The organism is Ruegeria sp. CDSA241, assembly GCF_059611265.1.
In genome coordinates, this window is sequence record NZ_JBXWPF010000019.1 from 1 (window position 1) to 57671 (window position 57671).

Here is a 57671-nt window from a genome sequence, read left to right on the forward strand (position 1 = left end):
GTAAGCCAGAAGAGATCAGACATGTCCACCGCTCGTTTTTGAACCGTGAATCACGCCGCAAAACGGAAATCAATGGGTCCTGACCCTAGATGTTTTCGCATCTTTTCATTACGCAATAACGGATTGCGCGAAACGGAACTTGATTGCCGACGCAGCGGTTTGTCAAAGCGAGATAGGTTCCCTCTTACAAAACTGCTGCGTGCTTGGCTGCATCAAAGGCTGTCGGGTCAGCTTGTACGTTGCTTGTAATACGTGTCTTTATGGACAATCAGCCCGTCTCGGTAGGTCAGGATGTCAACGCTTAGAAACTCTTCTTTTGAACCATCCTTGTGCACGGCTGTACGGCGATATTCGCAATAAGCCTTGTTGCCGGAAATAGCGCAGTCGAGCGTTTCCCAATGCACGTTCGCGACCTTTTCGAACAGGGCTGCAAAAGCACCACGAATGGTTTCGGCTCCTTCCAGACGCACGCCATGTTCTTCGGGGCCAACAGCGTGATCAAATGTAGCGTCGGTTGCGAAGTGTCTCATTACGGCATCGATGTCATTGGCGTTAAACGCGTCACCGACAGAGTCGACTAGGTCTCGGGTCAAAGCGGTCATGATTTCGGTCCTTTTCCTTGAAGCATATCGCAAGTGTGTTTGAAGAAGGGGCTCGCCGGGTCGACCAGCACATTCAGTTCGTCAAAGTGATCCACATCGGGCACGAAATAGAGACCCATCTTGCGGTCTGCTGTTTCGTATTTTTCGACATACATTCGTGCCTGCCTGTGGAACTCGTCGGTTTCTGCGCCGCCGACGACGACCAGCTGAGGGGCATTGGTACCCGGTGGGTGCTTGGTCATCGGGCTTTCGGCCTGGGCTTCTGCCGGATCCATTTGGATGCCCGCATTCAAAGCCTCGGTCAGGCGGACCGGCTCAAGATAGCTGAGCGGTGAGACCGGAATGCCAGATTTAATCAGGTCTGCGGGCAAGTCATCGTCAAATGCCGGCCAATCGGTCGCCATCATCATCTGGGTAATATGGCCGCCAGCGGAATGGCCCATAACGCAGAGACGGTCTGGATTGATGCCCAATGCGCCCGCATTGCGCCAGACAAAGGACATGGCCTCACGCGCTTCTTCTGAAATTCTCGTGATGGTCACAGACGGGCAAAGATCGTATCCGATGACAACAACATTGAACCCCGCCTCAACAAACGGCGGCGCAATGAAGCTGTAGATCGATTTGTCGCCACGCTGCCAATAGCCGCCGTGGAAATAGACCAATGTCGGTGCGGCGGTGTCCGCGCAGCGGAAGACATCCAGCTTTTGTTTTTCACCTTCTCCATAGCGGATATCTAGGCTGCAATCGGATGTTGCACGCGCGTGGGCGCTGTCGCGGCTCCACCCGGGAATGACGGTCACTTCATAGTCCGGCCGCCCAGCCCGCAAATTGTACTGCGCGTCGAATTCGTCAGGGCTGAACCGGGTGTGGAAAGTCAGGTGATCACTCATGATACTGCCTCCGATTGGGGCGCGGAAAAGAACGCGCCGCGACAAAAGACCAGCGGAGGAACGGGTGCATGGGCATAGTTCACGACACGTCCCAAGAGGATTTCATGATCACCTGCATCAACCCGGTTGTGCACGGTGCATTCCAGATGCGCAGATGCACCGGGGACCAAAGGCGTCTTGGCCCCAGGAGTCCATTCCGTATCGGCAAACCGGTTTTCCACATTGCTGGCAAAATGCAACGCCAGAGCTTTCTGATCCGCGGACAGGATGTTGACCGCGAAATGATCAGACCTGGACAGCGTCGGGAACACGCGACCCGATTTTGCGACACAGACAGAGATCACAGGCGGTTCGAGTGAGACCGAGGTGAAGGAGTTGGCGGTCAGGCCCCATGGCATGCCCTCGGGGTCATAAGTGGCCACGATTGTGACCCCTGTCGGAAAAGCGCCAAGCGCACGGCGAAAGTCACGCAAGTCCATCACAGAACTCCTTCACTGACACAGGCCTTTTCAAGGGCGGCCCACTCATCCGGGTTTGTGCCGAAATGACGCATGACGTGACCCCGGTATGCGGGGCGTTCCGCCAATCGTTCGTACCACGCTTCGACATTGGGCAACGGTGGGCGGTCGACCTCGACATTGAAATAGCGATACGCCACGCAACCCAGCGGAATATCCGCCATGGTAAAGCTGTCGCCACAGACATAGGCCTTATCCGCAAGGTGCTGATCCAGAATGGTCAGTGCTTCATGCGCCTCATCGCGAAGTTTGGCGATCTGTTCCGGGTCCCGTTGGTCGGATTGGGTGCGCACAGTTGCAAAAAACAGGTAAATCACCGGCCCGAAGGCACGGCTGGCGGACCACACCATCCATTGATCCGCGATGGCGCGGGTCTGTAGGTCAGAGGGGCTAAACGTTCCCGCGCCGTACCGGTCGCAGAGATACCGCACAATGGCGAGGCTTTCCCAAAGCGCGAAATCCCCATCGCGGATCGCCGGGATCATTTTGTTGGGATTGATCTGCGCGTACATATCAGTGTCGAGCTTGCCAAAGCTGCCCCCGGCCAGTTGCAGCGTATAGTCCAATCCCAACTCATTGGCTGTCCAAATCACCGGAATAACGTTTGATGAATAGGGCCGCCCCCAAATTTCAAGCATGTTCCAACATCCTTTTCTGCGCGATGGATTGTGTCCCGAATTTTGGAACGACATGCTCAAACAGTCGATGCCAACTGGACAGGATTTTCTCATAGGGAACGCCAGTGTATTGCTGCATCAACATGAGGTGGTCGAGGCCGATGGTTTCCTGCCGCTCGGCAAAACGATCCGCTACATATTCGGCGTCACCAACCACAATGATCCCGCGTTTATTGAGGAAATCGAACCAATCCATCTCTTCGTCCTCAGAAGTCATCTCTTCGCCGACATCAAGATAGCCATGTTTTGTCCACTCGCCCTTGGGGCGCGACCCGCCGAGGAATTCGTAATAGGCATTGATCGGGCCACGAATGGTGTTCACAGCCTCCTCCATGCTTGCACCAACATAGAAGGCCGTGCAGACGCCAACGCCTTCCCCTGGTTTCACATTGCGCCCTTCACGTTTGGAAAGCGCCTCGCGGTAGGGTTCCCAGCAGGCCAGTGTCGCCTTGGGTCCAGCGGCCATCGAGATCACACCCCACCCTTTTTCACCAGCAAGCTTGAATGTAGGAGGCGCATTCGACATGAGCCAGACCGGTGGGTGCGGATCAGAATACGGGCGTGGATGCACGTATATCGCTTTGTACTCGCCATTCTCGTCGTGATAGCGCGGGTCCAGCGGTTCAAAAAAACGGTTGGTTTCTTTCCAGCCTGGAACTGGGAACTCATAGAACTCACCTTGATGGGTGAAGGCGTCGTTGGTCCACGCCTTCAGAATAATATCCAGGCTCTCTTGATAGAGGCGCATCACCTTGCCGTTGTCGCGCCGATCCGCGTCCGAATTGAACTGGATAGTCGAGCGCTCATTGATACCCTTGGCGACACCAAAATCGAACCGGCCCAGCGACATGTTATCCAGCATCGCCGCGTCTTCGGCCACGCGCAATGGGTGCCAGTCCGGCAAGATGATGGGCGCCGTTCCAACCCGCAGTTTTGTGCAATGAGCAGCCACATGCGTACCCATCTGGATCGGGTTGGGCGGCGCGTTCATATAGCCGTTATGGGCAAAGTGATGTTCTGTGAACCAGGCGGTCGTGAATCCAGCCTGCTCTGCCAGCGAACATTGTTCGAGGATCATCTCCAATGTCCGGGTCCAGGGAATCGTCTCACCAGGACTGAAATTGGCAATCAAATCAAAGCGCATAGCGATCTCCCGGACAGATGTGGTAAGTTGAATTATTACCCAATTTTCAACTAAGTTGAATTTTACTCGAAAAATCAACAAAAATCTCTTATCCCGAATGCATGAATAGCAACGTTACTGATACTGACACTCAACGGCTTGGCAGCGAAATCCGCGAAGTGCGCAAGGCGCGTGGCCTGACGTTACAAGACCTTTCGGAAACGGTATCCTGCTCGACGGCGTATCTGAGCCGGATCGAGCTGGGATCAGCAAAAGCATCGGCGGAGCTTCTGCGAGAGATCAGCGAAGCGCTCTCGGTCGATCCCAACTGGTTCTTTCCCAAGCAATCGGGTGCCGGACCATTGGAGCGCAAACACGTCGTACGCAAAGAAAATCGCAGGGCGCTTTCCAACATGTACACGCGAACAACCCAGGAGTTGGGATTCGAAGACGAACTGCTATCCAGCACACTATCCGGACAATGCTATCTGATCCTGTCCCGGTTCCGCCCAGGGGCCGGTACACCGCCCGAACCCCAGGAAGGCTATTCCTTCGAGGGCGAGCAACATGCGATCGTCTTGAGTGGCGAAGTGGAGCTGCGCCTTGGTGAAGAAATCATAGTTCTTCGCAAAGGCGACAGCTTTTCCTACCCTTCAATGATCGCGCATCGGTTCCGCAACCGGACTGACAAAGAGGCCACAATGGTCTGGGCGATGTCGCCAATACGGATTACTTGGTGATTATTGGCCAGCCATCGCTATTGCGAGAATTGCTTTTGATACAAAGCAACGGATAATGGCATTCGGAAAAGCCCACAGGTCTGACCTAACTGCTTGGGCCAAAACCAGTCATTTGGTCAATAGAGACAACAGTTGGCTTTGTCCTGAGATCTGTAAATTCGACCACTAATCGCCGCTACGGTCTGCATGAATGGTTACCCCTTCCGCTGAACAGCAACACCAGATTCTCCTCTCGCACTGCATTTGAGACACTGCGTCCGCTCGCAGCTAACCATCGCGATCTCGCTCTCTTCGATATGGCCATCGACAGTAAATTGTGCGGCTATGGCTTGGTCACGATTGAAGTCTATGATGTCATGGCTTCTGGTCAGATCCATGAGCAAGCTTCAGACCTGCAAAGCAAGACTCAGAGACCCCTCCACTTCGAGATTCATGAAGGAACCAGAACCTCAGTCGAGAGGTGAATGGAAGACGAACCTAAGGTCGGGTTTGATTACTTTTTAGCAGGGCGTTTCCATGAGCGTTTGGGCATTTCAATGCGCAGATCGTGCGTGATTGGGCCACGTCTATAGGTTTTTCGAACTCGTCGGTGCTGTCGTGTTGCTCTGCAGCGGAATTTGGTCTCTGTTGCAAGAAAGCCGTCTTATGAGAGGTCACAATGCCCCAAGCATCCGCCACCAATCGTCGTATTGTTCTCGCCAATCGCCCAACCGGACAACCGGACGAGAATACATTGCGCCTGGAAACCACGAGCGTTCCTGAACCTGGACCAGACGAAATGCTGGTACGTACGGTGTACCTGTCGTTGGATCCTTACATGCGTGGCCGAATGAATGACGCTAAATCCTATGCCGAACCCGTTCCGATTGGCGGTGTTATGACGGCGCAGGTCGTCGGGCAGGTGGTCAAATCCAACATCGAAGGATACGAAGTCGGAGAGTATGTGCTCAATACAAGCGGATGGCAGGATTTTGCTGTCTCAGACGGAACGCAGGTCGTTAAGTTGGGTAAATCTCCGGACAACCCGTCTTGGTCGCTCGGAATTCTCGGAATGCCAGGCTACACGGCTTATGCCGGGCTTCTGAAAATCGGGGAGCCAAAAGCCGGTGAAACAGTTGTTGTGGCTGCCGCAGCCGGCCCGGTAGGCGCAACAGTCGGTCAGATCGCAAAGCTAAAAGGATGTCGCGTAGTGGGCATCGCAGGCGGTTCTGAAAAATGTGCTCATGTAGTCGAAAACCTTGGATTTGACGCATGTTTGGACCATCGATCTGATGATCTGGCAGCGCAACTGCGCGAGGCTTGTCCAAGTGGAATTGACGTGTATTTCGAAAACGTTGGCGGCAAAGTTCTCTATGCCGTATTGCCGCTCTTGAACCCGTTTGCACGGGTGCCCGTCTGCGGGATTGTATCCTGGTACAACCTGCCCGGCCTACCGGACGGCCCGGATATGGGCCCTGCGATCATGGGCACGATCCTGCGGATGAAAGTCAGAATGCAGGGTTTCATAATCTTCGACAACTTTGGTGCCGACGTGTATCAGGAGTTTGTCCGCGATATGACGGCTTGGCTCAAAAACGGTTCAATAAGCTACAAGGAACATGTGGTTGAGGGGCTTGAAAATGCTCCGGAAGCATTCAATCAACTGCTGGCCGGCGGTAACTTTGGAAAGATGGTCGTAAAAGTTGGTTAGCCGGACACGCAGCCAGACATTGCATCGTTCTTTGGATGGTTCCATCGTCAAAGTAACGGCCCAAAGCTGCAGTTGAGCCAAAGGTTCGATCTTCTCGGCTGATCCCGAAATCTGCCATTCGGGCTACTGGAAGGATGCGCCACTTTCAGAAGTTTAGTCGCCCGTCACGGCATTCGGATGACGCTCGACAGGGATTTTGCGTGCGGGCACATTGCTTTGGGAGGCGTGTATGTCGCCAGCGGCGACGCAAATGCAGCCGTCAGATACTCGAGTTTTTCAACACAATCGGCTCATAGCGGCCATCGAAGCAAACGCAGCATTCGATGATATTGTAATTCGTCAACGTCAGGTTGGCGCTGACGTCAGACATCTCCCATCCCTCTTCAGGCGGAATTTGTCCAGCACCTCGCATGTAAATTTTCTGCTCCGGATCGCCGAAGAAGCCGAGACAGAAGCCTAGTGAAACCGCCTGCGCCACTTCGCGGAGCGCATCCACAAAGGCCGGGTCTGTGTCCTGACCTTCATCGACAAAGATGCCCGGAAAGCCTGCAGTGCGCTTGGGCCTCCGGCTCGTGCGCCAAGGACTCCGCTTGCAGGCCATGGCAGTTCCTGATGACGTGCCGGTCCGCAACGGCCTAGACACAATGGCCGACAACCGAAAGATTGCCCAAAAAAAAGAAAGTGTTGCGCCATACATTCAACTTATGGATAGTTGATCCCACTCGAAATGTTCTACGGGCGGACAAAGCCTCTCGCTTGGTGCTTGTCTGCGACCAACTCAAGTTTCACTGTTAGCGAATGTGAGGGAGTGACCGATTATGCCAGTTTCGTATTTGAACAGGGCCGTCGCGGCCGGGTTCCTGATTTTAAGCATTGGGATTGCGCCGGCGCTTGCCCAGGAAGGCAGCGCGGGCGGCAAGCCGAACGTTCTCGTCATTTGGGGCGACGACATCGGCCAGTCCAATATCTCCGCATACACAATGGGGTTGATGGGTTATCAAACGCCGAATATCGACCGGGTTGCCAGAGAAGGTATGATCTTCACCGACTACTACGGTGAACAATCCTGCACGGCTGGCCGGTCATCCTTTATCATGGGCCAGTCGGTCTTCCGCACCGGCCTTTCCAAGGTCGGCCTGCCCGGTGCCAAGGAAGGTATGCAGATCGAAGATCCCACCATTGCCGGCCTCCTCAAAGCCGAAGGCTATGCCACCGGTCAATTCGGCAAGAACCATCTGGGAGACCGGGATGAACACCTTCCGACGAACCACGGTTTCGATGTGTTTTTCGGAAATCTCTACCATCTGAACGCCGAAGAAGAGCCGGAAAACGAGGACTACCCGAAGGATATGGTGTTCGCAGACGGCACGACGTTCCTTGAACGGTTCGGTCCGCGTGGTGTTTTGAACGTGACCGCGACCTACGGCGAAAATGAAATCACGCAGAATATCGAGGATACCGGGGCTCTGACCCGGAAGCGGATGGAGATTGTGGACGACGAGACATCAGATGCTGCAATTGCCTGGATGGAGGAACAGACCAACACCGGCACCCCTTGGTTCCTGTGGTGGAGCGGCACACGGATGCATTTCCGTACCCACGTCAGCGAAGAGAACCGCGCGCTCGCGGATGAGTTATACAATGGGGAAAAAGCTGATGAATACACTGCCGGCATGATCGAACACGACATGGATATCGGCAAGTTCCTCGAAAAGCTTGACGAGCTCGGCATCGCCGATAACACCATCGTGTTCTATTCCACTGATAACGGCGTCCATATGAACACATGGCCGGATGCCGGAATGACCCCGTTCTGGGGCGAGAAGAACACCCAGTGGGAAGGCGCCTGGCGGGTGCCTGCTATGGTCCGCTGGCCCAGTAATATCGCGCCCGGAACGATCTCGAACGAGATCGTGCATCACATGGATTGGCTGCCAACATTCCTGGCCGCTGCAGGCAATGAAACCATCAAGGAAGATTTGCTCGAAGGCATCACAGTTCCGGAAATGGCAGGCCGCGAGTACCGCGTCCATCTCGACGGCTACAACCTATTGCCGATGCTCAAGGGTGACACGGACAAGAGCCCGCGTAATGAGATATTCTACTTCACTGATGACGGCGACCTCGCGGCGATCCGGCTCAACAACTGGAAGATCACCTTCCTCGAGCAGAAGGCCTGGGGGACTTTCCGGGCCTGGATGGAGCCGCTGACGCCGCTGCGCGTGCCGCTGATCTTCAACCTGCGCCGCGACCCTTATGAACGCGGTTACCGGACGTCGAACACCTATTACGACTGGCTGCTCGACCATGCCTTCATGCTGGTGCCGGCCCAGGCTTATGTTGGGCAGTTCCTGGCAACCTTCGAAGAATACCCACCGCGGCAGGAGGCGGCTTCGTTCAGCCTCGACAAGGTAATGGAGAAGCTGTCGCAGCCGGGCGGCTCGCAGTAGACTCATCCCACTTCGTCCCGACGGAGTATTCCGTCGGGGCGCCTAATTTTCCGGTTGCCTCGGCATCCCTTTCCCTGCACTTGCGGAGGTTGTCCCTATGCGTGCTCTGCTAATTTCAATTCCTTTGACAATTCTGTTTGCATCAGCTCCGCTCGCTGACCCTTTGCCGTCTTGGACGGATACGGCCACCAAGGATCGGATCATTGCGTTTGTCGAAGGCATAACGGACCCGGATTCACCTGATTATGTCACCCCGGCCGCGCGTATTGCGACCTTCGACAATGACGGCACGCTCTGGGCAGAACAGCCGGTCTACTTTCAACTGCTATTTGCCATCGACCGATTGAAAGAAATGGCCGCTGCTGATCCCGGGGTGCTCACGTCTGACGTGCTGCGGGCCGCAGTCGAAGGCGACATGGAGACAGTGGCCGCCTCGGGCACTGAGGGACTTTTGGAAATCGTCTCCACCACCCACTCCGGCCTGACGGTGGACGAGTTCCAGGCCGCCGTGCGCAGCTGGCTGGACACGGCCAGGCATTCCGGCACAGGCCTGGCCTATGACCAAATGGTCTATCAACCCATGCTGGAGCTCTTGACCTATCTGCGCGATGAAGGCTTCCGTACTTACATCGCCTCAGGCGGCGGCCTGCATTTCATCCGGGTGTTCTCTGAAAGCGCCTATAACATTCCGCCCGAGCAGGTCATCGGGTCCATCGGAAATGGCAGTTATTCCGCCGGGGACGGACCGCCGCGGGTGATGAAGGACCCCGGTTTATTCTTCATTGACGACAAGGCAGGTAAGCCCATTGCTATCGAGGCCCGCATCGGGCGACGGCCGGTGATCGCAGTGGGAAATTCCGATGGAGATTTCCAGATGCTTGAGTGGACTACTGCGGGCGAAGGTGCGCGGCTGGGCATCCTGCTGCACCATACTGACAGCGAACGCGAATACGCTTACGGCCGTGAAAGCCATATCGGGCAGCTTGCACGCGGACTTGATGAAGCAGCTAGCCGCGGTTGGCTGGTAATCGACATGGCCCGTGATTGGGAGCGGATCTGGCCGAGCCGCGAATGAAGCCCTGCACCATCCCTGTGCATGAACGACCCAGAAAACCGGATGGCCCTCTGAAAATGCAGATTGTAGTCTTGATCCTTCTCTTGCTGCTGGGTCTGCCAGCGATGGCCCAGAGCCTTGATGGCTACTTGGGGTCGGATCGTTGCACCGGTTGCCATAAGGACAGTGCCGCAGGCTGGGCAGGATCGCATCACGCTCAGGCCTGGACAACGCCGTCGCGGGAGACGGTCGCAGGTGACTTCGGCGGAACGGCCTTTCACCATGACGGTATGACTGCCCGGTTTCAGACAGGAGCGGAGGGCGAATACTACGTCGAGGTGATCGAAAAGGATGGATCGCAGGCGGAATACCAAGTGCATTCGGTTGCGGGGATCGAACCGCTGCAGCAATATCTTCTCGAGACCGAACCGGGGCAACTGCAGAGTTTTGACGTGGCCTGGGACACCGAAGAGGAGAAGTGGTTCCACCTTTATCCGGACCAGACCCTGCCTCCGTTGGATGGTCTGCATTGGACAGGTCCCTACAAGACCTGGAATGCGCGCTGTGCAGAGTGCCACGCCACCGGGTTCCGCAAAAACTACGACGCAAGCCGTTTAAGCTATGCATCAACCCAGGTCGAAATAGGCGTTGGCTGCGAGGCCTGCCACGGACCGGGAAAGGACCACGTTGATTGGGCTGATACATGGGAAACGACAAGGACACCGCCGCCCGCAAACCATGGATTTCCTGTGGATTTCGCCGATCCTCGGCAGGCAGTTGAACAATGTGCGACGTGCCATTCCAGACGCGAGGCCAACTTGGACGGCAACCCGGTGCCAGGCACGCGTTTTCATGATGCCTACACGCTCGCACTTTTGCGCCCAGGACTTTACCACGCGGACGGGCAGATCCAGGACGAGGTCTATGTCTACGGCTCCTTTCTGCAATCTAAGATGCATGCTCGGGGCGTGACTTGCCTGAATTGCCACGGCGCGCACAGTCTGGAGCTGAAGGCAGAAGGCAACGGCCTTTGCACCCAATGCCACAGCGCGGCGGGCAATCCGGATTTCCCAACACTCACAGCAGCGGACTACGACAGCCCTGCACATCACTTCCACCCGGAAAACAGCGCCGGAGCGAAGTGCCAGTCCTGCCACATGCCAGAACGCGTCTACATGGGCAACGACTGGCGCGCCGATCACTCCTTCCGCATTCCCCGGCCGGATCTTTCGCCGGTGACGGGAGCACCGGATGCCTGCACCGCCTGCCACGGCGGCCAGGACGCAGCTTGGGCAGCTGCACAGATTTCCGCTTGGTATCCGGACGACAGAAATCGTGGCCGACATTACGGGGAGGTGCTGGCGCGGGGACGTGCCGATGCGGCAGCGGCCGCCGGCGACTTGACAGCGCTTGCGCAGAATACCAGCCAGCCGGGCATCGTGCGGGCCACTGCGCTCTGGCTTCTGGAGCAGTCCAACGACCCGCTGTTCGCCGCTAGGCTGACGGACCTGCTGCGGGACCCGGATCCGCTTGTCCGCGCTGCCGCGGCCTCTCTGCAGCGCCTTGCACCGCTTCAGGAAAGGGGCAAGCGCCTGGCCGCTGTATTTGCCGACCCTGCCCGCAATGTGCGCATGGCCGCTGCCCGCGCGATGCTGGGTGATACGGAGAACCGCCTCCAGAACGGAACCGCCAGAGAGCTGCAAGCCGCCATGGCTGAATGGCAGGATGCCATGGCAAACCGGCTCGATTTTCCTGAAACCCACCTCCAACTGGGCGGTGTGGCACTGGCCATGCGCAACATGGGCATGGCCACATCCGCGTTCCGCGAGGTGGTGCGGCTGGATCCGCAACGGCTGGATGCATGGATGATGCTGGCCAGGATCACAGCGGCAACCCAAGGACGCGTTGCTGCCGCCGCGGTTGTGGCAGAAGCTCTGTCAGCCAATCCGGAACATCCCGCACTTCTGGCCGCACAGGCAGAGCTGGAAGGAAAACCTGTGCCGCAAGGAGATAGCGAGTGACTGCTCTTGCCAGAATCCGGAACCTCAGAGCGGACCGCTGAGCTGCTCAGCTTCTGCTATCCCTGAAGCCACCCTGCACACAATGAAACATTAGCTCAAAAGGCACTGCCTATGAAAACGATCTTGACCGCAATCGTGCCGGCAGTTGCCGGCATCCGGGCCCGCGTCTGCTCAGAATACTGACTGGAACTACGAGGCAACGATCTACCTGTTCGCGCCCGAGACCAAAACCGCAATCGATACACCCTCAGGGCAGATCAAGGGCGCACTCATGTTTGGCGACGCTCTTGAGAATCTGGACTTTGCCTTTATGGGAGCCTTTGCCGCCAGTAACGGGAAATGGAGCTTTCTCACCGACTATATGTACACGGACCTGTCCTTCGGCAACGAGATTGTATCTTTGATACTAGAGATGCGCCGCAACGCGTGCCAGCCCTCATTGGTGTCGGCAGACATCCACGGCATTTCTTCATGTAAAGAAGATACTGTCTCGTCCACCCAGTGCTCGTCTCTCGGCTCCACCAAGCGAACCTCATTCATTAGTGGGCGCAGTCGTTAGATTTCTTTCTCCGAAGGATGCCTAAGACCTGAGGCTTCAGCCCTGTGTTTTGGGATGCGCTGAACTAGATTTTTGATGCGCCGCTTGTCATCTCAAGTTAGCGCGACACCATCCGATAGTTCGCGAGCAACTTTATCGAAATCATCTCCGCCGAGATCGACCGAATGTTCATCGTCTCCGATGAATTCTCTGGCTAGCCGCGTTTTGCGCAATTTCTTCAAATATTCAGTGAACCGATGCATAAGAGCATCTTTTTTAAAATTGGGATCAGTGGCGAGTAGGAGTTTGATGGTCTTCATAGCAGTTCCCTCATCTATCCAGTGAGAAAAACCGACCGACAACGTGCGAAGAAGAGTAGAATTGAGAAGCAGCCAACGGTCGGCCCTAACAGGGGCAGATCAGAGAAATCGTATGAGAAAGATATGCTGTGATGTCGTCATAGAATGAAACAGCCCTATTGCCGGACGCACGTCAATACCTTCGTACTATTGATACTGGCTGAGAAAGCATCTGTTAAGAAAATCAAACGCTTTCCCGCCCCTATGATAACAAGGGGATTTTGATACTTGGCCGACAAAGACCTTGTCTTTGGGCGAAAAAATCGCTGATTTGGGTCTCAATTGCTTGGTGTACCAACAACAGAATCCACTACTTCAGCTCACCCGCATTTAGAGTGACCGCAGCTACGGCAGGTCATGCATCCTTCGATCATCACCATGTCGAACTGACCGCAGGACGGGCAGGCTTTGCCGCGGGGGCCGTCGAGGTTGACCACTTGCGCCTGAGGGTCGGATTTCAGCCCCATCCCTTCGCCCTCAAGGAAGCCGATATTGATCAAGTGCTGCTCGATCACTCCGCCAATCGCGGCCAGGATCGAGGGGATGTATTTGCCTTTCACCCAGGCCCCGCCGCGCGGGTCGAACACCGCCTTGAGTTCCTCGACCACAAAGGACACATCACCGCCCCGACGGAACACGGCCGAGATCATGCGGGTCAGCGCAAGCGTCCATGCGTAATGCTCCATGTTCTTGGAGTTGATGAAGACCTCGAACGGACGACGGCGGCCGCCAATGACGATGTCATTTATGGTCAGGTAAATCGCATGCTCGCTGTCGGGCCATTTCAACTTATATGTTGACCCCTCTAGCGATTGTGGGCGGTCCAGCGGTTCGGACATATAGATGACATCACCGCCATCAACCTCGTGCGGCGCATCCGCACTTTCTCCAGGAGCTTTGTCGGCACTCTCTGATACGGTCAGAACCGACCCCGTCACATCGTTGGGGCGATAGGTCGTGCACCCTTTGCAGCCCTGATCCCAGGCCTGCATGTAGACATCTTTGAAAGCGTCAAAGCTGATATCCTCGGGGCAGTTGATCGTCTTGGAAATCGAGCTGTCGATCCATTTCTGTGCCGCCGCCTGCATCTTGACATGATCAGACGGAGGCAGCGTCTGCGCGTTGACGAAATAGTCGGGCAGGTCCTTATCACCAAACTTGTCGCGCCACATCTGAACGGCGTAATCCACGACTTCTTCTTCGGTGCGTGAGCCATCTTTTTGCAGGACCTTGCGCGTATACGCATAGGCAAAGACCGGTTCGATCCCCGAAGAGACGTTGCCCGCGTACAGGGATATCGTCCCCGTCGGGGCAATCGACGTCAGCAGCGCGTTGCGGATGCCGTGTTCGCGGATCGCATTGCGTACGTCGTCATCCATCTGCAGCATTGTGCCGCTGGCCAGGTATTTCTCGGCTTCGAACAAGGGAAACGCCCCCTTTTCCTTTGCCAAATCGACCGACGCCAGATACGCGGCGCGGGCGATTGCGTGCAACCAGCGCTCGGTCTGACGCGCCGCCTCGTCAGAGCCATAGCGTAGACCCAGCATCAACAGTGCATCGGCCAGCCCGGTGACACCCAAACCAATGCGGCGTTTGTCTTGCGCCTCAGCCTCTTGTTCGGCCAGCGGAAATTTCGAGGCGTCGACCACATTGTCCATCATGCGAACGGCGGTGGCGACCAGCTCTTTCAGCGCGGCCTCATCCAGATGAGCGGCATCCTCGAACGGTCCGGTCACCAAACGCGCCAGGTTGATCGAGCCCAGCAGGCAGGCGCCATAAGGCGGCAGGGGCTGTTCGCCGCAGGGGTTCGTCGCCGCGATGGTCTCGACATAGCTGAGGTTGTTGGCGGCATTGATCCGATCGATGAAGATCACACCTGGCTCGGCATAGTCGTAAGTGGCCTGCATGATCTTGTTCCATAGATCGCGGGCCTGGATGGTGTGATAGACCTTGCCATCAAACACCAGTTCCCACGGGCCATCGGCCTTGACTGCCTCCATAAACGGATCTGTCACCAGAACCGACATGTTGAACATGCGCAGACGGGCCGGGTCGGATTTGGCGGTGATGAACTGTTCGATATCGGGATGATCGCAGCGCATGGTCGCCATCATCGCCCCGCGGCGCGACCCCGCAGACATGATCGTGCGGCACATCGCGTCCCACACATCCATAAAGCTCAGCGGCCCCGAGGCGTCCGCGGCCACCCCGTGTACATCCGCCCCACGCGGACGAATGGTTGAGAAATCATAGCCGATCCCCCCACCCTGCTGCATGGTCAGGGCGGCCTCTTTCAACATATCGAAAATACCGCCCATGCTGTCTGGTATGGTTCCCATGACAAAACAGTTGAACAGGGTCACCCGGCGTGCAGTGCCCGCACCGGCGGTGATGCGTCCGGCGGGCAGATATTTGAAATCCTCCAACGCCTCAAAGAACTTGTCTTCCCAATGAGCAGGGTCCTGTTCCACGCGGGCCAGATCGCGAGCGATACGGCGCCAGCTGTCTTCAACCGTTTGGTCTATGGGCGTTCCATCCGCCTGTTTAAAGCGGTATTTCATGTCCCAGATCTGCTCGGCGATGGGGGCGGCAAAGCGGCTCATTGGTGATTCCCTGTCTTGAAAGAGGTATCCAGATTAGCCCAATTCGCACCTTCACCACAACACCTTGATGAAGCGGTGCAGAAGGCTACAATATAAAGGTAGCCTTGGGACGACTCTGTGGGAAAGCTGTGGATAAGTACGTAAACCTCATAAAACTGTCCGTCGGATCAGAAAGCGTCGACACGCTGATCGCATGGCAGGAGAGTCGCATGCCTCTTTACGAGGACGGATTGCCGCGCCACGTGACACGCATGTGGCCCAAACGCGAGGCAGAGATTCTGAATGGCGGATCAATCTATTGGGTGATCAAAGGCGTTGTGCAATGCCGTCAGCGCATCCTACGAATGGACGAAGTGATCGGGGATGACGGCATTCGCCGCTGCGCCATTATTCTGGATCCTGAGGTTCATCGCACCCAGAACGCCCTGAAGCGCCCCTTTCAGGGGTGGCGTTATCTCAAGCCCGAGGACACCCCCGCCGATCTGCCAAAAACCCGCGCGCAGGACGATGCCCTGCCCGATGATCTAAACCGCGCGCTGGCGGATATCGGCGTGCTGTAATCAGGCCAGACGGTCGAGCACCTCAGTCAGAACATCCTTGTCTTCGTCCGTATACTTGGCCACCCGGCTGCGCCATAGGGTTGCTTGCGATTGCAGGATCAGCCCGTCTGTCAGGATTTTCAGGTGGTTGGCGCGCAGAGTTTCCCCCGTTGACGTGATATCGGCAATCGCTTCGGCGGTTTCATTCATTACCGTGCCTTCGGTCGCCCCCTGGCTGTCGATCAGCGTATAATCGGCCACGCCCGCATCTGTCAGAAATTCACGCACCAACCGGTGGTATTTGGTGGCAATCCGCAGGCGGTGGCCGTGGGTCTTGCGAAAAGCCGCTGCCGCCGCGTCAAGGTCATCAAGCGTGTCCACGTCGACCCAGCAGGCTGGCGTAGCGATGATCAGATCGGCCTTGCCAAACCCAAGCGGAGATACTTCTTCGACCTGCTGTTCCCAGCGCGGCAGTTTTTCATGCACCAGATCAATTCCGGTGACGCCAAGATGAATGCGACCAGCAGCCAATTCACGCGGAATTTCCCCCGCCGATAACAGGATCAGCGAGACACCCTCGATCCCTTCCACCTTACCGGCATATTCGCGGTCCGACCCACTGCGAGACAGGGTGATGCCGCGCTTTTCGAACCACGAAAAGGTCTTTTCCATCAACCGGCCCTTTGAAGGCACGCCCAGTTTCAGGCTCATTGGGCGTCCTCCTCAATCTCCAGCATCAGGTCCGGGCGCAGCACGCCGCCAACTGCAGGGATTTCTGCCCCTTTGCCCAAGTGGCGGGTCAGTGCATCATAGCGCCCCCCAGTGGCAATGGGTGGCAAATCCGGCCGGCCCTCGGCGTAGAAACCAAAGACAAACCCGTCATAATACTCCATCGAGGTCCGGCCATAAGACGCTTCGAAATCCAACCTGTCCACATCCACGCCGCGCGCTTGCAAGGCCGCGATCCGCGCCTCAAGCCGGTCCAGTGCCGGGGTGATCTGCGGCAAGTCCACCGCCACGTCGCGCAGCTGTTCAAGCGCAAAGGGCATGGTTTCGCGGACGTTCAGCAGGGTTTCCAACCCGGCCAATTCGTTGTCGGAAATCGGTGGGGTATCACGATCCTCACGCAGGGCTTCGATCCGCGCCTGAATTTCAGAGGCGCGACGCTTGCCGATCATAGGCGCGTCGGTTGCCAAGGGGTCAGCAGCCTCGAGTAAGGTCTTGCGTCCTTCAGGCCCCGGCTTGCGCCCAGCGAAACGGTCCAGCAAGACGCGAAAACGGCGGGGCCGCCACAGATGGCGCATCAGGGCCGCCTTGCGCCGGTCGGAAGTCCTCAGCCCCTGGACAGCAGCGGTCAGGATACCGATATCTCCGGTTGCCGCCCGCAGGGGCAACCCACGCAGTTGCAGCGCAAACAGCGAAAACACTTCGGCATCGGCACTGGCCGGATCGGTTCGATCAAACACCTCATACCCGACCTGGATATATTCATTCGCTCGATCCGGATCGTGTTCCTGCCTTCGAAACACCTCACCCAAGTAGGTATAGCGCTCCGGTTCGGCACCGTCGGACATGTGCATCTGCACCACCGGCAGCGTGAAATCCGGGCGCAGCATTTGTTCACCATGCAGCGCATCCGAGGTCACGTAAGCACGGGCGCGAATGTCTTCCCCATAGAGGTCCAGCAACGTTTCAGCCGGTTGCAACAGAGGCGGATCAACAACCCGGGCACCTGCGGTCTCGAAACGCACGCGCATCATCGCGGCGCGCGCCTGTATCTGAGTACGGTTGGCCATGGCTCAGTCCTGATTGTCCAGAATTTCGCGCACCTTGGCGACCAGATCACCGCGCGGCACCTCGAACTGGCTGGGGCGTTCTTTCCATTCCTCAAGCGTGGCGCTTTCGGCGATCTTGGCACCAAGGATCAGGTCCTTGATCTGCACGATCCCGTTCGCCTTTTCGTCGCCGCCTTCGATCACCGCAATGGGTGAGTTCCGTTTGTCCGCATATTTCAGCTGATTGCCAAAGTTCTTGGGGTTGCCCAGATACACCTCGGCCCGGATACCTGCATTGCGCAGCTCGGCCACCATGGCCTGATAATCCGCCATGCGGTCGCGATCCATCACGGTGACAACCACCGGCCCCTTGGCCTGTGCGCTGATCCGCCCCTTTTCGCGCAGAGCAGCCAACAGGCGGTCGACACCAATGGAGACACCGGTCGCGGGCACTTCCTGTCCAGTGAAACGCTTGACCAGATCGTCATAGCGCCCGCCGCCTGCGACAGAGCCGAACTGCCGCTTGCGGCCTTTCTCGTCAAAGATATCAAAGGTCAACTCGGCCTCATAGACCGGACCGGTGTAATAGCCCAACCCACGCACGACCGATGGGTCAATCTCGATCCGATCCGCGCCATAGCCGCCGGCTTCCAGCAAGGTCCCGATCTGTTCCAGTTCGCCAATGCCATCCGCACCGATTTGGCTGTCACCCACGGCGGCACGCAGATTGGCCAGCGTTCCTGCGGTATCTGCAGCTTTGGAGGTCAGGAAGGCGATGACCGGTTCTGCCTGATCATCGCTTAGACCCACGCCGTCGATGAAGGCACCTGACGCGTCCAGACGACCCTTGGTCAGCAATTCGCGTACGCCTGCTTCGCCCACCTTATCGAACTTGTCGATGGTGCGCAGCACGCTGTCACGGGCGGCGGCGTCTTCGCCCAGGCCCATCGCCTCGAGCACACCATTCAAAACCTTGCGGTTGTTCACCCGCACCAGATAGTCACCGCGCGGGATGCCCACGGTTTCCAGCGTATCCGACAACATGGCGCAAATCTCGGCATCCGCCGCCATTGATGCGGTACCCACCGTATCCGCATCACATTGATAAAACTGGCGATACCGCCCTGGACCTGGCTTTTCGTTGCGCCAGACCGGACCCATCGCATAGCGGCGATAAGGTGTCGGTAGATCGTTGCGGTGTTGCGCATAGACGCGGGCCAATGGCGCGGTCAGGTCATAGCGCAGGGCCATCCAATCGCCTTTGTCGTTCTCATCGAATTCCTGCCAGGCAAAGACGCCTTCGTTCGGGCGATCCACGTCAGGCAGGAACTTGCCCAGCGCTTCGACCGTTTCGACCGCGCTGCTCTCCAAAGCATCAAAGCCATAGCGATGATAGACACCCGCGATAGTCCGCAGCATCTCGGTGCGCTGCGTGACTTCCTCGCCAAAATAGTCGCGAAACCCCTTCGGCGTTACGGCCTTGGGGCGGGGCTGTTTCTTGGGCTTGGCCATTTGGGGCGTCCTTGGGCGTTAAGTGTTCCGCGCGCGGTCTATCCCATGGCCCGTTTCGGGGCAAGGCGCGCTTTCGCTGGCCTTGCACAGCCGGTGCCGTTATGACCGGCGCGAGACAGGAGTTTCCAATGCAACATCTGGAAGAGCAAATCGCCCATCTGACCCGCACGGTCGAAGATCTGAACACAATCGTCACGCGCCAGCAGGATGAGATCGACAACTTGACCCGCCGGGTTGAGGTGCTGATGCGCCGCGAAGGTGAACGGGCACAAGAAGGATCAGGCGGCATCATCCTCGGAGACGAACGCCCGCCGCATTATTGAGCGATTACAAGCCGAGCGTCGTTTTCACCGCATTGTCGACAACCCCGCCCAACAGGGCATGCTGGTCCTCGGCGCAGCCCTCTCTCAATGCGGCTATGAAGGTCTCGCTCAGTTTCGCTTTGTCCTCGTCCGTGCTTGCGTGATCATTGATATCAATCTGGCGGTTATAGATCGACAGTGCTGTCATCTTCTCGACAACCGCAAAGATATAGGTCTCATCACCGTCCGACTCTTCAACCACCGTTGCACAGGTATGATACATGACGGGCAATGCGTCCTGAACCATTTGTTCAGCAGCTTCGTCTGCGATGGCCATGCCCGGAACGATCATGCACAGGCTTGCGAGAGCGGTTTTCATTTGGGTCAAACGCATCGCAGTCATTTCCAGTTATGTCCAATAAAGGCCCCGGCCACGCCGCCGATTGCCGCGCCCTTGCCATCACCAATCAAAGCACCGACGCCCGCCCCGATCAACGCGCCTTCGATGGTGTTCTTTTTCTTCTTGTCGTCCGCCACCGCCGACCCGGCGGTGACCAAGGCCATCGACGCGGCCAATATCAATGTTCGAAAACCTAAATGTGGGATCGTCATATGGTTGCCCTCCTGCGGCATCACCAGAAAATCTCATTCTGTCTTCAGACTATCCGGCGGGCGAATGTCAGGCAACTTTTCAGGGGCGGTCAGATTTCCTCGACCGACATCACGCCGTCCAGCGACTTGATCGCCCCTTTGATCTGCGGGTTGATCGGGAATTCCTGGCCAAGGTCCATCTCGACATCTCCCGGCAGGCCAGGATCAAGCAGGCACAGATGGATAGGCCCTTTCGCAGCCCCCTTGGCTGCGCCAGCGGCATCTTCCAGAACTTTGGCAACTGTGGGCAGAACCTGCGACTGATCAACAAAAATGCGCAGCCCGGTCGCCCCTGCCTCGGCCACGACCGCATCTACCCGCCCGACGGACCGGCCTAGCAGTTTGAGTTGATCGGCCTCCATCGTTGCTTCGGCGGTCAGCACCACCTGTGCACCGGTTTCCAGAAACTCACGGGATTTCTCCAGCGTTTCGGAAAACAGTGTGACCTCATAGGCACCTGTAGGGTCAGAAAGTTGGGCAAAGGCAAACCGGTTTCCGCGCGCAGATTTCCGTTCCTGCCGCCCAGCCACTACACCGGCCATCTTGGCGATCAGCGGACCCGAGCGTGCCTTTTCCATCACCTCATCCAGTGTCAGTACCTGCTTGCGTTTTAGGGCAGGCATATAATCATCCAGCGGGTGGCCGGACAGGTAAAATCCGATGGCCTTGAACTCTTCGCTCAAACGCTCGGCAGGCAACCAGTCCGGCGTCGGCGAAAGGCGTGGCTCGGGCAGGTCGTCGCCCGCCTCGCCGAACAGCGATACCTGGTTCGAGTTCTTCTGATCGTGGATCGCAGCTGAATATTGCACCAGCGGATCAAGGCTTTCGAAGACGCGGCGGCGGTTCTTGTCGAGTTCATCAAACGCGCCAGCACGCGCCAGCATTTCCAAGGGCCGCTTGCCGACCTTCTTCAGATCAACGCGGCGGGCAAAGTCGAAGAGGTTGACGAACGGTTTGCCTGCACGTCCTTCTACTACCAAATTCATCGCCTCAACGCCGACGTTTTTCAACGCGCCCAGCGCGTAAACCAGATGCTGATCCACCACGTCAAACGTGGATTGCGAGCGGTTCACGCAGGGCGGTATGTAAGGCAGTTCCAACCCTTTGCGGACTTCCTCGAAGTAAACCGCCAGCTTGTCAGTCAGATGGATATCGCAGTTCATGACCCCGGCCATGAACTCGACCGGGTGGTTCGCCTTCAACCAGCCGGTCTGATAGCTGACCACGGCATAGGCGGCAGCGTGGGATTTGTTGAAGCCATAGTTGGCGAATTTATCCAACAGGTTCCAGACCTCGGTCGCCTTAGCCTCGTCCACGTCATTCTCAGCAGCGCCTTTGAGGAACTTAGGCCGCTCTGCGTCCATCGCCTCCTGAATTTTCTTACCCATCGCGCGGCGCAGCAAATCCGCTCCGCCAAGGCTATAGCCCGCCATTTCCTGAGCGATCTGCATAACCTGTTCCTGGTAGACGATAATGCCTTGGGTTTCGTCAAGGATATGGTCGATGGAAGGGTGCAGCGTGTCCCGTTCGCTCAGCTTGTTCTTGACCTCGCAGAACTTGGGGATGTTCTCCATCGGGCCCGGACGGTATAGCGCGACGAGGGCGATGATATCCTCGATACAATCCGGTTTCATCCGCTTGAGCGCATCCATCATGCCCGAGGATTCCACCTGGAACACCGCTACGGTCTTGGCCGCTGAGTAGAGTTTGTAAGTCGCTTCATCATCCAGCGGGATGGCGTTAATCTGGTTCGCCGCCCCCTCGGCGGCTTCGTACAGCTCGGTTCCGTCAGCAGCGATGTGCAGGTCGCGCCCGGATTTGAAGATCAGATCCATCGCATTCTGGATCACGGTCAGTGTCTTCAGACCCAGAAAGTCGAACTTGACCAGCCCGGCCTGTTCTACCCATTTCATGTTGAACTGGGTCGCAGGCATGTCGGAACGCGGATCCTGATACAGCGGCACCAGCGCATCCAGCGGACGGTCGCCAATCACCACACCAGCCGCGTGGGTCGACGCGTTTCGCAACAGCCCCTCGACCTGCTGGCCATAAGTCAGCAGACGGTCCACAACCTCTTCATTACGCGCCTCTTCACGCAGACGCGGTTCGTCTTTAAGCGCCTTTTCAATCGAGACGGGTTTCACCCCTTCGACCGGGATCATCTTGGACAGGCGATCCACCTGCCCGTATGGCATCTGCAAAACCCGCCCGATGTCACGCACGGCGGCCTTCGACAGCAGCGCGCCAAAAGTTATGATCTGCCCAACCTTGTCGCGCCCATATTTCTGCTGCACGTAGCGGATCACCTCTTCGCGGCGGTCCATGCAGAAGTCGATATCGAAGTCAGGCATCGATACCCGTTCAGGGTTCAGGAAACGTTCGAACAGCAGCGAATAACGCAACGGATCAAGGTCGGTGATCGTCAGCGCATAGGCCACCAGCGACCCCGCGCCCGAGCCCCGCCCCGGCCCAACCGGGATGTCCTGATCCTTTGACCATTGGATGAAATCGGCAACGATCAGGAAATAACCGGGAAACCCCATGCCCTCGATGATGTCCAGTTCGAAATCCAGCCGCTTCTGATACTCTTCAGGGGTTACCGCATGCGGGATCACGGCCAGACGTTTCTGCAGACCTTCATTGGCGATGCGGCGCAGCTCGGCCACCTCGTCATCGGCGAATTTCGGCAGGATCGGATCGCGGCGATAGGCCATGAACGCACAGCGCCTGGCGATCTCGACCGTGTTTTCGATTGCTTCGGGCAGATCGGCGAACAGGGTCGCCATTTCCTGCTGCGACTTGAAATAATGCTGTGCGGTCAGACGGCGGCGGCCATCCTGCTGATCGACATAAGCGCCCTCGGCAATACAGATCAACGCATCATGCGCTTCGTACATGTCCGTGGTCGGGAAGTAGACATCGTTGGTAGCCACCAGCGGAAGGTTCTTGGCATAGGCCATTTCAACATGGCCGCGCTCGGTCAGACGTTCGGCCTCGGGCTGACCACCCTCGCCTGGATGGCGCTGTAATTCGACATACAGACGATCCGGGAACATGGTTGCAAGGCGATCCACCAAGACCTCGGCCGCTGGGCGCTGCCCTTGCTGCAACAAGCGACCCACCGGTCCGTCGGGGCCGCCAGACAGGCAGATCAGACCATCCGAGCGCTCTGTCAGTTCATCCAATGTCACCTGCGGCAACTGCCCGCCCTTGTCCACATACAGGCAAGAGCTGAGCTTCATTAGGTTTTCATACCCGACCTCTGACTGCGCCAGCAGCACCAGCGGCGCGGGGGCTTTCGCTTTCTCGCCCGGTTGCGCCTGCAGGTAGGTCAGGTCGACCTGGCACCCCATGATCGGCTGAACACCCGCCCCGCTGGCGGTGACCGAAAACTCCAGCGCAGAGAACATGCTGTTGGTGTCCGTGACGGCGACGGCGGGCATCTCAAGCTTTTCACACAGACCAGGCAGCTTTTTCAGCCGCACGGCGCCTTCCAGCAGGGAATATTCGGTGTGAACGCGGAGGTGGATGAATCGTGGAGTGCTGCTCATGCCGCCCACGCTATCGCAGCCAGTGATGGTACAAAAGCCTGAACCTTAGGTTCGGATTGCCAAAAAAACAGGCGCTGATTGTTCGGGAAATCCATAAGGTGCTTCGGACTCTGAGGGTGAAACATGCTACAAAACCTTTTATTTTCAATGTGATGAACATCGAAACCACATGAAACACAAGGATCGGACCAATGAAATGATACATCAGAAGCGCGGTTTTTCTTGCCAGATTGGCTGCGCTGTTTCTAACATCTAGTGGCAAGCTATCCGCCCGCACTCTTTCTACGTCGCATCGAAGGAGAGCATTCAGAGGCGCAATTCGGTAACGCGACGGGTTTCACGAATGGATATCACGTTTCTTCTGAACGGAGAGACAGTGGAGTTGGCGAATGTCGATCCGACAGTCACCTTGTTGGATTGGCTGCGCGAGGATCGCTCTCTGACCGGCACCAAAGAAGGCTGCAACGAAGGTGATTGCGGTGCCTGCACTGTCATGGTGACGGATCAGGGAGGAGCCAAAGCTCTGAACTCCTGCATTCTGTTCCTGCCTCAGCTCCACGGCAAAGCGGTGCGCACCGTCGAAGGCGCCAGCAGCCCGGACGGGAAGGCCCACCCGGTACAGCAGGCAATGGTTGATCTGCACGGGTCGCAATGTGGCTTTTGCACCCCCGGCTTTGTAATGTCGATGGTGGCCGGGCATGCGAATGGTGCAACCGATCACGACACACAGCTGGCCGGGAACCTGTGCCGATGCACGGGCTATGCGCCGATTATCCGTGCCGCCAAAGCCGTCGAAAAGCACCCTGTTCCCGTCTGGGTCAAGGACAAGCCTGACGCAGCACCCGCCGCGTCTCCTATGCTGCCGCGGTCCTCGGACGAGCTTGCCGCCATTTATGCCGAACACCCAGAGGCCACCCTGGTCGCTGGCGCGACCGATGTAGGCCTTTGGGTCACCAAACAGTTGCGCAACCTGAAAACAGTAATCTTCATGAACGGTTGCGATGATCTGAAACAGATCACGGTTACTGACAATGAAATTCGCCTTGGTGCCATGGTCGATATGAACCGCATGGGCGAAGCGCTGGGGGATCTGCACCCCTCTTATGCTGAAATGATCCGCCGCTATGCCAGCGTACAGGTGCGGCACGCCGCAACCGTAGGCGGTAATATCGCCAATGGGTCACCAATCGGTGACAACCCGCCTGCACTGATTGCCCTGGGCGCCAGCCTGCACCTGCGCAAAGGCGACACAAGGCGAACGCTGCCCTTGGAAAAGTTCTTCATCGACTATGGAAAACAGGATCGCGTACCCGGAGAATTCGTCGAAGCCGTAAGCTTCCCGCGCCAGGCGGATCGGTTGAAATGCTACAAGCTCAGCAAACGGTTTGATCAGGATATTTCGGCCGTTTGTGGGTGTTTCAACATTACCGTTGCAGAAGGTACCGTCACTCAGGCGCGCATCGCATTTGGCGGCATGGCGGGCGTTCCGAAACGCGCCACTCAAGTCGAAGCTTCGTTGACCGGCAAGCCATGGACGGCTGCTACCGTTCAATCCGCTCTGACGATGTTTGCCGAGGATTACGCGCCAATGTCAGATATGCGCGCCTCGGCTCATTACCGCCTTGAGACGGCGAAAGCGATGCTGGAGCGTTATTTCCTTGAAGATCAGGGCCAGGCAACCAATGTGCTGGAGGTGTCGGCATGAGCGTGACAAAACCACTGCCTCATGACGCCGCGCCGCTGCATGTCTCCGGTTCGGCCCGCTATGTGGACGATATCCCAACACCAAAAGGCACGTTGCATCTGGCCTTTGGTCTCAGCCCCATCGCCAAGGGCACAATCGCCGCGATTGACCTGTCTGCAGTCAAGGCCGCCGACGGTGTCGTCATGGTGATGACCGCCGAAGACCTGCCCTTTGCGAATGATGTCTCACCGTCCATTCACGATGAACCTTTGTTGTCGGACGGCTCTGTCCACTATATCGGGCAGCCCGTATTTCTGGTTGTCGCCACCAGCCATCTGGCCGCGCGCAAAGCTGCACGACTGGGCAAGATCGACTATGCTGAAGAAACGCCAATTCTGACGATTGAAGAGGCGCTGGCCGCCGACAGTCGGTTCGAGGACGGCCCGCGCATCTACACCAAAGGTGATGCAGACGCCGCCATCGCAGGCGCGGCGCATGTGATCGAAGGCAGTTTTGAGCTTGGCGGGCAAGAGCATTTCTATCTGGAAGGTCAAGCCGCACTGGCGGTGCCGAATGAGGGTGCTGATATGCTGGTCCATAGCTCGACCCAGCACCCGACTGAGATTCAGCACAAAGTGGCAGAGGCTCTGGGTGTTCCCATGCATGCTGTGCGCGTTGAAACCCGGCGCATGGGCGGCGGGTTCGGGGGCAAGGAAAGCCAGGGCAACGCTCTGGCTGTTTCCTGCGCAGTGGCTGCGCGGGCAACCGGCACAGCCTGCAAGATGCGCTATGACCGCGATGACGACATGATCATCACCGGTAAGCGGCATGCCTTTCGCATTTGCTATAGGGCCGGGTTCGATCAGGACGGGCATATTCAGGGGGTATCCTTTCTGCACCACGCCATATGCGGATGGGCACAAGACCTGTCGCTGCCCGTCGCGGACCGGGCGATGCTGCATTCCGACAATGCGTATCTGCTGCCCAATGCGCGGATCGAAAGTCACCGGCTGAAAACCAACACCCAATCTGCCACCGCCTATCGGGGGTTTGGAGGCCCTCAGGGTATGGTTGGAATCGAACGCGTCATGGACCACGCCGCGCATGAGTTGGGTCTGGACCCGGTCGAGCTGCGCCGCAGGAACTATTACGCTGCCCCGGCGGGTACCGATGACCATGCCCCTGATCGCAGTGGCGGCGATACGCCAAACACCACCCCTTATGGCATGGAAGTCGAAGATTTCGAACTTCACGGCATGACCGAAGCCTTGTTGAATTCCAGCGACTATGCCGCGCGCAAGGCAGCAATTCAGAAATGGAATGCCGAGAACAGCGTGATCAAAAAGGGCATCGCCTTCTCTCCGGTCAAGTTCGGCATTTCCTTCACCCTGACCCATCTGAATCAGGCCGGCGCGCTGGTGCATGTGTATCAGGACGGGTCCGTGCACCTGAACCATGGCGGTACCGAGATGGGCCAGGGGCTGTTTCAAAAAGTGGCCCAGGTTGCCGCCTCACGCTTTGGTATTCCGCTAGAGATGGTGAAGATCACCGCCACAGACACGGCCAAAGTGCCGAACACCTCGGCAACGGCGGCATCCTCGGGAAGCGATCTCAACGGTATGGCGGTGAAAGCCGCCTGTGACACGATCCGCGACCGGATGGCAGAGTATCTGGCCGAGCGACATCAGGCCGACCCGTCGGCTGTCACCTTCGGGGATGGTCATGTATCGGTTGGTGAGGAACGCTATACCTTTGCCGAAGCGGCTGCGCTGACCTATCAGGGCCGCATCAGCCTTTCGGCCACCGGCTTCTATAAGACACCCAAGATCGAATGGGACCGGATCAAAGGCCAAGGTCGTCCGTTTTTCTACTTCGCCTATGGCGCCTCGATCACCGAAGTTGCCGTGGACACACTAACCGGTGAGAACCGCATCTTGCGCACGGATATCCTGCATGACGCGGGCGCGTCGCTGAACCCTGCGCTGGATATCGGTCAGGTCGAAGGTGGCTATGTGCAGGGCGCGGGTTGGTTGACGACCGAAGAACTCGTCTGGGATGGCACAGGCAATCTGCGCACCCATGCGCCATCGACCTACAAGATCCCGGCTTGTTCCGACCGCCCCGACATCTTCAACGTTGCGCTTTGGGAGGCTGAAAACCGTGAGGACACGATCTATCGCTCGAAAGCAGTAGGCGAACCTCCATTCATGCTTGGGATATCCGCCTGGCTGGCACTGTCGAATGCGGTGGCGGCCTGCGGAAACGGCTACCCCGCATTGGATGCCCCCGCCACGGCAGAAGAAGTCTGGCATGGTGTCCAAAGGATGAAGGGGGACGACTGATGGGATTTGACCTTGAGACTTTGAGGGAGGCGGTCAAAACCCATGGGCGCGTGATCCGGGTAGTCATCGCCGGGATCAAGGGCTCGTCCCCACGCGAGGTTGGTGCCGCAATGCTGGTCTGGCAGGACGGGCAATCCGGCACGATCGGTGGCGGCACACTTGAGTTTCAGGCAGCCGAAGCGGCGCGGATACAAACCGCCCAATCGCGCCTGACCCATCACGCGCTTGGCCCCGACATGGGCCAGTGCTGCGGTGGCGCTGTTTCCTTGCTAAGCGAGGTCTATGACCGCAACAACATCAACGATCTGGACGACAGCATCATCGCGCGCCCAACATCGAACCAGGACATGCCACTGTCGGTCAAACGCCTGTTGACCGAAGCCCGCGGACAGGGGATTGCACCAGAGGCACAGCTGATCGAAGGCTGGATGGTCGAGCCGGTCCACAAACCAGCGCGTGCACTGTGGGTTTGGGGCGCGGGTCACGTCGGTCGCGCCCTGGTGGATGTCCTGTCACCGCTGCCCGATCTCGCAATCACTTGGGTCGATACAGGATCCAAGCGGTTTCCAGAAACCGTACCGAACGGAGTCACCGCCGTCCCTGCCGCGAAACCAGCGGAGCTGGTTCGGCATGCGCCGCGTGATGCTGAACATCTGGTGCTGACTTATTCACACAATCTGGACTTGGAATTGTGCAACCGTCTGCTTTCGCACGATTTCCGCTTTGCGGGGCTGATCGGCTCGGCTACGAAATGGGCGCGGTTCCGGTCTCGGCTGGCAGCGCTGGGGCACTCGCCCGAGCGGATCAGCCGGATCACCTGCCCGATTGGCGACCCGGGCCTGGGCAAGCACCCGCAGATGATTGCCGTGGGCGTCGCATCACAACTGCTGCGCCCGATCGGGCAAAACAATTTGAAGAAGGATCTGAGCGCGTGACCACTCCACTGCTAAGTTTGCAAGGACTGACCAAAGCCTATCCCGGCGTCGTGGCCAATGATCAGGTGTCCTTTGACATCGGTGAGGGCGAAGTTCATGCCCTGTTGGGCGAAAACGGCGCGGGAAAATCCACGCTGGTCAAAATGATCTATGGCTTGGTGAAGCCCGACAGCGGCACCATGCTGTTGCGTGGCCAACCCTTTGCTCCGCCCGAGCCGCGCGCCGCGCGTGCTGACGGAATCGCGATGGTATTTCAGCATTTTTCGCTGTTCGACGCGCTGAACGTGGCCGAGAACATCGCATTGGGGATGGAGAACCCGCCGCCAATGGGCGACCTGGCCTCGCGCATTCGGGAAGTTTCGGAAACCTACGGCCTACCGCTGGACCCCTTTCGTACAGTCGGCGACCTGTCTGCGGGGGAACGCCAACGGGTTGAGATCATTCGCTGCCTTCTGCAGGATCCAAAGCTTTTGATCATGGACGAACCAACCAGTGTTCTGACTCCGCAAGAAGTCGATATCCTTTTCGAAACGCTGAATAAATTGCGGTCTGAAGGCACATCGATCCTGTATATCTCGCACAAGCTTGAAGAAATCCGCACCCTATGCGACCACGCTACGATCTTGCGTTTGGGCAAGAATGTGGGCGAATGCGTTCCGTCTGAAACCTCGGCCCGGGAGATGGCCGAGTTGATGGTCGGTTCAACCCTGCAAACACCTGAGCGCGGAGGCCGCGAGTTCGGCGAGGTCGCGCTGGATGTCAGCGGGCTTTCCGTGCCCTCACCGTCTGAATTCGGCACCGCGCTGAAGAATGTCCACATGACAGTTCGCAAAGGCGAAGTGCTGGGAATTGGCGGTGTTGCCGGCAACGGACAGGACGAACTGCTGGGTGTCCTGTCTGGCGAAATCCAGACAGCTGCCGATGCGATCAAGTTCGATGGCCAGCCGATTGGCAAACTGGGCCCAACCGCACGGCGCAAGCTGGGCGTACTGACCGCCCCCGAAGAGCGGTTGGGACATGCAGCCGCCCCAGACATGAGCCTGACCGAAAACGCCCTGCTGACCGGATCGGTCCGCGAAGGGTTGGAAAGCAACGGGTTCTTGAAATGGGCAGATACCAAAAGCTTTGCTGAAAAGATCATCAGCGCCTTTGATGTGCGCACGCCAGGGCCCGAGAATGCGGCCCGGTCATTGTCAGGCGGCAACCTACAGAAATTCGTGATCGGACGCGAAGTGTTGCAGAACCCCGATGTACTGGTCGTGAACCAACCCACATGGGGGGTGGACGCCGCTGCCGCTGCGTCGATCCGACAGGCCATTCTGGACCTTGCCGCCAAGGGCACGGCGGTGGTCTGCATCAGCCAGGATCTGGACGAATTGATGGAAATCTCGGACAGCTTTGCCGCCCTGAACGAAGGCAGGCTCAGCGCGCCACGCACAACCACGGGTCTGACCGTGGATGAGATCGGCCTGATGATGGGCGGTGCACATGGCATGGAGGTAGCCCATGTCTGATGCAAAACAAAATATGACGACGGGGGTGTGAGCAGATGATTGTATTGGAGAAACGGCCACAGCCGTCCAAGGCGTGGTCTTATGCGACCCCGCTTGTGGCGGTATTGGCGACGATGCTGTTTGGCGGCATATTGTTTGCCGTCCTGGGTAAAAACCCGGTTCAGGCCATCGGCACCATTTTCTGGGAGCCTCTGTTCGGTGAATTCGCCTTTTATTACCGCCCGCAGCTGCTGGTGAAGGGCGCGCCGTTGGTGCTGATTGCGATTGGCCTGTCGTTAGGCTTCCGCGCCGGTATCTGGAACATCGGCGCCGAGGGTCAGTATATCATGGGCGCCATCTTTGGTGCGGGGGCCGGGCTGGCCTTTTACCCGCTGGATGCCTGGTATGTCTTTCCGATCATGGTGATGGCAGGTGCGCTTGGCGGTTGGCTCTGGGCCTCTATTCCGGCCTTTCTGAAGGTGCGCTTTGGCACCAATGAAATTCTGGTCTCGCTGATGCTGGTATATGTGGCTGAACAGATGATGGCCTCGGTCTCGCTGGGACTACTGAAAAACCCCGAAGGGTTCGGTTTTCCGGGTTCACGCAATCTGCAATCCTATGAGAGTGCGCATAATGCCGAGCTGATCGCAGGATCGGGGATGCATTGGGGCGTTGTGACCGCACTGATAGCCGTGATCTTTTCCTATATCCTGCTGAACCGGCACATGCTGGGCTTTCACATCCGCCTGACGGGTGAGGCCCCGCGCGCAGCCAAATTCGCCGGGGTAAACCCAGCACGACTGATCCTGTTCTGTCTTGGCCTGTCAGGCGCACTGGCCGGGCTGGCGGGGATGTTCGAAGTCTCGGGCCCCTCGGGTGTTGTCAGCATCGACTTTAACGTCGGCTATGGCTTTACCGCGATCATCGTGGCCTTTCTGGGTCGACTGCATCCGGTGGGCATCCTGCTAGCCGGTGGTCTAATGGCGTTGACCTATATCGGTGGTGAAATTGCGCAGTCCCAAATGGGTCTTCCTGCCGCGGCTATTCAAGTATTCCAGGGGATGCTGCTGTTCTTCCTGCTGGCCTTCGACCTTTTGACCAACTACCGCATCCGTGCGGCCCGTAGCGAGGTGGCGTAATCATGGACCTAGGTGAGATTAATCCCGTACTTCTGGTCGCGTCACTGATGGTGGCTGCAACTCCCCTGCTTCTGGCCGCGATCGGTGAATTGGTCGTCGAAAAAGCAGGAGTTCTGAACCTTGGCGTAGAGGGCATGATGATCGTTGGCGCGATCAGCGGTTTTGCGATCTCGGTCGAGACTGGGTCGCCCTGGCTGGGCTTTGTCGCCGCGGCCATAGGCGGTGCAGTACTGTCCCTGCTGTTTGTGCTGCTGACGCAGGTGGCGCTGGCCAATCAGGTAGCCAGCGGCCTGGCGCTGACTCTGTTTGGTTTAGGGTTCAGCGCCCTGCTCGGTCAAAGCTATGTGGGGGTCAAACCCCCCAGCATGGGCGATATCCATATCCCGGTGATCAGCGATATTCCGGTGATTGGCCCGATCCTGTTTCAGCATGACCCGATCCTTTATGTCGGCATCGCTTTGACAGCGGCCGTCTGGGCTACGCTTAAATACACTCGCGTCGGACTGATCCTGCGCGCGGTAGGTGAAAACCACGATGCGGCACATGCGCTTGGCTATAAGGTGATCAAGATCCGCATCATGGCGATCCTGTTCGGCGGTGCCTGTGCCGGGCTGGGTGGGGCCTATATCAGCTTGATCCGGGTGCCACAGTGGACCGAGGGCATGACAGCCGGTGTCGGCTGGATCGCCCTGGCCTTGGTCGTCTTCGCCAGTTGGAAGCCATGGCGCGCCCTGCTGGGTGCCTATTTGTTCGGCGGTATCACCGTGTTGCAGCTGAATTTGCAGGCAGCGGGCGTTGCCATCCCGGTCGAGTATCTGGCAATGTCGCCCTACATCATCACGATCCTTGTGCTTGTGATCCTTTCCGCCGACAAAAGCAGCGCACCTGCCTCACTCGGCCGGATATTCCATGCCTCGCATTAGACGGGGACAACTGAACCAACTTGGGGAGTAACACATGAAAATTACTACATTTCTGGCAAGCGCCGCCATGGCGCTGGGTTTGGCAACTACTGCCATAGCTGAAGACAAAACCAAGGTCGGCTTTGTATTTGTCGGCCCGGTGGGCGACGGCGGCTGGACCTATGAACATAACAAGGGCCGTCTGGCGGTTGAAGAAGAGTTCGGCGACAAGGTCGAAACCGTGTTTGTTGAATCCGTGCCCGAAGGCCCGGATGCAGAGCGGGTGATGACCCAGATGGCGCTGGAAGGTGCAGACCTGATCTTTACCACCTCGTTCGGATACATGGATCCGACCATCAACGTGGCCAAGAAATTCCCGAACGTGAAGTTCGAACACGCGACCGGCTATAAAACAGCCGACAACGTTTCGGTTTATTCGGCACGTTTCTATGAAGGTCGTGCGGTACAGGGCCATATCGCGGGCAAAATGACCAAGTCGAACATTGTTGGCTATATCGGGTCCTATCCGATCCCCGAAGTGGTCCGCGGAATCAACTCGGCCTATATCCACGCCAAGAAGGTCAACCCGGATGTCGAGTTCAAGATCATCTGGGCCTACACTTGGTTCGATCCGGCGAAAGAAGCAGATGCCGCCACTGTTCTGATCGAACAGGGCGCGGACGTTATCCTGCAGCACACCGACTCGACCGCACCGCAAGCAGCTGCGCAAGAGGCGGGCAACGTCATCACTTTCGGCCAGGCCTCGGACATGAGCGAATACGCTCCGTACCCGCGCGTCTCGTCGATCATCGATGACTGGGCGCCTTACTATATTGCACGGACCCAGGCCGTCATGGATGGCACATGGGAAAGCGCCAATACATGGGATGGCATCCGCGAAGGCATGGTTGCAATCGGCGAAATCTCGGACGCGGTTCCCGCTGACGTCAAAGAAGAGGCACTGGCGCTGAAAGCGGCCATGGCCGCGGGTGAATACCACCCCTTCACCGGACCGCTGAAAAAGCAGGACGGTAGTGACTGGCTGGCCGAAGGCGAGACTGCAGACGACGGTACACTGGCCGGCATGAACTTCTATGTCGAAGGCTTGGAAGGTGAGATTCCGCAGTAAGGCGGCACAGGATAACGCAGAAAGGCCCGCCATGTGCGGGCCTTTTTGATTTTGCCACCTGTTTTATGCCACTCTTGATCTTCGATAGCCCGAAACCAGCGCCAAGCACATTGATCCGCGGCTCTACCGATCAACGAGGACCAGATGAATTCAAAACGCGAATTGCTGCAGAAACTGTTGAAAGGTATCGAAACCGGGGATGCCGATGCTGCAGCCGTCGTCAACGAAGAAAAATACATCCAGCACAATCCCCAGACCCATGAAGGCAGCGAGGGGCTGGCCACGTTGTTTGCCCGCCTGTCGAAAACAAATCCCAAGGTTAAATTTATTCGCGTTTTTGAAGATGGCGAATTCGCTTTTGCCCATAACGAATATGATTTTGCCGAAGTTAAGGCCGCGTTCGAGGTCTTTCGATTTGAAGACAGCAAAGCTGTTGAGCACTGGGATAACATTCAGCCCCTGCGCGGCCCAAACGCTTCGGGACGCGGCATGCTTGATGGGCCAACTGAAATCACGGATATTGACAGAACCGAACAGAACCGGGAATTGGTCGACAACTTCTCGCAAACGGTCCTGATAGACCGGAAAACCGAGCGGATGAAGGCGTTTGTTGATGCGAACCTGATACAACACGATCCCGATGGTGTTGACGGCATCGACGCCTATCGCATGGTGCTTGAAGCTAGATCAGACGCGGAGTTGATCGTTCAGTATCACCGCGTCCATCGTGTGCTGGCAGAAGGGAATTTCGTCCTGTGCATGAGCGAAGGTGCCAGTCACGGAAAACATACCAGCTTTTATGATCTGTTTCGGGTCGCAGACGGAGTGATCGTCGAGCAGTGGGGCACTATGGAAACCATAGCGCCCCGTAGCGAGTGGAAGAATGACAACGGCAAATTCTGATCTAAGTAAGGGCCGTTAATGCCCAGTCAGAACCAGCGTGTTCACCGGCATCAGGATCAAACGCAGGCGCAGACCCGCCGCATGAACCACGCCGATCGTGTCGACCACATGCAGGAAAGCAGAGTGCCAAAAGCCCAAATCTTCATGCTCCAGCCGCTCGTGGTTATCGGTGTAGACATTCGCCAGACAGTTGCTGCCGGGCGGGATATCATCCGCCATGCCCTTATAAAGCGGTTCAAAATAAACCAGGATCGAGCCCGGCACCTTGTTGGACTGCACGTCTCTGAGCTCGTCTGACGGGCGAATTTGTCCCGATGGGATCACATCCTGAACTTCGACCACCACAACCGGAATAACCGTGAACGGCTTGGTCATGCAGCCCAGCTCTCCGACCATGCCGGGCTTGATAACCTGCGCCGACATCTGATTGAACGCAGCCTGAAAGCGGTCATGCCCGGAGTTTGACGGCACAAGAATACCTGCTGGACGCAGCAGAGGACTGACGTAATCGCCAACCTGAAGGCCGAACTGTTCGATCCTCCCCGTCACACCCGCGTTGATCACAGTCTTGTCCAGCTCGGTCAAAGCAGCATCCAGGTTCGCATTGGCGCTGGCCAGTTGGGCCGGGATCAGCTCTTCGATTTGCTGTACGACGGCAGCGCGTTGCGATTCAGCCGCAACCAGCTTGGCCTCTCGTTCAGCGACAAGGTTTTCCAGCCGGTCAATCTCGGCCAGGCGGACGGCGCTTGACCCTTCGTCCCGCAGGGTCGTATTGCGTTGCAAGTCCTCCAGCGCCTGATCCAGCGCCGCTTTTGCGCCCGCGATCCCGGCGGCGGCCTCGGCCAGATCGGTCTCCGCAACTTTCAGTGATGCCTGAACTTGCGCGATCTGCGCATGCGCTGCCTCAACCATTGCAGTCTGAGTAAAGTCCTCGATCCGGAAGATTGGCTGCCCAGCAACAACCTGTTGATTGTTGGAGACATAGACCTCGGACACTCGCCCACCCAGTTGCGGCAAGATCGTTACTGTGCGGAAATACGAGGCCGCAGTTTTGCTGGCCGGGTGAAAATAGAACAGAGTGGTGATCACGGTCAGCGCCATAATGGCACAGGTTGTCAGACCCCAGCGCAACTCGTACCACATGGTGAATAATGTGATCTCGTGCCCGAAACGTTTTCCCTGCACAAAGCGGCGGAACAGATAATCAGGCAGCACTGTAACCAGCGCGCACATCAGTGTTTCAAGCATGTCCTATTGCTCCTGCTGCGCGACGGGTTCGGGGGATGGAACGGGATCGGGATCAGCAGGCGGTTGCGGCGCCAAAGATCGGATCGCATCGGCAATGGCACGCAAGGGCGCACCTATGTCGGGAAACTGGAATCCGGCGACCAGAATGGCTGCAATCCAGAACAATCCGTTATGAGTGAACAAAGCCAGCAGCGCAAGAATTCCCACAAGCTGAAACTGCGGGTGGTTGGATTCATGCGCGAGCTTTTCGGGGATCGAATGCAGGGTGAAATAGCCAACGCCGATCAGGATGATTACCACAACCGTGAAAATGAACATGACCGTCAAAAGAAAATCGCTGCCATCCGCCTGGGTCACGTAAGACGGAATGTGCCCCGTGGCCAATGGGTGTAAATCTGCTGTGCTCACCCTGCCCTCCTCTAATTGCTTTCCACTTCTTTGGATGGGTTGATGCGCAAATTCAACCCTGCTTAAAGTCTCAATTAGAATTCTACGGTCGTGCACGACGCATTCGACGTCAGAAAATCACGACTGCGGCCAGCAAAGGGGCGACATGATAGATTTCCTGATTATCGGCGGCGGTATTGCCGGGCTTAGCGTGGGCGCGCGGTTGTCAGAGCGCGGCCAGGTCACCGTGCTCGAGGGCGAAGAGGCGCTTGGCTATCACGCATCAGGCCGGTCCGCAGCTATGTTTGCACCCGCCTATGGTCCGCCTGCTGTTATTGCCCTCAACCTTGCCAGCGCAGCGCATTTTGAGACGAATGACTATCTGTCGCCACGCGGCTGGGTTCTGATCGGCGGGAAAGACCAACACGATGTGTTTCACCGGGATGCCGATCAACTTGGCGGCCGACAGATTTCCTTTGACGCGGCACAATCCCTTATCCCGATCCTGAACCCCGAAACCGTCGGGTTCGCGGCGCACAGCGACAGTGAACAAGATATAGATACCGACCGCATGATGCAGGATTTCGCCCGGACGATCCGTGGGAATGGTGGATCCGTTCTGACCCGGCAAAGCGTCACGGCAATTCGCAAACATAGGCACTGGATCGTCGAGGCCACCGAGAGCTTTGAGGCACGACACATCGTCAATGCAGCCGGCGCCTGGGTTGACGAAATCGCGGCGATGGCCGGTATCGCCCCGATTGGTATCCAGCCGCGCCGCCGCTCAATGGCCCGTATCCCGCCCCCCGGCGGGCATGACTTGCGCGCCTGGCCCATGATGTTGGGTGCGGGCGAAAGCTGGTATGCTAAACCCGACGCGGGCAAATTGCTGGTCTCACCTGCCGATGCCGATCCGACCGCCGCCCATGATGCATATGCCGATGACATGGTTCTGGCCGAGGGCTTGGCCCGGTACGAGGCAATGGTCACCGAGCCTGTGACACGGGTCGAAACCAACTGGGCGGGCTTGCGCAGTTTCGCACCGGATGGCAGCCTGGTTTTGGGGCCCGATCCGACCGATCCTACGTTTATCTGGTCTGCCGGTCAGGGTGGTTACGGGTTTCAGACGGCCCCTGCTGCATCCCAACTGGTAGCGGATCTGACAGTCGGCAACCAATCAAGTCTGGACACGGCGACCATCGCCTCTCTGAGACCAGACAGGTTGCACAGATGAACAAGCGCCCGTTACCCTCCAACGCCAGCGTCGCGACTGTAGGAGAGAACGGTCAGTTGGTCGCTCCGGCAGCCAGCCGTAACGTTCGGGCTTTGTGCGATCTTCTGGACCGGTTCGCCCCTTTGACCGGACAAGCGCTGGAACTGGCAAGTGGCACCGGTCAGCACATCGCAGCCTTTGCCGAATGCCGCCCCGGCATGCATTGGCAACCCAGTGAGGTTGAATCCGAACGGCGGGCCAGCATCAATGCCTACACCGCGGGCCTGCCGAATGTGTCCAAAGCAGAAGCTCTGGATGCAACCATCGAGGGTTGGCATCAGCCGTTTGGCGGCAGGGATCTGATCGTTCTGATCAATCTCTTGCACCTGATCAGCTGGGCCGAAGTGGAAACGCTTGTCGGCGAGGCAGCGCAAGCACTGAACGCGAATGGCCGGTTGATCCTTTATGGTCCTTTCATGCGCAACAATCGCCTGACCAGCGTGGGGGATCAACGATTTCATACGGCTCTGGTCCAGCAGGATGCTGAAATCGGATATAAAAACGACGGAGACGTTTCTGAGCTTTTGGCCAATCACGACCTGAAAATCCTGGAAGTCGCGGCGATGCCTGCAAATAACCTGGCCTTCATCGTGGAAAAATCTAACACCTGATCCAGATCAAAGCCCGACCGAGGCCAACTAAACATATTCCAAATACACGATGTTAAATGGAATGTAGCATGCCCTGGCAGGAAAAGATCAACGACACGCGAAAAGGTCTTCGCAATTTGAACGGCGCAATCCCTGATACCGCCCGCGCCTTCGGTGCGCTTGGCGCGGCGGTCAAGCAAGGCGGAACGCTGGACTACAAGACCAAAGAATTCATCGCTCTTGGCATATCCATAGCGGACCGATGCGAACCCTGTATCATGCTGCACACCGAAGCTTTGATCAAAGCCGGCGCGTCACGTGACGAGGTTTCGGACGTTCTGTCCATGGCGGTTCAGATGGGGGGCGGGCCGTCGATGATGTACGCCTCTAAGGCGCTGGACTGTTTCGACGAGCTGAGTGCATGAAAAAAGCCCGCGTGCTGCGGGCATTAGAAGGCGGCACCAAAAAGGTGCCGCCGTTCTTATCCAGATCAGCCGTCCTTGCGGATGACCTCGTTTTTCGGATCATAGGGGCTGTCGCAAGTGACGACCGCATCCCACAATTTGTCCTGAAGCTTGACCTTCAGCTTGGTGCCTTCGACCGCCAGATCGGGTTTCACATAGCCCATGCCGATGGATTTTTCGAAGGCTACTGAATAGCCACCCGAAGTCAGACGACCGACGCGTTCACCGTCCGGCGTATACAGCACTTCACGGCCCCACGGATCGGCATCCTCCGGTCCGTCGATCAGCAGGGTGCAGCATTTCACGCGCACGCCAGTCTCTTCCAGCTTGGCCTTGCCATAGAAGTCTTTGGACAGGTCGACAAAGCGCGGCAGGTCGGCTTCCAGCGGGGTCGCGTCGCGGCCCAGCTCAGTGCCGAAGGCGCGATAGGATTTCTCCTGACGCAGCCAGTTCTGGGCGCGTGCGCCGACCAGCTTCATACCATGCTTCTCACCGGCTTTTTCCAGCAAGTCGAACAGGTAGTTCTGCATTTCGATCGGGTGGTGAAGTTCCCAACCCAGCTCACCAGTATAGGCCACGCGGATCGCGTTGACCGGGCACATGCCCAGTTCGATCTGACGGGCCGACAGCCATGGGAAGCGCTTGTTGGACAGTGCGGTTTCCGGATCGGCGTCTTTGATGACTTCTTTCAGAACGTCCCGCGATTTGGGTCCGGCGATGGCAAAAACGCCCCACTGAGTGGTCACATCCTGGATCTCGATGTAACCGAACTCCTCCATCTTGTCCTCGGCCGCCTTGCGCAGGTAATCGGCGTCGTACTCAGTCCAGGCACCGGCAGAGACGATGTAGTAGTTGTTCTCGCCGTTACGGACGATGGTGTATTCAGTGCGGGTGGTACCGTGCGAGGTCAGCGCGTAGGTCAGGTTGATACGACCGACCTTGGGCAGCTTGTTGCAGGTAAACCAATCCAGGAACTGGGTCGCACCGGGGCCTTTGACGACATGCTTTGTGAAGGCCGATGCGTCGATCAGACCAACGCCTTCGCGGATCGCCTTGGCTTCGTCAACGGCATGCTGCCACCAGCCACCGCGGCGGAACGAGCGGGCATCATGGTCGAAGTTTTCGGGTGCATCCAGCGGACCGAAGTAGTTCGGGCGCTCCCAGCCGTTAACCCAGCCAAACTGTGCGCCACGCGCTTTCTGACGATCATAAGCCGGAACAGTCCGCAGCGGGCGGCAGGCAGCGCGTTCTTCATCGGGGTGGTGCAGGATGTAGACGTGCTCATAGCACTCTTCATTCTTGCGGGCCGCAAACTCGGTGGTCATCCAGTTCGACGAGTAACGTTTGGGGTCCAGCGAAGCCATGTCGATCTCGGCTTCTCCATCGACCATCATCTGGGCCAGATAATAACCGGTGCCACCCGCAGCGGTGATACCAAAGCTGAAGCCCTCGGCCAGCCACATATTGCGCAGACCCGGAGCCGGACCAACCAGCGGATTGCCGTCGGGCGTGTAGCAGATCGGGCCGTTGAAATCGTCTTTCAGGCCGGATTCAGCACAGGACGGCACGCGCTCGGCCATTGCCATATACTGATCTGCAATCCGGTCGAGATCGAGCGGGAACAGATCAGCACGGAAGCTGTCCGGCACGCCATGTTCAAACTGCGCCGGCGCACCATGTTCATAGATCCCCAAAATCCAGCCGCCGCGTTCCTCGCGTGCGTAGGATTCGTTGTCGGCATCACGCACAACAGGGTGTTCCGGGTTGCCCGCCTCGCGCCATTTGACCAACTCGGGGTCTTTGTCCATGACGATAAAGGTGTGTTCGACCGGGATCGCAGGCATCTTGATGCCCAGCATTTTCGCGGTCCGCTGTGCGTGGTTGCCCGATGCGGTCACGACATGCTCGGCGGTGATAACCACCTGCTCATCCGACGGAATGAGGTTACCGCCCTTCTCGACCATTTTGGTGCAGGTGACTTCCCAATGAGTGCCGGTCCAATGGAAGGCATCGGCCTGCAGCTTGCGAACGATCTCAACTCCGCGTTGACGCGCACCCTTGGCCATCGCCTGTGTCACGTCTGCTGGGTTAATATAGCCGTCCTCGGTGTGATATATCGCGCCCTTCAGGTCCGAGGTCTCGATCAGCGGCCAGCGTTCCTTAATCTGGTCCGGAGTCAACCATTCATAGGCAACGTCACAGGTTTCGGCGGTCGACGCGTACAGCATGTATTCGTCCATGCGCTCCTGGGTCTGCGCCATGCGCAGGTTACCAACCACGGCGAAACCCGCGTTCAGGCCGGTCTCATCCTCAAGCTGCTTGTAGAAATCGACCGAGTATTTGTGGATATGCGTGGTCGCATAGGACATGTTGAACAGCGGCAGCAAACCCGCCGCATGCCAGGTCGAACCTGACGTCAGTTCGTCCCGCTCGATTAGCATGACATCGTCCCAGCCTGCCTTGGCCAGATGATAGGCAATCGAAGTGCCGACGGCGCCGCCGCCAACGACCAGTGCTTTGACTTGGGTTTTCATAGCCGGGTGTCTCCCCTTGGAATCTGTTGCCACCATATGGCGCAATCAGCGCCCACCGCGCGACATTCATCCGACCAGTGATATAAAAAAAACGACCCTCAGACATCTGGGGGTCGTTTTTCCTAAAAGTTTTGAACTTTCTCAGCCGCCAGACAGCGAGCAGGTCTTGCGCGCATCTTTGAAGGCGCATTTGCCCGAAGACCCTGCTCCACCCTTGTTCACACGAATCTCGGATGCTTCGTTCACACGTTTCCCAGAAGCATCGGCAGTTTCTGAACCTTTAAAAAACGACTTCAGGCCGCCGAACAAACCGCTCGAGCTTTTCGGTTCGACCTCTTTTTCTTCCGACCCACCCGTTAGCTTCCCGAAAAGTCGCCCAAAAACACTGCCGCCAGATCCATCCGCATCTGCGTTTTCAATTTCCAGGCCAGCCAACCCTTTGCGATACCCGATCTGGATCAAATCATCCGGGGATTGGATATTGTTTGCCGTCAGATCGAAAGCATCAGATGGCAACCCGTGTTGTGCCGCCATTGTATTGGCAAGCAAGGCCAACCCGTTGATGTTTTCGATCCGCAACTGAGCAATCTCGCTGCGCAGCCGGGTGAACTCGGCCCGGACTTCGGCCATTTGCAAGGCGCGCTCAATGCCGCCATCCGGGTCGGTAACCGCCTCGTTTCCTACACCAGGCACCGGCCGGCTAAGCAACGCGTTCATCCCATCATAGTCAAGCTGGCTGAGGAATATGCGCACATCCTGCTCCGGGGCATCCGTGTACATCTCAACACGGATTTCCTCACCCAGACCCAGGGTGCCCGTATAGATCTGGAACCCAACCGGCTGTGTCAGATCCGTCACTTTGGCAGTGATCATCGACCAGACTTTACGGACATCGAGATGGATCGGGCTGTACTCTGCTTCGACGAACTGAAAATAGGCAACGCCCCCGATCACACCGAACGGAGCATAGTTGCTGGCGCCGAAATCCATCGAGTCGATCGATCTTGCGATATTGCCCGCAAGTGAATCCGCGGAAGCCTCCTGCCGCAGTTTGATCTCAATCCAGTAAGTGTGACCAGCCTTTTCATAAACCCAGCTTACCTTATCCAGTTTTTTGGCCTGTATTTCAGCTTTTTGAACAGCCACCTTACTGGCAAGCGGGCGCGCGGCCTCACTGACTGATTTCAAGCCCCCCCCTTCACGCGCATCGAGCGTGAAGTCACTGTCCATTATTGCCCGACGCGAAAGCTCTGAATCCGGGACCGGCATATAGGGCTTGCCCCCTGCGCGCCAACGCTTCTGGCGGTCGCGTTCTGCCGCTTCGGCATCCAGTTCTTCATGATAAAGGGCGAACCGCGTTTTGAGCGTTTCCACATAGCCGTTTGCCGACAGCGTACCTTGGTGTTTCTTATCCTGCTGGTAGTAATCCAGCCCGGCGACAACCAATCCAACAATCAGCGCAAACCCGATCAGCCGCAACGCGTCCATCAAATTACCTCAATATTCATTCACTGCTTATTTCGCGCAGAATCTTTGAAAATTGAGGCATCCTTGTGGCCTAGATACGGAATAATCCGCGCGGTTTTTACCCGTCCCGAGCCGGAAATATTTTTCCAGGGTTCATGATATTGTCGGGATCAAGCGCCTTTTTCACCGCCTCCATAAAGGTCAGCGCTGCCCCTAGCTCCTTGGCCAGGTATGACCGCTTTCCTTGCCCGATCCCATGTTCCCCGGTACAGGTTCCCTCCATCTCGATCGCAAGGTTATTCAACCACCCAACAAACCCGTCCGCTTTGGCCACTTCGTCGGCGTTTTCCATGTCGATCAACAGCAAGGTGTGAAAATTACCGTCCCCTACATGCCCGACAATCGGCGCCAAAAGCCCAAGTTCCTTGGCCTTGTTTCGGGTCGCAGTCACGCATTCTGCCAGTCGCGAGATCGGTACGCAAACATCGGTTGATATGCCCCGCGCACCCGGGCGCAACTGCAAGCTGGCCCAATACATATCATGGCGTGCCTGCCAGAGTTTGTTGCGTTCTTCGGTTGTCGAAGTGGCCGCGAAATCTGTGCCGCCGAACTCTTCGGCGATCTGACCAAATGTCTCAGCCTGCTCGACCGCACCACCAGTCGATCCATGAAACTCCAATAGCAAAAGCGGGGTTTCCGGTAAGGCCAGTCCCGAATAGGCGTTTGCGGCCTTCACCGACACCTCGTCCAACAACTCGATCCGGGCCACGGGAACGCCGTACTGGATCGTCATCATTACAGCCTGACATGCCGCGTCGACAGAAGGAAACACACAACGCGCCGAGGTGATCGCTTCGGGGATGCCTTGCAGACGCAGAGTGAGTTCTGTGATGATGCCCAGCGTGCCCTCTGCGCCCACCATCAGGCGGGTCAAGTCATACCCGGCCGACGACTTTCTGGCCCGCTGCCCGGTTCGGATGATTTGCCCGTCCGGCATCACGGCCTCAAGGCTAAGGATATTGTCCTTCATCGTGCCATAGCGCACCGCATTGGTTCCCGAAGCACGGGTCGCCGCCATACCGCCCAGCGAGGCGTTCGCACCGGGATCAATCGGAAAGAACAGACCCTGATCACGCAGATGAGTATTCAGCTCCTCTCGCGTTACACCTGGTTGCACGACACAATCCAAATCATCGGAATGAACGGCCAGTACCTTGTTCATCTGAGACAGATCGACCGAAATGCCACCGGCTGGCGCGTTCACATGCCCTTCCAGCGAGGTTCCGGTGCCAAAGGCAATCACAGGGACCTTATGCGTGGCGCAGGCCTTGACGATTTCCGAGACTTCCTGGGTCGAATGCGGAAACACCACTGCATCAGGGGGCTGGTTTTCGATCCATGTGGTCGTATGCCCGTGCTGCTCGCGGATCGCCTGACCCGTTTGCAAACGGTCGCCGAATTGCTGTTTCAGAATGCCGACGACCGTTTCAATCCCCGCCTCGTTTCGCCGAAGCGACTTTGCTTGCACCATGCTTTCCCTTTCTGACTGGCCGCTAGACTATTCGCCCAGCGCAATGCCCTCACGTCGCGGATCGGCACCGCCTGTCAGCATGTCCCCGATCTCGATGGCATGAAGACCTGAAGTCAGATCACGTGCGTTGACCTCATAGCCAAGTTCGGTCAGCGCATCCGAAAGCCCTTCGGCCCCGGTGCCCTGTTCCACGTCGAACGTGCCGAAACGATTGACCAGATGCGGCAGTGCCAAGGCCTGTTGCACATCCATATCCCAATCTGCCCAGGCGATGATCGACTTGGCAACATAGCCGATAATCCGGCTTCCACCCGGCGATCCGATGGCCAGAACCGGTGCACCGTCCTGCATCACAATGGTCGGGCTCATGGATGAGCGCGGGCGTTTGCCCGGTTCCAGACGGTTGGCAATCGGAACGCCATCGCTGTGGGTTTTGAACGAGAAATCGGTCAGCTCATTGTTCAACAGGAACCCGTTGGTCATCAGCCGCGATCCAAAGCCGTTTTCGATCGTCGTGGTCATGGACAGCACATTGCCATACTGGTCCACGATCGAAATATGCGAGGTCGACGGAAGTTCCAGCGAGATATCATCCGCCCAGTTCGAGGCATGGTCAAATTCGGGATTCCCCGGAACGGCGTCGATCAATGCGGCCTCACCGCTCAGCAACGCGCCCCGTTCGGACAAATAGGCAGGATCGACCAGCCCCTGTGTCGGCATCGGGACAAAATCATGGTCAGCCATATAGCGCCCACGGTCGGCAAAAGCCAAACGCGAAGCATCCCCGATCAGCCGCCAGGATCTGATATCTTCGGGGCCTGACGCTGCCAGATCATAGCCGTTCAACATGCCCAGAATCTGCCCGACCGTCAGCGCCCCTGAGGATGGCGGGCCCATTCCGCAGACTTCATAAACGCGGTAGGTGGCGCAGACGGGGTCACGTTCGATGACCTGATAAAGCGCCAGATCTGTACCAGACAGCACGCCCGGATTCCCAGGCGCGTTGCGAACCGCGCTGACGATCCCGGCGGCAATCTCTCCTCCGTAGAATCCAGCTGATCCTTCCGCAGCCATGATGCGCAGCGTTTCCGCATAGGCCGGGTTCGTCAACCGCTGCCCCTGTGCAAGCGGCTGTCCATCCGGCAGGAAATACGCGGCTGTCTCGGGAAATCGCGACAGGCGTTCCGCGTCATTCTCAACAAGGCTGGCCAATCGAGGAGAAACCAAAAAACCCTCATCAGCCAAATTAATGCCGTCAGAAAACAGGCCGGGCCACGGGCTGCGGCCCCAGCGGCGATGCGCCTCTTCCAACAAAGCCGGGGTGCCGGGTGTGCCGACGGAAAGTCCTCCGACAACCGCATCAAAGAATTTCAGCGGTTCGCCATTCTCGTCCTGAAACAGACGATGGGTGGCCTCAAGCGGGGCGGATTCACGTCCGTCCAGTGTTGTCAGCTTGCCAGAGGCCGCATCATACCAGACCAGAAATGCACCACCACCAAGGCCTGAGGATTGCGGCTCGACCAAACCAAGTACAACCTGCACGGCAACCATCGCATCAGCCGCCGAACCGCCTGCCCGCAGCACCTTGGCCCCGGCCTCAACCGCCAGAGGGTTGGCCGCGGCCACCATCCAGTTCTGTGACGTCACGGGTTCACCGGCCAATTTCGCTTCGAGTGAGGCTATGACTTCTGCGGTCAGGCCTTGAACCTGCCCGTCAGTACCACCCTCCGGTGCAACTGCATCCGCAGCTTCCTGAGAGGCCAACGGCCCGGCAAAGGTCATGGTTGCCAAAAGCAATCCCGAAATCAGACTTCGTTTCATAGTATCCTCCTGAAAAATTGACTTTGTATCGTCAGGCCACCAAGCCGCGTACTATAACATGGACGGAACAACCTGGTCCGGTGGTCGGTGGCCGTCTTCGAATGTCTTGATATTTATGATAACTTTTTCGCCCATTTCGATCCGCCCCTCAAGCGTGGCAGATCCCATATGCGGCAACAGAACCACGTTCGGCAACTGCCGTAGGCGAGGGTTCACCTTCGTTCCGTGTTCATAAACGTCAAGACCTGCACCTGCGATATCGCCTGACCGGATTTGGCGGGTTAGCGCGTTTTCATCGACTACTTCGCCACGTGACGTATTGACTAGCACTGCACTCGGCTTCATCAGCTTTAGCCGCCGGGCATTCATCAGGTGGAAAGTCGAAGGCGTAGACGGGCAGTTGACCGAGATCACATCCATCCGTGCGACCATCTGATCAAGGCTTTCCCAATAGGTCGCCTCAAGCTCTTGCTCTGTCTCCGGTCTCAACCTACGACGGTTGTGGTAATGTATCTGCATTCCGAAGGCACTGGCACGACGGGCAACCGCCTGACCAATCCGGCCCATCCCCAAAATGCCAAGACGCCGCCCACCGATCCGCCCACCCAGCAACGCGTTGGGTGACCATCCTTGCCAGTCCCCTTTTTGCATGACGGACAGCCCCTCGGGGATGCGGCGGGTCACGGCCAATATCAGCGCCATAGTCATATCCGCAGTATCGTCGGTCAGCACACCGGGCGTATTCGACACAAGGATGCCGCGCTGACGGGCGGTTGCGACATCGATATTGTCAACCCCTGCCCCATAGTTGGCGATCAGTCGCAGCCTTTCACCCGCCCGCCCCAGCAATCCGCCATCAATCGAGTCTGTAACCGTTGGTACAAGTACATCCGCTTCTTGTACGGCCGCTACAAGCTCTTCTTGGGTCATGGGTGCGTCGTCCGCACGCAACCGGACATCGAACAGCTCGCTCAATCGGGTTTCAACAGCCTCGGGCAACCGTCGCGTAACGACAACACTCAGACGTTCTCTAGGCACCTGTGTACTCCCACTGCTTTGCAAACTTTCGCGCGTCATGGCATCGTGGCGCAGGATAAGGCGGGGCACAAGAACCCCTGGGCATTGATCCAACCTTTTTTCGAAGCAAAATTAACAGGCATAAGAGCAGACTGTCAGTGAGTGTTCTCCTACCAGTAAATCGCCGGATTCTGGCGCTTTTTTCAGTAATTTTGCTTGTGCTTGGTCCCTTTGTGGCCAGCGCACAGGATAAGCGCGGCCAGGTCACGAATCTGCCTTTGCCACGGTATGTTTCCATGAAAGCGGCCGAGGGAAACGTGCGCAGAGGACCATCCCTGTCGCATCGAATCGACTGGGTGTTCAAACGGCGCGGGATGCCTTTGCAGGTGACGGCGGAATATGGCAACTGGAGAAAGGTTCAGGACCGCGATGGCGCAGGGGGTTGGGTCCATTACGCCTTGTTGTCTGGCGTGCGCACAGTACTGATCGAATCCGACTTGCTGCCGGTCTATTCCAACCCGGACCCAAACTCGCAGGTCAGTGCGCGGTTTGAAACCGGCGTTGTCGCGCGGCTTGGAACCTGCACGATCGAGTGGTGTCGCATCTCTGCAGGTGGATATCGTGGCTGGGCCCTGAAATCCAACCTTTGGGGCGTCGATCCCTCAGAGATTCGCGAGTAGCGCTGATCTCAGAGCAACCGGCAATGAAGTTCCCGATCCGCCACTCTCGAACTTGCTTATTCTTGTTATCTGCTTCGGCATTGGGCGGCCCTACGTAAGCAGGAGGCGCAACAAAGGGGTGCAGCGCCAGAAAGACCACATTCGCGACTGCCACTCGCCCTCGTTAAACCAATCGAAAACCTGCTTCCTGTCCGCCTGCCAGACGAATCCTCGCCCGGCCCAGCCGTTCAACATCTGTCCGCAGAGTCATGCTTCTTTGGCGGAAGAGCCAATTCACAGCCGTTGCCGTCAAACCATGTTCAACACCTTCGGGCAGGAAGAGGTGCTGCTAACATGACCCGTGAAAGATGCTCTGAATTTTTTTTATAACTGGCCTAATTTTTTTGCCTGAAAGCTCTTGAACCCTACCAACAACAATCGTAGATAGCGCCTCACCGTTGGGGTGTAGCCAAGTGGTAAGGCAGCAGTTTTTGGTACTGTGTATCGTAGGTTCGAATCCTACCACCCCAGCCAGTTCATCAGATCATGGAACGACAACAGGCTCTTGGGGCTAAACCCTCCGAGAAATGCCCCCGTTTATGCCCCAGCCACCCGAACCACCCGTTAACAATCATAGCGGGTTCTGCGGGGGTGCCCCTCCCACGTTGCGGGAGGAACGGGTTAGCTGTTCCGAAGTCGAGGTTTCTGCATAGCCACAGGTCTATAGCATATCCCAATCGACCCCGTTCGCCTGCCGGTCACGCTCATCCTCAAGGTTATCACGGCGGTCATAACCAACCGAACCTCTCACCCGTCCACCAGCGACCTGAATCCGGCTTCAGTTGAAGTTCCTCTGATACCACAAGCTTACTGTCCAGAATCGGCTTGTTGAACTTCCCGGTCAGCTTGGCAACGCTGTTTTGCGTGATCGAGTTTTCTTCCCCGAACAGCTTGGTGATCAGGGTGCAGAGGGTGCATTTACCTGTCCCTTTATATCGGGAGTAAAAGAACAAAGCCCAAGCTAGTTTCTCGGCCTCATTCTGAAGACCCCACGAAACCCAATCCTTGACGACGCGGCGGTCAGCCTCGTGGCCGAAGATACGCTCAAGAAACCGATCGAACATAGTCGTGTCAGCGTCGGCCACTGCAAGGTCGCGATAGGCCGGTTCATTCCAAGCGTTGAGAGCAACTGTATCGCCCTCAGGTATGATCGGCTCTTTGATGTCGGGGCGGCATTTCGTAGTTCCGTTCCATATCCGAACATTCTGGCTAGGATCATCGTGGATTTCTTCGAAAGCCCGCTGAAACACCGCTCGCACATGGCCTGGAGTAAACTCCATCGTGGGGTAGTTGCTCCGCATCCTACCCAAGCAGATACGTTTGGCCTCCGCCTGCGACAGAGGATGTGAGGGACGTTCAGGTAGATAGAACTGATTTTTATAGCGGACAACCCACTTGCTGATCTGCCGAGCAAGTAATGCCACGTCCTTTTCGATATCAGTTGCCGCCTCAGGTAGAGTTGGGGCGTTCCGGATCACACGGTAGCAAGGTCGACAATACGGACAAAGTGGGTGTTCAAGGAACCTTTTAAAGTGCCTTTTCAATGAACTTTGAAAAAAGCTCACCCTGCGAATTGATCCTAAGTTTCGCGTAAATGTTGCGTCTGTGGATGCGGACTGTGCCTGGAGAGATGCCGAGAATTGTGCCGACAGCTTCTGCCGAATGGCCCTTCAATGTGAACTCAACAACTTCTCGTTCTCGTGGTGTCAGAACGCCATCGCCAAATGCCTGGAATGCTAGATCGACACGATGACTAACGCCATTCGCTGCGGCGCCGCGGGCCATCGATGGAAAGTCACTCCAATGTTTGCAACAGGCTGCCCGAACGAGCGGCCATAGAGCGTGCAAATGGCGAATTTCCTTGGCGGAAAAAGGCTTCTCTGCTCGCATGAGCGAGACCACAACCATCCCAGCGCTTGGGATATCGATAAAGTAGCCAATCTCCTCTGCTAACCCAGTCCTTTTGTAATAGCTGCGATAGTATTCGCCCTGATAGAACCTGTCCGGTGCGATATCGCGCATGCGGTACAGACCCGGTGTTATCGGTTTTGTCGCGGCCAAAAAAAATGGATCAAGTACGTAGGGCCCGGCTTGGTAGTCCTCAACAAAAATACGCCGTTTGCTTTTGGGGAAATCGTCGTGAAGGTCTATTGGTGCTTCGGTTCCGACATGGCCAAACACTACAGTAAAATCGAATGGCGCGACCTGCCGTAAGCCATCTGCTAAAACACAGGGAAACTCTGGGGTTCCGATCTTCTCCACGACCCTGCCGGCCTCCTCCATCCAATCGTACACACGCAGCTCCAGATTTTCGAAAAGCACCCCTATACCCCAATTGTGGTATATACAGTTATTCCGAGTTTTTGTTACTTTTTCCTTGTTTGAGTGGTATGCCAGTAAATGCCAAAAAATCAAGCAAAAGGAAAACGGCAGTATATGAGCTTTGACATGAGCGTCACCATGCAGACGATTGCGGAACTCCGAGGAGTGACCAAGACCTTCGGGAATGTGGTCGCTGCCAAAGACCTGAATCTTTCCATTGGGAAAGGAGAGTTCCTGTCATTCTTAGGCCCATCTGGTTGCGGCAAAACCACTGCACTTAGAATGCTGGCAGGTTTCGAGAAGCCAACCGAAGGTCAGGTGTTGCTCGATGGAGAAGTCGTCAACGACTTGGATGCGCACCATCGCCCAGTCAACATGGTGTTTCAGCACTACGCTCTTTTTCCTCACCTGAGTGTGTTCGACAACATCGCGTACGGCCTGCGCCAACAACGACCACGCGTAGACAAACAAACAATCGCGACAAAGGTTGAGCAAGCGCTGGAAACTGTTCGTCTTGGTGGATTTGGCCCACGTCGCATCTGGGAGATGTCTGGTGGTCAGCAGCAACGCGTCGCTTTGGCGCGTGCGATCGTAAACGAGCCCAAGCTTTTGCTGCTCGATGAACCAATGGCTGCTCTGGATCGAAAGCTTCGAAAAGAAATGCAGTTTGAACTGCAGAACCTGCAACGACAACTAGGAATAACTTTTGTCCTCGTCACGCACGACCAAGAAGAAGCGCTTTCAATGTCCGACCGAATTTGTGTGATGGAAGGCGGCAGTATTGTGCAGGTAGGCAGCCCACGTGAACTCTATGACATGCCCCGCAGCCGCTATGTGGCAGGATTTGTAGGCACCTCGAATTTCTTTGATGCAACCGTAACTGACGCAGCAGCCGAGCAAATCACTGTGCGTTTAGCGAGTGGCCAAAAGGTGCACGGAACTCCGGAGATCCCAATCGATGTAGGGCAGGTAGTGTGCGTCAGTATCCGTCCTGAACAGATCACGCTGACCCGCGCGCTACCCGCAGCTGAAATCGCTCTGCCAGTTACCATTCAAAATCGGATCTTCCTTGGGGAGCACACAGAATACCTTGCGCGCAACGAAGCACTGGGTGATTTCCACGTACTTGTGCCAAGGCAAGCGGAATTGAACGAGGGGACGTTCAATGCGGGAGAGCAGGCCTTTGTTTCATGGGGCGAAGGCGCACTGCTGATCCTGGAAAATTAACAAATCCCGCAATCCAACAACAGAGAGGTTCACAATGACCAAGGATAATGGGACTATTTCCAAGCAAAAGTTCATGGAAGAGCTTCGCCGGTACCAAAAGGGTTCCGTCACACGGCGACATTTTTTGGGCGTGACAGGTCTTGGGATGGCAACGGCCGTTCTGGGCACGGCTATGCCTGGGTTGCGTCCACGCCCGGCATTTGCTGCCGGAGACATTGGCGACCGAGTGATCCTCGCCACGTGGCCGAACTACCATGACGAGATGAACTTCGAAGCCTTCACGGAAGCCACTGGCGCTCATGTTCAGGTCAATGTTTTTGGCTCGAACGAAGAGATGTTGGCAAAACTGCAGGCAGGTGGGTCTGGTTGGGACGTTTTCGTACCGACGAACTACACGATCACTACGTATGTGGGCGAAGATCTGATCATCCCGCTCGATACGTCCAAACTGCCAAACTACGACGCAGGTTCATTCGAACAACGCTTTTCGGATGCCGGCTCTGTCGATGGCCAACTTTACGCGGTGCCGAAAAACTGGGGCACGACCGGCTTTGCAGTGAATACTAGCAAGCTTGACGGCGCTCCGACTCCAACCACATGGAAAGAGTTCTGGGACCTTACTATGGAAGGTTACTCAGGTCGGACAATGGTGCATGATTACCAACTCACCACCATCGGTAATGCCCTGAAATACTTCGGCTACTCCTTCAACTCGGTCGATGAGAAGGAACTGGCCGATGCCGAGAAATTGTTGCTGGATGCTAAACCGCATCTGTTTGCAATCTCGTCGGACTATCAGCCACCGATGCGTAACGGTGACGCCTGGATGACGATGTGCTGGACAGGTGACGGCAAGCAGATGAATGTCGACATGCCTGAAATCGCCTACGTTCTGGGAGCTGAGGGCGGTGAACTCTGGTCCGACTACTACGCTATTCCTAAGGGCGCACCCCATATGGATGCCGCTTATGCCTTGATCGACTTCCTGCTGAACCCGGAAGTTAATGCGAAAGAAGTCCTCGCTCATGGCTATCCATCGGCTGATGCTCGCACCAATGCGTTGCTGCCGAAGGAATTGCTGGAAGATCCGATCCTTTATCCGGCAGCTGACCTTCTGAGTGCGCTCGAGTTCGGCGCGGCGGCTACGCTAACCGATCCAAACCGTGCCGAGTTGCTCGCCCGCTTCAAGTCGGCCTAAGCGGCAAGGCCGCCAATATCGGAAAAGACGAGGACAATATGACCGAACGAGGCAGAAAAGCACTGTTGCTGGCACCGGCAGGAATATGGCTTTTGGTAATGCTTGCCCTTCCTCTGCTGGTCGTCTTCGTCTTTTCCTTTGGCGAACGGGGTGCCGCCGGAGGCTATGTTCCAGCGTTCACGTTGGAACAATATGCCAACCTTCCTGCGCGATGGACGGCGTTTAAGAACACTTTGATCCTTGCACCTCTGGGGACTATCGCTGCGTTGGTAATTGCCTACCCGCTCGCCTACTTTCTTGCGGTGCGTTGTTCACCAAAGTGGAGAACTTCGCTGTTGATCCTGGTGATCGTGCCGTTCTGGACATCGATCCTGATCCGGTCATACGCATGGATTTTCATCCTTGGGGGGCGTGGCTTGCCCGCTTTACTGGAGTCGATCGGCATCGATGATGTCCGCCTGATAAATACGCCGTTCGCCGTGCTTGTGGGGATTGTCTATGGGTATCTACCTTTGATGGTTTTCCCAATTTTTGTAAGCTTGGACAAACTGGATAAACGCCTTCTGGAAGCCTCGGCTGATCTCGGCTCTACCCCATGGCGTACGTTCCGTCAGGTGACACTTCCTTTGTCGGTACCTGGTATCGCAACTGGCTGCATGCTGGTCTTCATCTTGCTGATGGGCGAGTTTCTGATCCCAGCGATCTTAGGTGGCGGAAAGGTCTTTTTCGTCGGAAATGCGCTGGTGGACCTGTTCCTGCAGTCTCGAAACTGGGCGTACGGATCGGCGGTCGCAATGACTCTGGTTGTCGTAATGCTTGTCACTGTCTCAATTTACATGAAATTCATCTCGCGTCTGGGTGGCCAGCGCGAAGATGTCTCGCTGATGTGAGGATCCGATGCGCTTATACACGATTTGCGTCTACCTTTTTCTCTATATTCCCATCGGCATCATCGCGCTTTTCAGCTTCAATGCCGGACGACACGCAAGCCAGTTCATGGGTTTCTCGACCCAATGGTATGGCAAAGCGCTCAACAACCCATTTGTTATGGACGCGCTCGAGACCAGTCTGCTTGCAGCATTCATAACTGCTTGCCTCGCATCCACTCTCGGAACTATGGCTGCCATGGCTTTACAAGGGGTTAAGGGATGGCTCCGAACTTTGTTCGACGCGATGATTTATGTTGCGATAATGATACCCGGTATCGTCATCGGTATCGCGACGCTCATTGCCTTGGTTACCGTATTCGGCTGGCTTAACCCAGTTCTTGCCAGCCTATGGCCCGATGGAGCAAATCCCCCGCAACTTTCCATGGGGATGCCCACGCTTGTCGCTGCGCACACCATGTTCACAATGGCGCTGGTCATAATCATCGTACGTGCAAGGCTATCGGGTATGGACCGCGCGCTCATGGAAGCTTCGGCGGACCTCTTTGCGACGCCCTGGGGCACCTTTCGGCAGGTGACACTGCCGTTGATAGCCCCGGCAATTTTGGCGGGCTTCCTGCTCAGCTTCACTTTCTCATTTGATGATTTCATCATCGCGTTCTTCGTAGCTGGCTCAGAAACAACCCTGCCAATCTACATATTCTCATCCATCCGGCGCGGCGTAACGCCCGAGATCAATGCCATAGGCACTATGGTTATGGGCGCGTCGCTCTTGCTTCTCGTTACAGCGCAACTTCTTTTGCGCCGAGGCGCCTCAAAATCGAATAGTTAAATAAAGGAGCCAAGTGACATGCGGCTTGCAGGTAAAGTCGCGCTCGTGACGGGCGCGGGATCAGGAATTGGTCGGGCGGGTTCAATGGCAATGGCGCAAGAGGGTGCGCATGTCATGGTAACGGATCGCGATGCAACACTTGCTGACGCCACTGTGGCCGAGATCATTGCACAGGGAAATCAAGCATCTGCCTTACAGCTTGATGTAACCGATGACGATGCCCTTACCAAAACCATAGACGAAGCAGTTAAAAACTTCGGTCGGCTTGACGTGTTGCACTCTCATGCTGGGTTACAGATCGAAGGAACGCTGGAAGAAGTGGAACCGGTTGGAATGGATGCTTCTTGGGCATTGAACGTCCGCGCCCACTTCATTGCCGCGCGTGCAGCCGTCCCCCATATGAAATCACAAGGTGGAGGCAGCGTGATCGTCACTGCTTCCAATTCTGGCGTTCAATACGACCGGGGTATGATCGCCTATGCGACCACAAAGCACGCAGCTGTTGCGATGGTCCGGCAGATGGCAGCCGATTACGCTGTCCATGCAATCCGTTTCAATGCCCTTTGTCCAGGATTTGTGGACACCCCCTTCAATGCAGGCTTCGAGAAGCAGATGGGTGGCCGTGCCAAACTGGAAAGCTACATCGAGCAGGCGATCCCTATGAGCCGGTGGGCGACAGTTGAAGAGATTGGCCATGGGATCGTCTATCTAGCTTCAGATGAATCCGCTTTTATGACTGGGCAAGCCTTGGTTATCGATGGCGGTGAATGCATTTAGTGATGGGTTGGACCACTCAAGAGAATGTCTATCGCCGCACTTCATTTTTTGCGAGCACATTTCAGTCCGCTTTGGGCTGAGCTCGGCCCGTTGCTCGCGCGGCAATACCGTTGTGATCGGCTGATCGAGACCGGCCATAGGAGGATCGGGGCAAGTCTTTGATCTTGTGTCATGTCGTTCAATGCACGGACGTTGGGAAATCAGGAGCCATAGTTCGCGCTTCAGGCGGCGAAACCAGGGAGTGAGCCCAAATTGTCGAATACTGCGGAGCCGTGTTAATGTCTGCATACGATGCTCTGGAAGCCAAAATGACCAAACAACCCAGTCAAGTGAACGATGAAAGACCCGCCATTCTCTGTGTTGCAGGCTTTGGTGACAATGCGAGCATGTTTGAAGGTTTGGCTGACACCCACCTCGCCAACAGCTATCGTTTGCTACCCATCAATCTTCCGGGATTTGGCGCTCAGCCTCTGGCAAAGGCAACAACTCTTGAAGCACTTGCACAAACCGTCGCCGACAAAGCGATCAAGCACGGAGCTGAGATCATTGTCGCTCATTCGGTTGCTTCAATCATAGCCTCCCTGGCCGCCAAAAGGGCCGACTGTCCTTTGACAACCATTATTTCTCTAGAGGGTAATATCACCGCCGAGGATGCCTATTTTTCTGGAACTGCCGCGGACTACAGTGATCCGGTTGCGTTTCGTGCAGCGTTTCTTGAGCGGCTTGATGAAATGGCGAAAACGGCACCGATCATCCGACGGTATCATAATGAAGTATCGAAGGCCTATACTCTGGCGCTGTGGCAACTCGGCACCGACGCACGGCATTTTTCAACAGGCTGCGTGCCCGGCGAGCTTTTGCAAAGCGCGGCAAATGTGATTTATCTCTACAATCCTGACAACTGTCCGGACAGCACCGTCCGGTGGTTGGAAGAAAACAAGATGGATCGGATTATTCTCGAAAACGCCACTCACTGGGCGAGCGTAGATCAGCCCGAAAGGCTTGCAGAAATGATTGCTGAGGCACTCCACCGATAGGTGAACGCAGCCGTTCACAATTGGATAGATGAAAGTTGGCTTTGTATTGGATTTCCGCAAGAAACGGGTCGCGGTGTCGCGGTCACGTAAGCTAATCCGTTAGGTAATAGTTAGTGACGGAAGCAGAAGACATGACAAACCAACCCATGCCAGCAATGGATTTTACAGCCAGCGTCATGCTGCTTTTGCTCGCCGCGGTTTGGGGCGGGTCGTTCTTTTTTGGTGAGGTAGCCCTGTCAGAGGTGCCACCACTTACAATTACATTGCACAGGGTTTTTTGGGCGGTTCCTATTCTTGCGCTAATCGTCTTTTTCAAAGGACTGAGTGTTCCACGCACCCCTCGGGCATGGGGCGCTTACCTCGTAATGGGGGCGCTCAATAATGCCATTCCGTTCTCGCTGATCTTCTGGGGGCAAACGCAAATCGACAGCGGGCTGGCTTCAATCCTAAATGCTACGACAGCAATGTTTGCAGCGGTCGTGGCGGGTTTGCTTCTTAAGGACGAGCCCTTGACTCCGAAGAAGATAGCAGGTGCTGCACTGGGTATTTTGGGGGTGGCCTTCATTATGGGGCCAAGCGCATTGACCGAGTTCAATCCGAGCAATCTGGCACAGCTGGCTATTCTTGGGGCGACGCTCTCTTATGCATTTGCCGGTGTATGGGGCAGGACTGCTCTTTCGGGCCAACCACCGCTGGTGAATGCGCTTGGTATGCTGATCGGCAGCACAGTGCTTATGATCCCGATTGTTCTCGTGATGGATGGCCCCCCAAACTTGGCTCTGTCTTCTGGCGTATGGGCTGCGCTTCTTGGGATGGCCGCACTATCAACAGCACTGGCCTATGTTCTCTATTTCGCAATCCTTGCGCGCGCAGGTGCTGCCAACCTTCTTTTGGTAACCTTACTGATTCCACCGTTCGCTATCGGCCTTGGCGTTTCATTCCTGGGTGAAAAGATAGAGCCAGAGGCTTGGGTCGGGTTCGCCATCATTGCCCTTGGCTTTGCTGTAACCGACGGCCGGCTTTTCTCCCGCTTTGTCAGGCGCAAGCCCCAACAAGCAGAATGAGGCGCTTTCTAGAATACTATTGACCACCACATTACGGAGTGACGATCCTCGCCGTCACCAACTGACCCGGCCAAGCGTCGGGTCTATTTTTGAGTAGCGGACACCCCCAACCCGCCAGCACCAGCGACCCCCGTCAGCCCCCGGAACGAGACTCGCCAGCGGTCGTCTCAGCACCAGTGGGCGGGTCTCTAGTGGTCTCGCAGCGGCCTCTCTAGCGGTCAGAAATGCCCCGTGCTCACTCGTCCTTTGTCCTCGTTCCGCGCTTCGCAAAATGCCCCCGAAACCTCCCCAGTTTCTCGGAGGGTTTAGCCCCAAGAGCCTGTTGTCGTTCTATGATTGCGAATTAACCATAAGCGTGCAAATTTCACTCGGTTCGTGCAAATTGATGTCAATAAGTTTGTCTACTCACACTGCGTCGAAGATCTACCACCATCTGTGCATTTCTATTGAAAGCGCAGAACACTAGTTTTCCTCAGATAATTGCTGCTGGCTTTTTGTATCGAGCCTCGGGTGGTTGATGCAAAGGCCGCTTCTAGGGTTCGCTCGAGATTTGTTGGTTCCGTTCCCAGATCTTCTCGCCAATCAGGCAGTCATAGTCTGAGGGTGAGGTGTATTGCGCCTTCATAACCTCTCCTGTTGCAGGCGCTGACCCAATTTCCAGTACCAATTTTCGTCGTACGGCCTCCGCAAAGCCCTGCTAGTCAAGCACCGGGACTACGAATAAACCAGGTCCGCCTGTCACACAGTTCTGGTAGTAGACGTCAAGATCGTCGAAGTGCCACTGACTCCCCATACCTTCTTGGGTCATCAGCGGTAACCCATTTATAATAATCGACTTCGACAATACTGCCTCACGGGCCCGCAAAACCGGGCGGAAGTTGCGAAACATCAGCCGCAACAGCTGGTGGGGTCCAAACAAGGCCCGAAGCAAGTACAATCGCGGAAACCAAACCTTTCGACTGGCGCACTATTTGGGAAGCTGGTTGGAGGGTGGCATCAATTGCACTGATCATACCTGTAGTCCCCGTACTCCAGCCAGTTTGCCGAGCCTTCGCTAAAAATCAGAAATTCGGACCTGTCTTCCCCAAGCAGGGCGACGACAAATCCGGCCGGTGGCTCGGAGTTTCCGAAGTAACTGTAGGCCGTCATGG

Annotated in this window: 52 protein-coding genes and 1 tRNA gene (1 of these 53 running past the window's edge); 28 read left to right on the forward strand and 25 right to left on the reverse strand. The window is 56.7% G+C overall.

The genetic code is table 11. The features are described 5' to 3' along the window. Positions 1–227: 227 nt before the first annotated feature. From AC2FJV_RS16220 to AC2FJV_RS16240, 5 genes are read right to left on the reverse strand one after another with little or no spacing between them, the layout of a single operon-like run. Positions 228–602 carry a nuclear transport factor 2 family protein gene (locus AC2FJV_RS16220; RefSeq protein WP_271952617.1) on the reverse strand — a complete coding sequence of 125 codons (375 nt, stop codon included), beginning with the start codon at positions 600–602 and terminating at the stop codon, positions 228–230. Continuing rightward, the gene (locus AC2FJV_RS16225; protein WP_496694439.1) at positions 599–1495 is read right to left on the reverse strand and encodes an alpha/beta hydrolase; all 897 of its coding nucleotides are present in this window, start codon (positions 1493–1495) and stop codon (positions 599–601) included. The genes AC2FJV_RS16220 and AC2FJV_RS16225 overlap by 4 nt, the downstream gene beginning before the upstream one ends. Beyond that, a complete protein-coding gene (locus tag AC2FJV_RS16230) occupies positions 1492–1974 on the reverse strand; it encodes a flavin reductase family protein (RefSeq protein ID WP_281973656.1) in 483 nt (160 codons plus the stop codon). The genes AC2FJV_RS16225 and AC2FJV_RS16230 overlap by 4 nt, the downstream gene beginning before the upstream one ends. Continuing rightward, positions 1974–2651, reverse strand: a complete 678-nt coding sequence (locus tag AC2FJV_RS16235) for a glutathione S-transferase family protein (protein ID WP_496714082.1) — start codon at positions 2649–2651, stop codon at positions 1974–1976. The genes AC2FJV_RS16230 and AC2FJV_RS16235 overlap by 1 nt, the downstream gene beginning before the upstream one ends. Then, complete coding sequence (locus tag AC2FJV_RS16240) at positions 2644–3834, reverse strand: LLM class flavin-dependent oxidoreductase (protein ID WP_496694440.1); 1191 nt, start codon at positions 3832–3834, stop codon at positions 2644–2646. Before AC2FJV_RS16240 ends, AC2FJV_RS16235 begins: the two co-directional genes overlap by 8 nt. A gap of 101 nt (positions 3835–3935) precedes the next feature. On the opposite strand from AC2FJV_RS16240, the gene AC2FJV_RS16245 reads away from it, so the two are divergent. Next, positions 3936–4553, forward strand: coding sequence for a helix-turn-helix domain-containing protein (locus AC2FJV_RS16245; protein WP_142638879.1), 618 nt, complete (start codon positions 3936–3938; stop codon positions 4551–4553). 658 nt (positions 4554–5211) lie between these two features. Beyond that, the gene (gene curA, locus AC2FJV_RS16250; protein ID WP_281973653.1) at positions 5212–6243 is read left to right on the forward strand and encodes an NADPH-dependent curcumin/dihydrocurcumin reductase; all 1032 of its coding nucleotides are present in this window, start codon (positions 5212–5214) and stop codon (positions 6241–6243) included. Between the two features lie 259 nt (positions 6244–6502). Here curA and AC2FJV_RS16255 read toward each other — a convergent pair whose 3' ends face one another. Further along, complete coding sequence (locus AC2FJV_RS16255; RefSeq protein WP_496714083.1) at positions 6503–6940, reverse strand: hypothetical protein; 438 nt, start codon at positions 6938–6940, stop codon at positions 6503–6505. Positions 6941–7061: 121 nt separating this feature from the next. Here AC2FJV_RS16255 and AC2FJV_RS16260 point away from each other — a divergent pair, with 121 nt between their 5' ends. The 4 genes from AC2FJV_RS16260 to AC2FJV_RS16275 all read left to right on the forward strand — a co-directional run bounded on the left by AC2FJV_RS16260 (position 7062) and on the right by AC2FJV_RS16275 (position 12327). Further along, positions 7062–8693, forward strand: coding sequence for an arylsulfatase (locus tag AC2FJV_RS16260; protein WP_496714084.1), 1632 nt, complete (start codon positions 7062–7064; stop codon positions 8691–8693). A 97-nt stretch (positions 8694–8790) separates the two neighbouring features. Then, positions 8791–9768, forward strand: a complete 978-nt coding sequence (locus AC2FJV_RS16265) for an HAD family hydrolase (protein WP_271952630.1) — start codon at positions 8791–8793, stop codon at positions 9766–9768. 56 nt (positions 9769–9824) lie between these two features. Next, positions 9825–11768 carry a cytochrome c3 family protein gene (locus AC2FJV_RS16270; protein ID WP_496714085.1) on the forward strand — a complete coding sequence of 648 codons (1944 nt, stop codon included), beginning with the start codon at positions 9825–9827 and terminating at the stop codon, positions 11766–11768. 271 nt (positions 11769–12039) lie between these two features. Next, on the forward strand, positions 12040–12327 hold the full coding sequence (locus AC2FJV_RS16275; RefSeq protein WP_185956726.1) for a hypothetical protein: 288 nt from the start codon (positions 12040–12042) through the stop codon (positions 12325–12327). A gap of 92 nt (positions 12328–12419) precedes the next feature. Here AC2FJV_RS16275 and AC2FJV_RS16280 read toward each other — a convergent pair whose 3' ends face one another. Together AC2FJV_RS16280 and AC2FJV_RS16285 are read right to left on the reverse strand one after the other, a co-directional pair. Continuing rightward, positions 12420–12626, reverse strand: a complete 207-nt coding sequence (locus AC2FJV_RS16280; RefSeq protein WP_496694442.1) for a hypothetical protein — start codon at positions 12624–12626, stop codon at positions 12420–12422. Between the two features lie 359 nt (positions 12627–12985). Then, on the reverse strand, positions 12986–15268 hold the full coding sequence (locus tag AC2FJV_RS16285; RefSeq protein WP_496694443.1) for an adenosylcobalamin-dependent ribonucleoside-diphosphate reductase: 2283 nt from the start codon (positions 15266–15268) through the stop codon (positions 12986–12988). A 128-nt stretch (positions 15269–15396) separates the two neighbouring features. Here AC2FJV_RS16285 and AC2FJV_RS16290 point away from each other — a divergent pair, with 128 nt between their 5' ends. Continuing rightward, positions 15397–15828 carry a DUF1489 family protein gene (locus AC2FJV_RS16290; protein ID WP_281973647.1) on the forward strand — a complete coding sequence of 144 codons (432 nt, stop codon included), beginning with the start codon at positions 15397–15399 and terminating at the stop codon, positions 15826–15828. On the opposite strand, the gene hisG is transcribed toward AC2FJV_RS16290, so the two are convergent. Genes hisG through hisS form a run of 3 tightly spaced genes read right to left on the reverse strand, consistent with a single transcriptional unit; the run spans position 15829 to position 19094 of the window. Then, positions 15829–16518 carry an ATP phosphoribosyltransferase gene (hisG, locus tag AC2FJV_RS16295; RefSeq protein ID WP_496714086.1) on the reverse strand — a complete coding sequence of 230 codons (690 nt, stop codon included), beginning with the start codon at positions 16516–16518 and terminating at the stop codon, positions 15829–15831. Beyond that, entirely contained in the window at positions 16515–17603 is a 1089-nt protein-coding gene (locus tag AC2FJV_RS16300; protein WP_496714087.1) for an ATP phosphoribosyltransferase regulatory subunit, read from the reverse strand. Before AC2FJV_RS16300 ends, hisG begins: the two co-directional genes overlap by 4 nt. A gap of 3 nt (positions 17604–17606) precedes the next feature. Beyond that, positions 17607–19094 carry a histidine--tRNA ligase gene (hisS, locus tag AC2FJV_RS16305; protein WP_496694444.1) on the reverse strand — a complete coding sequence of 496 codons (1488 nt, stop codon included), beginning with the start codon at positions 19092–19094 and terminating at the stop codon, positions 17607–17609. Positions 19095–19222: 128 nt separating this feature from the next. Between hisS and AC2FJV_RS16310 the strand changes: the two genes are divergently transcribed. Continuing rightward, positions 19223–19417 (forward strand): SlyX family protein, encoded by a 195-nt coding sequence (locus AC2FJV_RS16310; protein ID WP_142638896.1) that lies wholly within the window; start codon positions 19223–19225, stop codon positions 19415–19417. 4 nt (positions 19418–19421) lie between these two features. Here AC2FJV_RS16310 and AC2FJV_RS16315 read toward each other — a convergent pair whose 3' ends face one another. The 3 genes from AC2FJV_RS16315 to dnaE form a co-directional block, all read right to left on the reverse strand. Next, positions 19422–19775, reverse strand: a complete 354-nt coding sequence (locus AC2FJV_RS16315; RefSeq protein WP_496714088.1) for a hypothetical protein — start codon at positions 19773–19775, stop codon at positions 19422–19424. A gap of 20 nt (positions 19776–19795) precedes the next feature. Beyond that, positions 19796–20008 carry a YMGG-like glycine zipper-containing protein gene (locus AC2FJV_RS16320; RefSeq protein ID WP_496714089.1) on the reverse strand — a complete coding sequence of 71 codons (213 nt, stop codon included), beginning with the start codon at positions 20006–20008 and terminating at the stop codon, positions 19796–19798. Between the two features lie 89 nt (positions 20009–20097). Further along, positions 20098–23598: a DNA polymerase III subunit alpha gene (gene dnaE / locus AC2FJV_RS16325; protein ID WP_496694446.1), complete on the reverse strand. Its 3501-nt coding sequence runs from the start codon at positions 23596–23598 to the stop codon at positions 20098–20100. Between the two features lie 343 nt (positions 23599–23941). On the opposite strand from dnaE, the gene xdhA reads away from it, so the two are divergent. The 8 genes from xdhA to AC2FJV_RS16365 all read left to right on the forward strand — a co-directional run bounded on the left by xdhA (position 23942) and on the right by AC2FJV_RS16365 (position 34125). Then, positions 23942–25303: a xanthine dehydrogenase small subunit gene (gene xdhA / locus AC2FJV_RS16330; protein ID WP_496694447.1), complete on the forward strand. Its 1362-nt coding sequence runs from the start codon at positions 23942–23944 to the stop codon at positions 25301–25303. Further along, positions 25300–27624, forward strand: a complete 2325-nt coding sequence (gene xdhB, locus AC2FJV_RS16335) for a xanthine dehydrogenase molybdopterin binding subunit (protein ID WP_496714090.1) — start codon at positions 25300–25302, stop codon at positions 27622–27624. Before xdhA ends, xdhB begins: the two co-directional genes overlap by 4 nt. Next, positions 27624–28559: a xanthine dehydrogenase accessory protein XdhC gene (xdhC, locus tag AC2FJV_RS16340; protein ID WP_271952550.1), complete on the forward strand. Its 936-nt coding sequence runs from the start codon at positions 27624–27626 to the stop codon at positions 28557–28559. Before xdhB ends, xdhC begins: the two co-directional genes overlap by 1 nt. Beyond that, positions 28556–30073, forward strand: a complete 1518-nt coding sequence (locus AC2FJV_RS16345; RefSeq protein ID WP_142638946.1) for an ABC transporter ATP-binding protein — start codon at positions 28556–28558, stop codon at positions 30071–30073. The genes xdhC and AC2FJV_RS16345 overlap by 4 nt, the downstream gene beginning before the upstream one ends. Positions 30074–30108: 35 nt before the next feature. Further along, on the forward strand, positions 30109–31191 hold the full coding sequence (locus AC2FJV_RS16350) for an ABC transporter permease (RefSeq protein WP_142638948.1): 1083 nt from the start codon (positions 30109–30111) through the stop codon (positions 31189–31191). 2 nt (positions 31192–31193) lie between these two features. Continuing rightward, positions 31194–32114 (forward strand): ABC transporter permease, encoded by a 921-nt coding sequence (locus tag AC2FJV_RS16355; protein WP_142638949.1) that lies wholly within the window; start codon positions 31194–31196, stop codon positions 32112–32114. Between the two features lie 34 nt (positions 32115–32148). After that, complete coding sequence (locus AC2FJV_RS16360) at positions 32149–33222, forward strand: BMP family ABC transporter substrate-binding protein (RefSeq protein WP_281973637.1); 1074 nt, start codon at positions 32149–32151, stop codon at positions 33220–33222. A gap of 144 nt (positions 33223–33366) precedes the next feature. Beyond that, positions 33367–34125, forward strand: a complete 759-nt coding sequence (locus tag AC2FJV_RS16365; RefSeq protein WP_496714091.1) for a nuclear transport factor 2 family protein — start codon at positions 33367–33369, stop codon at positions 34123–34125. Between the two features lie 15 nt (positions 34126–34140). Here AC2FJV_RS16365 and AC2FJV_RS16370 read toward each other — a convergent pair whose 3' ends face one another. After that, positions 34141–35373, reverse strand: a complete 1233-nt coding sequence (locus AC2FJV_RS16370) for an HlyD family secretion protein (RefSeq protein ID WP_496714092.1) — start codon at positions 35371–35373, stop codon at positions 34141–34143. A gap of 3 nt (positions 35374–35376) precedes the next feature. Further along, positions 35377–35781 (reverse strand): hypothetical protein, encoded by a 405-nt coding sequence (locus tag AC2FJV_RS16375; protein ID WP_142638956.1) that lies wholly within the window; start codon positions 35779–35781, stop codon positions 35377–35379. Positions 35782–35926: 145 nt separating this feature from the next. Between AC2FJV_RS16375 and AC2FJV_RS16380 the strand changes: the two genes are divergently transcribed. From AC2FJV_RS16380 to AC2FJV_RS16390, 3 genes are all read left to right on the forward strand, one after another. Next, on the forward strand, positions 35927–36994 hold the full coding sequence (locus AC2FJV_RS16380) for an NAD(P)/FAD-dependent oxidoreductase (protein WP_496714093.1): 1068 nt from the start codon (positions 35927–35929) through the stop codon (positions 36992–36994). Further along, on the forward strand, positions 36991–37644 hold the full coding sequence (locus tag AC2FJV_RS16385; RefSeq protein ID WP_496714094.1) for a DUF938 domain-containing protein: 654 nt from the start codon (positions 36991–36993) through the stop codon (positions 37642–37644). The genes AC2FJV_RS16380 and AC2FJV_RS16385 overlap by 4 nt, the downstream gene beginning before the upstream one ends. A gap of 68 nt (positions 37645–37712) precedes the next feature. Next, positions 37713–38048, forward strand: coding sequence for a carboxymuconolactone decarboxylase family protein (locus tag AC2FJV_RS16390; RefSeq protein ID WP_142638962.1), 336 nt, complete (start codon positions 37713–37715; stop codon positions 38046–38048). A gap of 65 nt (positions 38049–38113) precedes the next feature. On the opposite strand, the gene AC2FJV_RS16395 is transcribed toward AC2FJV_RS16390, so the two are convergent. The 5 genes from AC2FJV_RS16395 to AC2FJV_RS16415 all read right to left on the reverse strand — a co-directional run bounded on the left by AC2FJV_RS16395 (position 38114) and on the right by AC2FJV_RS16415 (position 46478). Then, positions 38114–40621, reverse strand: a complete 2508-nt coding sequence (locus AC2FJV_RS16395) for a GcvT family protein (protein WP_496714095.1) — start codon at positions 40619–40621, stop codon at positions 38114–38116. Between the two features lie 141 nt (positions 40622–40762). Then, entirely contained in the window at positions 40763–42109 is a 1347-nt protein-coding gene (locus AC2FJV_RS16400; RefSeq protein WP_271952567.1) for a hypothetical protein, read from the reverse strand. A gap of 97 nt (positions 42110–42206) precedes the next feature. Then, the gene (locus AC2FJV_RS16405; protein WP_496694455.1) at positions 42207–43619 is read right to left on the reverse strand and encodes an FAD-binding oxidoreductase; all 1413 of its coding nucleotides are present in this window, start codon (positions 43617–43619) and stop codon (positions 42207–42209) included. A gap of 27 nt (positions 43620–43646) precedes the next feature. After that, the gene (ggt, locus tag AC2FJV_RS16410; RefSeq protein WP_496714096.1) at positions 43647–45440 is read right to left on the reverse strand and encodes a gamma-glutamyltransferase; all 1794 of its coding nucleotides are present in this window, start codon (positions 45438–45440) and stop codon (positions 43647–43649) included. Positions 45441–45491: 51 nt separating this feature from the next. Further along, a complete protein-coding gene (locus AC2FJV_RS16415; protein WP_496714097.1) occupies positions 45492–46478 on the reverse strand; it encodes a 2-hydroxyacid dehydrogenase in 987 nt (328 codons plus the stop codon). Positions 46479–46615: 137 nt separating this feature from the next. On the opposite strand from AC2FJV_RS16415, the gene AC2FJV_RS16420 reads away from it, so the two are divergent. Next, positions 46616–47137: an SH3 domain-containing protein gene (locus AC2FJV_RS16420; protein ID WP_142638974.1), complete on the forward strand. Its 522-nt coding sequence runs from the start codon at positions 46616–46618 to the stop codon at positions 47135–47137. Positions 47138–47575: 438 nt separating this feature from the next. Next, positions 47576–47650, forward strand: a tRNA-Gln gene (locus AC2FJV_RS16425). A gap of 254 nt (positions 47651–47904) precedes the next feature. On the opposite strand, the gene AC2FJV_RS16430 is transcribed toward AC2FJV_RS16425, so the two are convergent. Together AC2FJV_RS16430 and AC2FJV_RS16435 are read right to left on the reverse strand one after the other, a co-directional pair. Then, entirely contained in the window at positions 47905–48456 is a 552-nt protein-coding gene (locus AC2FJV_RS16430) for a primase-helicase family protein (RefSeq protein ID WP_142638976.1), read from the reverse strand. Between the two features lie 247 nt (positions 48457–48703). After that, a complete protein-coding gene (locus tag AC2FJV_RS16435) occupies positions 48704–49459 on the reverse strand; it encodes a helix-turn-helix transcriptional regulator (RefSeq protein ID WP_496714118.1) in 756 nt (251 codons plus the stop codon). Between the two features lie 165 nt (positions 49460–49624). Here AC2FJV_RS16435 and AC2FJV_RS16440 point away from each other — a divergent pair, with 165 nt between their 5' ends. The 7 genes from AC2FJV_RS16440 (at position 49625) to AC2FJV_RS16470 (ending at position 56520) form a co-directional block, all read left to right on the forward strand. After that, the gene (locus AC2FJV_RS16440; protein WP_246097278.1) at positions 49625–50725 is read left to right on the forward strand and encodes an ABC transporter ATP-binding protein; all 1101 of its coding nucleotides are present in this window, start codon (positions 49625–49627) and stop codon (positions 50723–50725) included. Between the two features lie 34 nt (positions 50726–50759). After that, a complete protein-coding gene (locus tag AC2FJV_RS16445) occupies positions 50760–51923 on the forward strand; it encodes an ABC transporter substrate-binding protein (RefSeq protein WP_142638980.1) in 1164 nt (387 codons plus the stop codon). A 38-nt stretch (positions 51924–51961) separates the two neighbouring features. After that, a complete protein-coding gene (locus AC2FJV_RS16450) occupies positions 51962–52813 on the forward strand; it encodes an ABC transporter permease (RefSeq protein WP_142638982.1) in 852 nt (283 codons plus the stop codon). 7 nt (positions 52814–52820) lie between these two features. Next, complete coding sequence (locus tag AC2FJV_RS16455; protein WP_496714098.1) at positions 52821–53642, forward strand: ABC transporter permease; 822 nt, start codon at positions 52821–52823, stop codon at positions 53640–53642. An 18-nt stretch (positions 53643–53660) separates the two neighbouring features. Beyond that, complete coding sequence (locus tag AC2FJV_RS16460; RefSeq protein WP_142638985.1) at positions 53661–54419, forward strand: SDR family NAD(P)-dependent oxidoreductase; 759 nt, start codon at positions 53661–53663, stop codon at positions 54417–54419. A gap of 278 nt (positions 54420–54697) precedes the next feature. Next, the gene (locus AC2FJV_RS16465; protein WP_496714099.1) at positions 54698–55456 is read left to right on the forward strand and encodes an alpha/beta fold hydrolase; all 759 of its coding nucleotides are present in this window, start codon (positions 54698–54700) and stop codon (positions 55454–55456) included. Between the two features lie 131 nt (positions 55457–55587). Next, positions 55588–56520, forward strand: coding sequence for a DMT family transporter (locus tag AC2FJV_RS16470; RefSeq protein ID WP_496714100.1), 933 nt, complete (start codon positions 55588–55590; stop codon positions 56518–56520). A 697-nt stretch (positions 56521–57217) separates the two neighbouring features. On the opposite strand, the gene AC2FJV_RS16475 is transcribed toward AC2FJV_RS16470, so the two are convergent. Together AC2FJV_RS16475 and AC2FJV_RS16480 are read right to left on the reverse strand one after the other, a co-directional pair. Further along, on the reverse strand, positions 57218–57409 hold the full coding sequence (locus tag AC2FJV_RS16475; protein WP_425595613.1) for a DUF1194 domain-containing protein: 192 nt from the start codon (positions 57407–57409) through the stop codon (positions 57218–57220). Between the two features lie 107 nt (positions 57410–57516). Continuing rightward, positions 57517–57671 carry the 3' portion of a hypothetical protein gene (locus tag AC2FJV_RS16480; protein ID WP_496714101.1) on the reverse strand. The gene runs 616 nt beyond the window's last position, so only the last 155 of its 771 coding nucleotides appear in the window; its start codon lies beyond the right edge, outside the window; the stop codon is at positions 57517–57519.

Bases quoted from the DNA above. Each gene is read 5' to 3' on its own strand.
- curA (WP_281973653.1), top strand. From the start codon at position 5,212: ATGCCCCAAGCATCCGCCACCAATCGTCGTATTGTTCTCGCCAATCGC.
- AC2FJV_RS16280 (WP_496694442.1), bottom strand. From the start codon at position 12,626: ATGAAGACCATCAAACTCCTACTCGCCACTGATCCCAATTTTAAAAAA.
- AC2FJV_RS16470 (WP_496714100.1), top strand. From the start codon at position 55,588: ATGACAAACCAACCCATGCCAGCAATGGATTTTACAGCCAGCGTCATG.
- AC2FJV_RS16370 (WP_496714092.1), bottom strand. From the start codon at position 35,373: ATGCTTGAAACACTGATGTGCGCGCTGGTTACAGTGCTGCCTGATTAT.
- xdhB (WP_496714090.1), top strand. From the start codon at position 25,300: ATGAGCGTGACAAAACCACTGCCTCATGACGCCGCGCCGCTGCATGTC.
- AC2FJV_RS16350 (WP_142638948.1), top strand. From the start codon at position 30,109: ATGATTGTATTGGAGAAACGGCCACAGCCGTCCAAGGCGTGGTCTTAT.
- AC2FJV_RS16230 (WP_281973656.1), bottom strand. From the start codon at position 1,974: ATGGACTTGCGTGACTTTCGCCGTGCGCTTGGCGCTTTTCCGACAGGG.
- hisS (WP_496694444.1), bottom strand. From the start codon at position 19,094: ATGGCCAAGCCCAAGAAACAGCCCCGCCCCAAGGCCGTAACGCCGAAG.
- AC2FJV_RS16405 (WP_496694455.1), bottom strand. From the start codon at position 43,619: ATGGTGCAAGCAAAGTCGCTTCGGCGAAACGAGGCGGGGATTGAAACG.
- AC2FJV_RS16395 (WP_496714095.1), bottom strand. From the start codon at position 40,621: ATGAAAACCCAAGTCAAAGCACTGGTCGTTGGCGGCGGCGCCGTCGGC.
- AC2FJV_RS16440 (WP_246097278.1), top strand. From the start codon at position 49,625: ATGAGCGTCACCATGCAGACGATTGCGGAACTCCGAGGAGTGACCAAG.
- AC2FJV_RS16450 (WP_142638982.1), top strand. From the start codon at position 51,962: ATGACCGAACGAGGCAGAAAAGCACTGTTGCTGGCACCGGCAGGAATA.
- AC2FJV_RS16390 (WP_142638962.1), top strand. From the start codon at position 37,713: ATGCCCTGGCAGGAAAAGATCAACGACACGCGAAAAGGTCTTCGCAAT.
- AC2FJV_RS16455 (WP_496714098.1), top strand. From the start codon at position 52,821: ATGCGCTTATACACGATTTGCGTCTACCTTTTTCTCTATATTCCCATC.
- AC2FJV_RS16260 (WP_496714084.1), top strand. From the start codon at position 7,062: ATGCCAGTTTCGTATTTGAACAGGGCCGTCGCGGCCGGGTTCCTGATT.
- AC2FJV_RS16220 (WP_271952617.1), bottom strand. From the start codon at position 602: ATGACCGCTTTGACCCGAGACCTAGTCGACTCTGTCGGTGACGCGTTT.
- AC2FJV_RS16385 (WP_496714094.1), top strand. From the start codon at position 36,991: ATGAACAAGCGCCCGTTACCCTCCAACGCCAGCGTCGCGACTGTAGGA.
- AC2FJV_RS16265 (WP_271952630.1), top strand. From the start codon at position 8,791: ATGCGTGCTCTGCTAATTTCAATTCCTTTGACAATTCTGTTTGCATCA.
- AC2FJV_RS16475 (WP_425595613.1), bottom strand. From the start codon at position 57,409: ATGTTTCGCAACTTCCGCCCGGTTTTGCGGGCCCGTGAGGCAGTATTG.
- AC2FJV_RS16380 (WP_496714093.1), top strand. From the start codon at position 35,927: ATGATAGATTTCCTGATTATCGGCGGCGGTATTGCCGGGCTTAGCGTG.
- AC2FJV_RS16360 (WP_281973637.1), top strand. From the start codon at position 32,149: ATGAAAATTACTACATTTCTGGCAAGCGCCGCCATGGCGCTGGGTTTG.
- AC2FJV_RS16365 (WP_496714091.1), top strand. From the start codon at position 33,367: ATGAATTCAAAACGCGAATTGCTGCAGAAACTGTTGAAAGGTATCGAA.
- ggt (WP_496714096.1), bottom strand. From the start codon at position 45,440: ATGAAACGAAGTCTGATTTCGGGATTGCTTTTGGCAACCATGACCTTT.
- AC2FJV_RS16355 (WP_142638949.1), top strand. From the start codon at position 31,194: ATGGACCTAGGTGAGATTAATCCCGTACTTCTGGTCGCGTCACTGATG.
- AC2FJV_RS16460 (WP_142638985.1), top strand. From the start codon at position 53,661: ATGCGGCTTGCAGGTAAAGTCGCGCTCGTGACGGGCGCGGGATCAGGA.
- AC2FJV_RS16235 (WP_496714082.1), bottom strand. From the start codon at position 2,651: ATGCTTGAAATTTGGGGGCGGCCCTATTCATCAAACGTTATTCCGGTG.
- AC2FJV_RS16225 (WP_496694439.1), bottom strand. From the start codon at position 1,495: ATGAGTGATCACCTGACTTTCCACACCCGGTTCAGCCCTGACGAATTC.
- AC2FJV_RS16300 (WP_496714087.1), bottom strand. From the start codon at position 17,603: ATGGCCAACCGTACTCAGATACAGGCGCGCGCCGCGATGATGCGCGTG.
- AC2FJV_RS16445 (WP_142638980.1), top strand. From the start codon at position 50,760: ATGACCAAGGATAATGGGACTATTTCCAAGCAAAAGTTCATGGAAGAG.
- AC2FJV_RS16310 (WP_142638896.1), top strand. From the start codon at position 19,223: ATGCAACATCTGGAAGAGCAAATCGCCCATCTGACCCGCACGGTCGAA.
- AC2FJV_RS16435 (WP_496714118.1), bottom strand. From the start codon at position 49,459: ATGGAGGAGGCCGGCAGGGTCGTGGAGAAGATCGGAACCCCAGAGTTT.
- xdhA (WP_496694447.1), top strand. From the start codon at position 23,942: ATGGATATCACGTTTCTTCTGAACGGAGAGACAGTGGAGTTGGCGAAT.
- AC2FJV_RS16245 (WP_142638879.1), top strand. From the start codon at position 3,936: ATGAATAGCAACGTTACTGATACTGACACTCAACGGCTTGGCAGCGAA.
- AC2FJV_RS16270 (WP_496714085.1), top strand. From the start codon at position 9,825: ATGCAGATTGTAGTCTTGATCCTTCTCTTGCTGCTGGGTCTGCCAGCG.
- AC2FJV_RS16430 (WP_142638976.1), bottom strand. From the start codon at position 48,456: ATGGAGTTTACTCCAGGCCATGTGCGAGCGGTGTTTCAGCGGGCTTTC.
- AC2FJV_RS16255 (WP_496714083.1), bottom strand. From the start codon at position 6,940: ATGTATGGCGCAACACTTTCTTTTTTTTGGGCAATCTTTCGGTTGTCG.
- AC2FJV_RS16315 (WP_496714088.1), bottom strand. From the start codon at position 19,775: ATGAAAACCGCTCTCGCAAGCCTGTGCATGATCGTTCCGGGCATGGCC.
- hisG (WP_496714086.1), bottom strand. From the start codon at position 16,518: ATGAGCCTGAAACTGGGCGTGCCTTCAAAGGGCCGGTTGATGGAAAAG.
- AC2FJV_RS16285 (WP_496694443.1), bottom strand. From the start codon at position 15,268: ATGAGCCGCTTTGCCGCCCCCATCGCCGAGCAGATCTGGGACATGAAA.
- AC2FJV_RS16275 (WP_185956726.1), top strand. From the start codon at position 12,040: ATGTTTGGCGACGCTCTTGAGAATCTGGACTTTGCCTTTATGGGAGCC.
- AC2FJV_RS16240 (WP_496694440.1), bottom strand. From the start codon at position 3,834: ATGCGCTTTGATTTGATTGCCAATTTCAGTCCTGGTGAGACGATTCCC.
- AC2FJV_RS16320 (WP_496714089.1), bottom strand. From the start codon at position 20,008: ATGACGATCCCACATTTAGGTTTTCGAACATTGATATTGGCCGCGTCG.
- dnaE (WP_496694446.1), bottom strand. From the start codon at position 23,598: ATGAGCAGCACTCCACGATTCATCCACCTCCGCGTTCACACCGAATAT.
- xdhC (WP_271952550.1), top strand. From the start codon at position 27,624: ATGGGATTTGACCTTGAGACTTTGAGGGAGGCGGTCAAAACCCATGGG.
- AC2FJV_RS16465 (WP_496714099.1), top strand. From the start codon at position 54,698: ATGTCTGCATACGATGCTCTGGAAGCCAAAATGACCAAACAACCCAGT.
- AC2FJV_RS16400 (WP_271952567.1), bottom strand. From the start codon at position 42,109: ATGGACGCGTTGCGGCTGATCGGGTTTGCGCTGATTGTTGGATTGGTT.